Origin of the sequence: Pseudomonas jessenii (assembly GCF_002236115.1) — a bacterium.
In the GTDB taxonomy this organism is placed as follows: Bacteria; Pseudomonadota; Gammaproteobacteria; order Pseudomonadales; family Pseudomonadaceae; genus Aquipseudomonas; species Aquipseudomonas jessenii.
In genome coordinates, this window is sequence record NZ_NIWT01000006.1 from 574269 (window position 1) to 631298 (window position 57030).

Genomic DNA, 57030 nt, shown 5'->3' on the forward strand with positions numbered 1-57030 from the left:
TGACCACGCGCGAACCCGCATCGCCAAAGGCATTGCCCGCCAGCATGTCGCGCACGGCGTCTTCGGCTTCGGCCAGGGTCATGGCGACGATCACGCCTTTACCGGCGGCCAGGCCATCGGCCTTGATCACGATCGGAGCGCCTTTTTCACGCAGGTAAGCCAGGGCCGGCTCGATCTCGGTGAAGTTCTGGTAATCGGCGGTCGGGATCTTGTGGCGAGCCAGGAAGTCCTTGGTGAAGGCTTTCGAGCCTTCCAGCTGCGCAGCGCCAGCGGTCGGACCGAAGCAATCCAGGCCACGGCTGCGGAACAGATCCACAACACCGGCAACCAGCGGCACTTCAGGGCCAACGATGGTCAGGGAAACGTTTTTCTCGGCAAAGTCTGCCAGTTGCTCGAGTGCCAGTACGTCGATGGCGACGTTCTCGCACTTGGCTTCGATGGCGGTACCGGCGTTGCCCGGCGCCACGAACACCTTCTGCACGCGCGGATCCTGAGCCACTTTCCAGGCCAGGGCGTGTTCACGGCCACCGCTGCCAATGATCAAAACATTCATTTCAAAAACCTCGGATGACGCAAATCTGGGAACTGTAGGAGCGAGCTTGCTCGCGATGGTGGTTAACGATAACGCGGGGTGTCTGAAACACTGTGGCGTCTAGTCGTTCTTCGCGAGCAAGCTCGCTCCTACAGGGGAGTGCTGTGCTGTCAGTGACGGAAGTGGCGCATGCCGGTGAACACCATGGCGATGCCGGCTTCATCAGCTGCAGCAATCACTTCGTTGTCACGCATCGAGCCGCCTGGCTGGATCACTGCAGTGATACCGACCTTGGCCGCGTTGTCGATGCCGTCGCGGAACGGGAAGAATGCGTCGGATGCCATGACTGCACCTTGAACCTGCAAACCGGCATGTTCTGCCTTGATTGCAGCAATACGCGCGGAGTTCACGCGGCTCATCTGGCCGGCGCCGACACCGATGGTCTGGCGATTCTTGGCGTAGACGATAGCGTTGGACTTCACGTACTTGGCAACTTTCCAGGCGAAGATCAGGTCATGGATTTCCTGCTCGCTCGGTGCGCGCTTGGTCACCACTTTCAGGTCGTCGGCGCCAATCATGCCGATGTCGCGGCTCTGTACCAGCAGGCCACCGTTGACGCGCTTGTAGTCCCAGGCCGCCGCGCGGTCAGCGGACCACTCGCCGCAGGCCAGCAGGCGTACGTTTGCTTTGGCAGCGACGATGGCGCGGGCCTCTTCGCTGACCGACGGAGCGATGATCACTTCGACGAACTGACGTTCGACGATGGCCTTGGCAGTCTCGGCGTCCAGTTCGCGGTTGAAGGCGATGATGCCGCCGAAGGCGGATTCGGTGTCGGTGGCGTAGGCCAGGTCGTAGGCCTTGCGGATGCCGCCTTCGGCATCAGGGCTGACAGCCACGCCGCACGGGTTGGCGTGCTTGACGATCACGCAAGCCGGCTTGACGAAGCTCTTCACGCATTCCAGCGCGGCGTCGGTGTCGGCCACGTTGTTGTACGACAGTTCCTTGCCTTGCAGCTGGGTCGCGGTGGCGATGCCGACTTCGGCAGGCTTGGCTTCAACATAGAACGCCGCGCTCTGGTGCGGGTTCTCGCCGTAGCGCATTTCCTGGGCCTTGATGAACTGGCTGTTGAAGGTACGCGGGAACTCGCTGCGACCTTCGGTGCTCAGGGTGTCGGCAGACTGGTTCACGGTGCCCATGTAGTTGGCGATCATGCCGTCGTAGGCGGCGGTGTGCTCGAAGGCCTTGAGCATCAGGTCGAAACGCTGGGCGTAGGTCAGGCCACCGGCCTTGAGGTTTTCCAGGACGCTGGCGTAATCGCTGGCGTTGACCACGATGGCCACGTCCTTGTGGTTCTTGGCGGCGGAACGGACCATGGTCGGGCCGCCGATGTCGATGTTCTCGATGGCGGTCGGCAGGTCGCAGCCTGGCTTGTTGATGGTGGCTTCGAACGGGTACAGGTTGACCGCTACCAGGTCGATCGGCTTGATGCCGTGCTCGTTCATGATGGCGTCGTCGATACCGCGACGACCGAGGATCCCGCCGTGGATTTTCGGGTGCAGGGTCTTTACCCGGCCGTCCATCATTTCCGCGAAGCCTGTGTAATCCGCGACTTCCACTGCGGCAACGCCGTTGTCCTGCAGCAGCTTGAACGTCCCGCCGGTGGAGAGGATCTCGACGCCCAGGGCTTCAAGCTCCTTGGCGAATTCGAGGATCCCGGTCTTGTCGGAAACGCTGATCAAGGCGCGGCGGATCGGCAGGCGGGTAGTCTGGTCGGTCATCTCAATTTCCATCAAAAGCAAAGGAAGTCAGCAAAAAAGGCGACCGGTTTTACGCGGGCGCCTTTCTGGTTTGATTGAATGCTTACAACAAATCGTACTGCTTGAGTTTCTTGCGCAGCGTGCCCCGGTTAAGCCCGAGCATCTCGCTGGCCTTGGTCTGGTTGCCCTTGACGTAGTTCATCACGCACTCGAGCAGGGGAGCCTCGACTTCGGAGAGCACCAGGTTGTACACATCCGTGACGGCAGCGCCCTCAAGGTGGGCGAAATAATTGTGCAGCGCCTTCTCGACACTCCCGCGAAGGGTCTGACCTTCTTCGCTTGGCGTATTGAGGTGCTGTTTCAAATTCACGTTGTCGCTCACGGGTGTTGTTCCACTCACTAAAGTCTCGGTCATCATCGTCATGCGGCCACCCACTCTCCGTCCCCTGTCAGGCTCTTGTAACGCTCGGCGAAAAACGCCCGAACGTTGGCGCATTGTGCATCCGTACCATCCAAACGATTGAAGTGGGCGCGAAACTCCCTGGCGCCCGGCAGGGTTGCGAGATACCAGCCCACATGCTTTCGAGCAATGCGCACGCCCATGACATCACCATAGAAGGCGTGCAGGGCAGCCAGATGCTCTAGCAGAATGCGTTCCACCTCGATCAGTTCCAGCGCCGGGAGTTTCTCGCCGGTACGCAGGAAATGGTCGATCTCGCGAAAAATCCATGGCCGCCCCTGGGCAGCCCGGCCAATCAACAGGCCATCGGCACCGGTCGCGTCGAGCACGTACCGGGCTTTTTCCGGCGAATCGATATCGCCATTGGCGAAGACCGGAATCGACACCGCCTGCTTGATTGCGGCAATGGTGTCGTACTCGGCTTCACCGGTGTACAGGTCGGCACGGGTGCGGCCATGCACCGCCAGCGCCGTAATGCCTGCCTGTTCGGCGATCTTCGCCACCGTCAGGCCGTTCTTGTTGTCCCGGTCCCAACCGGTCCGGATCTTCAGGGTAACCGGCACATCGACCGCAGCCACGACGGCCTGCAGGATCTCGGTTACCAGGGGTTCATCCTTCAACAGTGCGGAACCGGCAGCCTTGTTGCAGACTTTTTTTGCCGGACAGCCCATGTTGATATCAATGATCTGCGCACCCATTTCAACGTTGGCACGGGCGGCGTCCGCCAGCATCTGCGCGTCCCCACCGGCGATCTGTACCGAGCGTGGCTCGGGATCACCTTCGTGGATCATGCGCATGCGCGACTTGCGGGTGTTCCACAAACTCATGTCGCTGGTGACCATTTCCGAGACGACCAGTCCCGCGCCCAAGCGCTTGCACAGCTGACGAAAGGGCTGGTCGGTGACACCCGCCATGGGGGCGAGAATCAAGCTGTTATGTAATGTGTATGGGCCGATGCGTACCGCCGACATAGGACTTCCCTGTTGTGGGGCCGGATCATGAGAGTTCGAAAAAGGGTTGGCATGATACCCGCTCTCGATGACTGGATAAAGGCTGAATTGAACAAATTCTGAACAGTTACTCTGTTATTACCCGTGGTTTGGTTCGCCTGGAACAGTCAGAAAGCCGGCGTTAATCCGGGAGTAATGAAGCGTTTCACTCCGGAGAGTGGAAGCTCAGACTGTAGTTCACGGCCTTGGCACCCGGGTCGAGAATGTCCAGGGCGATGTGGATCGGCGTTTGCGGAGGCATCTCCGCCATGCCTTCGAGATCGCCATTGAGGTACTCGCCAGGCTTGAAGCGACGACTGGCGATCAGATGGCCATTGAGGTCGGCGAAGCGCAGTTCCAGCAGCGGGAAGGGCTGGGAGAAGGGCGCGCGGTTATAGATGATCGCATCGACCACCAGGGCGCCATTGAACTCGGGGTGGCTGCGCACCACCAGGTTGCTGCTTTTGATTTTCGCGATGTCGACTTTGGAGGGCACGGTGCAGCCGATCTGCGGGCACAGTTGCTGGAACCACGGGCGATATTGATCCTGTCGCGCCAGTTCGTCGAAATGGTAGGCGATGTACTGGCCAGCGAGGGCGCCAGCGGCAATCAGCACCAGCAGCAACCACAACAGCCGTCGGCCCCAAGGTGAGCGGCGTTTTTGCCAGTCCAGTTGCAGCGGGTCGTCGGTCAGGTCTTGCAGTGCTTCGGCGCGCACGCCCGGTTCGCTGCGCTCGCGTCGCTTGCGCAGCGGTTCTATCGAGGGCAGGTTGTCGTCGATTTCGCTCTCGTCGGCGGCCGACAGGCGTTCGTGGTTCAGCGGCGCATCAAGAGGGTCGTGCAATCGCAAATGGGGTGGTTGCGATTCGTCGTCGAGATCAACCGGTTCCAGGGACAGCGAAGGTTCGGTGCGTGAGGTTTTGCTCGTTTCGACCGCCGGCTCTGGTGTTTCAAGGCTGTCGAGCGGTTCGTCGACTGGCGCACGATCGGCCGCCGACGCACTGAACAGGCTGTCGGACCACGGCTCCTCGTCGTCCTGCCCGGCGCTGTCGCGACGGGCGCTCAGCGAGTCGTCGCGATGGCGGCCGAGTTCGGTGGCCGGCTGGATTTCCCGCTGTTCGAGCCGGGCGAGTTCTTCGTCGAGGTCGAGACTGTCCAGGTCCAGTTCGGTCGCGCTCCATTGCTTTTGGCTGATGGCGCGCGGTGGCGATGGCTCAAGGGGCTCCTCAGGCTGCACAGGCGGGAGCGGCGTCGCGACCGGTGCCTCCTTGCCGGCCTGCTCAAGCAACTGCCTGGCGGCATTGAACACCTGCAGGCAGGAGCCGCAACGAACCACCCCGCGAGCCACGCTCAACTGGGCATGGCTGACGCGGAAGCTGGTTTGGCAATGCGGGCACTGGGTGACGAAGCTGTCGGTCATGCGGCGATCCGGATTATGCAGGCGATCATTCTAGCGCCGACGGCCAGTGATGCGCACCCAGCCATCGCGATTGGCGATCGGGTCCAGATCGAAGTCCCTGGCGTAGGCGGCAGCGACTTCGTCACCCTGTTCGGCGAGGATGCCCGACAGCGCCAGGCGCCCGCCCGACTTGACCAGGCCCGACAGCTGCGGCGCCAGGGAAACCAGCGGGCCGGCGAGAATGTTGGCCACCAGCACATCGGCCTGAACCTGCGGCAAATCTTCCGGCAGATACAGTGGGAACAGTTCATCAGCGATGTTATTGCGCCCGGCGTTGTCGCGGGACGCTTCCAGCGCCTGTACGTCGATGTCGGTACCCACGGCCTCCTTGGCGCCCAGCAGTAGGGCGGCAATCGCCAGAATCCCCGAGCCGCAGCCGAAGTCCAGCACGTTGCAGTCTTTCAGGTCCTGGCCGTCGAGCCATTCCAGGCACAGTGCGGTGGTCGGGTGGGTGCCGGTGCCGAACGCCAGGCCCGGGTCCAGCAGCAAATTCACTGCATCAGGCTCCGGCGCGGCGTGCCAGCTCGGCACGATCCACAGGCGTTGGCCGAAACGCATTGGCTGGAATCCGTCCATCCAGCTGCGTTCCCAGTCCTGGTCTTCGATCACTTCGCTGTGGTGCTCGGGCAACGGGCTGCCGGTCAGCAGCTCCAGATGGGCCAATACCGGGCCTGGCTCCGTGCCGCCTTCGAACAGGGCCAGCAGGTGCGTGTGGGACCACAGCGGCGTGGTGTTGAGTTCCGGCTCGAAGATCGGCTGATCTTCGGCGTCCATGAAGGTCACCGATACGGCGCCCACTTCAAGGAAAGCGTCTTCATAGGTTTCGGCTTGTTCTGGGCTGATGGCGAGACGGACTTGCAGCCAAGGCATGGCGGGCACCTTTGAAAAATATTGATTGCAGCCTAGCGGGCTGCGAGAAGCGCGCAAGTTTACGCGAGCGCGGAGGTTTTGTGGGAGTGGCTTGCCCTGTACATCGACACATACCCCTGTGGGAGCGAGCTTGCTCGCGATGGCGGTCTATCAGTCGACATCGATAGTGGATTTGCCGACGCTATCGCGAGCAAGCTCGCTCCCACAGGGGGGGGCAGTCGGATGAAATGTCCAGATACAACAAAGCCGCCCGAAGGCGGCTTTGTTGATCGGGTCGAAGCTTAGTGCTTCTCGCCAGCCAGCTTGTGCTCGAGGTAGTGAATGTTCACGCCCCCTTTGCAGAAGCCTTCATCGCGGGTCAGGTCGCGGTGCAGCGGGATGTTGGTCTTGATCCCGTCGACCACGATCTCGTCCAGCGCATTGCGCATGCGCGCCATGGCTTCGTCACGGGTTGCCCCGTAGGTGATCAGCTTGCCGATCAACGAATCGTAGTTCGGCGGAACCGCATAGCCACTGTACAGGTGCGAGTCGACGCGAACGCCGTTGCCGCCTGGAGCGTGGAAATGCTTGACCGTGCCCGGGCTTGGCATGAAGGTTTTCGGGTCTTCGGCGTTGATCCGGCATTCCAGCGCGTGACCGCGGATGACCACGTCATCCTGGGTGAACGACAGCTTGTTGCCGGCGGCGATGCTGAGCATCTCCTTGACGATGTCGATGCCGGTGACCATTTCCGAAACCGGGTGCTCTACCTGGACACGAGTGTTCATCTCGATGAAGTAGAAGCGGCCGTTTTCGTACAGGAACTCGAAAGTGCCTGCGCCACGGTAGCCGATATCGATGCAAGCCCTGACGCAGCGTGCGAGTACTTCCTCACGTGCGTTTTCGTCGATACCTGGTGCCGGCGCCTCTTCAAGAACCTTCTGGTGACGACGTTGCAGCGAGCAGTCGCGGTCGCCCAGATGGATAGCCTGGCCCTGGCCATCGGAAAGCACCTGAACTTCCACATGGCGTGGGTTGGTCAGGAACTTTTCCAGATAGACCATCGGGTTGCCGAACGCCGCGCCTGCTTCGGAGCGGGTCAGTTTCGCCGAGGCAATCAGGTCCTCTTCCTTGTGCACAACGCGCATGCCGCGACCACCACCGCCGCCAGCGGCCTTGATGATCACCGGGTAACCGACTTCGCGACCAATGCGCAGAGCGGTTTCTTCGTCTTCCGGCAGCGGGCCGTCAGAACCCGGAACAGTCGGTACGCCGGCAGCGATCATGGCGTGCTTGGCCGATACCTTGTCGCCCATCAGGCGAATGGTTTCGGCTTTCGGGCCAATGAACGCAAAGCCGGATTTCTCGACCTGCTCGGCGAAGTCGGCGTTTTCCGCAAGGAAACCGTAGCCCGGGTGAATGGCGGTGGCGCCAGTCACTTCGGCTGCGGCAATGATTGCCGGAATGTGCAGGTAGGAGTGGGCGGCCGATGCCGGACCGATGCAGACGGATTCGTCTGCCAGGCCCAGGTGCATCAGTTCCTTGTCAGCCTTGGAGTAAACGGCGACGGTCTTGATGCCCATCTCTTTGCAGGCGCGCAGGATCCGCAGGGCGATCTCACCGCGGTTGGCGATCAGAACTTTTTCCAACTTCGCAGTCATCAAAGGCTCTCCGCGGTTCAAACGATGGTGAACAGCGGTTGGTCGTACTCAACCGGCTGGCCGTCTTCGACGAGGATGGATTCGATCACACCGCTGGTTTCAGCTTCGATGTGGTTCATCATCTTCATGGCTTCAACGATGCACAGGGTGTCGCCTTTCTTCACGGTCTGGCCGACTTCCACGAAGGACGGCGAGGTTGGCGAAGACTTGCGATAGAACGTACCGACCATCGGCGAACGGGCAACGGTGCCGTTCAGTGCTGGCGCGGCGGCGGCGGCAGGTGCGGCAGCGGCAACCGGAGCGGCGGCAGCGACAGGCGCGGCAGCCGGAGCATGCATTGGAGCTGGCGCGTAGTACTGCTGAGCCGGGGTCTTGCTATGACGGCTGATGCGTACGGACTCTTCGCCTTCCTTGATCTCGAGCTCGTCGATGCCGGACTCTTCCAGCAATTCGATCAGTTTCTTAACTTTACGGATATCCATGAATCATCAACTCCCAAGGGTCGGTCAGGGGCGGTTAACTTGTTGTTCAAGCTGTTCCAGGGCGGCCTCCAGGGCCAGTCGATAACCGCTGGCGCCAAGGCCGCAGATCACTCCCACCGCTACGTCGGAGAAGTAAGAGTGATGGCGGAAAGGTTCGCGTTTGTGCACGTTAGACAAATGCACTTCGATGAATGGGATGCTCACCGCCAGCAGCGCGTCACGTAATGCGACACTTGTATGTGTAAAAGCTGCTGGGTTGATCAGAATGAAGTCCACGCCTTCACTGCGGGCAGCGTGGATGCGGTCGATCAATTCGTACTCGGCGTTGCTTTGCAGGTGCAGCAAATGGTGACCGGCTTCGCGGGCACGGCGTTCCAGGTCCTGGTTGATCTGCGCCAGCGTCGTGGCGCCGTAGGTGCCCGGTTCGCGAGTGCCGAGCAGGTTCAGGTTGGGTCCGTGCAGAACGAGTAACGTCGCCATCGGCGGTTCCTATGTTATCTGTGAGCAATTGTCAGAACCCGGCGACTATGCCGCAAAGCCTTTGTGACTGTCCAGTTCTCTGCAATAGCCAGCACGATGACCGATGTTTGCGCGAAATATATGACTGCTTGATTAAAATTGGTCATTCGCCCTGATTACACGTTCGGCGAAGTCCCTGGCGTTGATCTCGCCGATCACCCGCACATCGGCGCGTTCGACACCATCCTTGCCAAAAAACATCAGGGCCGGGGGGCCGAACAACTGGTAGCGATCGAGCAGGGCGCGTTGCTCGGCGTTGCTGGCGGTGATGTCGAAGCGGATCAGCCGGTAACCCTTGAGGCGTTCGATGACGACAGGGTCATCCAGTACCTCGCGTTCGATGACCTTGCAGCTGATGCACCAGTCGGCGTACCAGTCGAGCAGCAGCGGTGTACCGGACGACCGGGCCTCAGCGAGCACGCGGTCCAGATCGGCGGAAGTGCTGACGGTTTGCCAGGTGCTGGTGTTTTGCGCAGGTCCGTTGTTGTCAGCGATACGGGGCTGGCCGATCGGGTTGAACGGATCGGTCTGGCCGCTGAAGGCGCCATACCAGCAGGCCAGTGCGTAAAACAGCAGGAACATGCCGAACAATTGCCCCAGGCGTTTGCGTGGTGGTTTATAGACGAACTCCAGCGCACCCATGAACAGGCCGACACCGCCGGCCAGCAAACCGATCAGCAGCAAGGTGACCTGGCCCGGCAAGACGCGGCCGAGCAGGCCAACGGCCAACCCGAGCAACAACACGCCAATCGCGTTTTTCACGTAGATCAGCCACGGACCGCTCTTCGGCAGCCAGGCTGCGCCACCGGTGGCCACCAGCAACAGCGGCGCGCCCATGCCGAGGCCGAGCATGAACAGTTTCAAGCCGCCGCCCAGCGCATCGCCACTGGCGCTGATGTACAGCAGCGCCCCGGCCAATGGTGCCGAAACGCAGGGTGAAACCAGCAGGCTGGAGACCACGCCCAACACTGCGGCGCCCAACAGTGAGCCGCCTTTGGTGCGGCCGGCGATGCGGTCCAGGCGACTGCTGATGACATGCGGCAGCTTGAGTTCGAAGACGCCGAACATCGCCAAGGCAAACACGGCAAAAAACATCGCGAACGGCACCAGCACCCAGGCCGATTGCAGCCGCGCCTGTAGATTGAGCTGGGCGCCGAACAGGCCCATCAGGGCGCCGAGCAGGGCAAAACAAGCGGCCATCGGCAGCACATAGGCCAGTGAAAGATTGAAACCGCGCCAGCCACCGACCTGACCGCGCAGCACCACCCCGGAAAGGATCGGCAGCATGGGCAGCACGCACGGCGTGAACGTCAGGCCCAGGCCGGCGAGGAAAAACAACGCCAGTTCGCGCCAGCTCCATTGATAAGCCGTCGCCGGAGCGCCGCTGCCGTCGATGCTCAGGCGCTCGGTTTCCGGCGGATAGCACAGGCCTTTGTCGGCACATCCCTGATAGGTCACGACCAGGGTGAAGGCACGTTGGTCGGTGCGCGGCAACTCAACGTCGAGAATGCCGTGGTAGACCTCGACATCGCCGAAGTATTCATCGTGCTTTTTCTGGCCGTCGGGCAGTTTCGCCGCGCCGAGGAGGACATCGGCCGGGTCGGCGCGAAACTGAAAACGGTGGCGGTAGAGGTAGTAACCTTCGGTGGCGACGAAACGCAACTTGATCGATTGCGGTGTGCTGTCTACCAGGCTCAGCTGGAAAGCTTCGCGCACCGGCAGGAAGTCGGCGCTGTTGTTGATCGAGCCCAGGCTTGAGCTGGGCCGGTTCTCCAGCAAGCCAGTGGCGCTAGCCGGCAGGACGAACACTAAAAACAACAGGCAGAGCAAGCGGCGCATGACGATCTCGCGTATCGGAATTGGGGGGATGATAGCGGACGGCGGCGTGATATGCAGGAGGGGAGTCTGAGGTGTTTGTTCTGACGCCATCGCGAGCAAGCTCGCTCCCACAGGGGATTTGCGTCGTGCACAAATCAAATGTGGGAGCGAGCTTGCTCGCGATGGCGGTCTATCAGACGCGGAAGGCCTGAACGGCTGTATGCAATCGACCACCCAGCACCAGAAGATTTTCTCCCTGTTCACGCCCTTCACCAATGCGCAGCAAATTATCCCCGCCCAGCTGGTGAATCCGCTCACTGTGGTCACGGATTTCGCTGACAGCACCGCTTTGCTGGGCGGTGACATCGGCGATGCGTACCGCCGTGTCGGAAATGGTCTGGATCGCCCCGACGATTTTATCCAGCGCGCCATCAGCGGCCTGGGCCTGGCTGGCCGTGGCTTCGGCGTGTTCGACCTGGGCTCGCATGCCCTCCACCGATTGCCGCGCGGCGGTTTGCAGCCCTGCGATCAGCGTCTGGATTTCTGCGGTGGCCCCAGCGGTACGTTGCGCCAGTGAGCGCACCTCTTCGGCCACCACCGCAAAACCTCGGCCCATTTCCCCGGCCCGGGCCGCCTCGATGGCGGCGTTCAAGGCCAGCAGGTTGGTCTGGTCGGCAATCGAGCGGATCACCGTCAACACGCCGCCGATGGTGGCCGACTCTTCGGCCAGGTGTTCGATCATTTGCGCATTGCCTTGCACTTCATCCACCAGCGCATGCAGGCCGGTGAGGCTCAGGCCAATGACTTTCTGTCCATGCTCCACGGCCAGGCCGGCGTGGCGGCTGGCTTCGGCGGCCTGGCTGGCGTCGCCGGCGACTTGTTGAATGGTCGCTTCCAGTTCGCTGAGGGAGTCGCGGATCAGTGCCGTGTCGCCAGCCTGATGCTCGGCACCGTCATGCAGGTCGTTGCTCAGGTCGGCCAGGGTGCGGCTGCTGCCGGCCACTTGTTCGGCGTTGCGGCGAATGGTCCCCACCAGGTCCACCAGATAAGCGCGCAAGCGGTTGAGGGAGGCTTCAATGTCATGCAATTCGCGGTTGGTGTTGCCCAGTTGAATGTCGCGGCTGAAGTCGCCTTCGGCCCAAGTCGAGAGGGCCGGGGCGAGGTTGGTCAGGGTCCGTGCGAGTTTGCGTTGCAGGGTGTCGATCAGCAATGCGATCAACAGAATCAAGCCGATCATCACGCCTTGCATCAGCCGTACTTCACCCTGGATCTGCCCGTGCTGGGCGCGCACCACCGGCTCCATCCCGGCAATGGCCTGTTGCACGTCGGCGATTTTCAGGTGGGTCGCCGCGCTGAGGTCGGCGCGCTTGCGGATTTGATCGCGAGTGCGCGAGAGCTCGGCCGGATAGCGGATGAGCAGGCTGTTGAGCTCGCGCTTGAGGCCGACGCCGGCATCTTCGGCGACGGTTTTTTCCTTGTTCTCCAGGCCCATCATCGAGGCGAAATCATCAGTGTTCGACTCGCTGCTGGTGGTCACGCCCAGCAATGGCAGGGCGTCGAGTTTCTCTGCCTGGATACGGATGTTGGCCACTTCGCGTTCGACATCGGCGGCCAGTTCGCTGCGGCCGCTGCTGACCAGTTTGTCCCGGGTCAGGGACAATTTTCCCAAGTGTTGCGATGCGGTGAGCAGCGGCGTGAGGTAGGCCGCATTGCCACTGGCGTACTGGCTGAGTTGATCGAGACTGGCGCCCAGTTCCCGCTCGGCCTGCAGCAGCAAGGCCTGCGGATCGCCTGCCAGTTTGCCGGCGGCCAGCAGGTCGGTCTTGCTGAATTCTTCAAGGGTCGACAGGCTGGGGCGCAACGCCTCGGCCAAGGCCGGTGGCAATTCGCCGAGTTCTTTTTGCAGGCTGTCGATGCCTTGGGCGGCACTGCTCAGGCGCAGCGCATCGCCGCTGCCCAGGTAATCCTCAATGCTGCGGGCGACGTCATTCTGAAATTGCTGCGACAGGCCCAGGTAGCGCTCCATTAATAGATATGGACGCTCCAGGGCTTTCTGCGACCACCACAGCGTAGCGCCGAGGGCCACGCACACGGCCACCAGAAGGAGGGTATTGAGATTGGTTAGCAGCTTCAGGCGCATTACGGACTACCAACGGCAGAAATGGTAAGTGCCTGAAGTTATTGCGTTTCTGTTACAGGGTTATGACCGTATCGGTCGATTCCGATAAAAAAGTGGCACTTTGCTTTGATGTGCGTGCGCCCTGTACGCGATTGCGTCCGCCGTGTTTGGCGCGATACAGCGCTTCGTCCGCCTGGTTGGCCATCATCAGGCTGTCGGAGCTTTCGCAAAGCTCAACCACTCCGGCACTGAAGGTGCACCACAGATCCTCGGGTTGCGCGGGATAGTGAATCTCGGCAAAGCGCTGACGGATTTCATCGAGCACGTTGTAGGCCGCTTCGATATCGGTATCCGGCATGACGATGGCGAACTCTTCGCCACCGTAGCGGCCGATGAAATCGGTTTTGCGCAGGCGTTGCTTGAGAAACAGCGCCAGGCTCTTGATCACCCGGTCGCCCATGGGGTGGCCGTGGCTGTCATTGACCCGTTTGAAGTGGTCAATGTCGAGCATGGCAAAGCTCAGCGGCTTGCTTTCGCGGCGGGCGCGGAACGAACAGTCTTCGAGCAATTGCAGGATATGCGTGTGGTTGTACAACCCGGTGAGACTGTCGCGGACCATCCGTGCCTTGAGGTTGCGTGCCCGGGCCGCGCGGTTGCGTACGGTGGTGATCAGGTGCCGGGGCTTGATCGGTTTGGTCAGGAAGTCGTCGCCGCCCTCGCTCATGGCGTCGAGCTGCTTGTCCAGGTCGTCTTCGGCCGACAGGTAAATGATCGGCACGCTGACGTAACGGTCGTTATGGCGGATCACCTTGGCCAGTTCCGTACCGGTGCAGGCCGGCATGTACATGTCGAGGATGATCAGGTCCGGCTGGAAGTCCGCCAGTTCGGCCATGGCCTGGATCGGCTCGATGAGCGTGCGGGTGACGATCCCGGCGCTGTTGAGCAGACGCTCGGTGTGCAAGGCCTGGGCGCGGGAGTCGTCGATGATCAGCACTTTATAAGGCTCGTACTGGGCAACGCAGGTCAGGACTTCGATCTTCTCCAGCAGGCTCGACGCTTCGAGGGTGCCGGTAAGGAATTCCTGGCCGCCCGCACGCACGGCGGCCAGGCGGGTCGGGGTGTCGGTTTCGTGCAGGCTGAAGAACAGCAGCGGCAGCTGATGATCGAGGCCTTCCTGGGCTTCGGCGGCCAGTTTCAGGCCGACACCGGTGCCACTGAAGTCCACGTCCATGACAATCGCCGCCGGCATGCGCTCGACCATCGATGAGCGAAACGCGTCTACGCTGTCCAGGGACTGGGCGCTGAGGCCGAAGAATTCCAGTTGTTTGGCCAGGCGCTCGGCGCGGTCGTGATCCTGCAACATCACGTAGATGGGCTTGCGCAGCGGCGGCAGGAAGGTTTGATCGAGTTGGTCGCCATGGCGCAGGCCGGTGCGTGACAGGCGCTGCATCAAGCGGTTGAGATCGGTGATCAGGCCACTGCTCAGGCGTCCGCGATTGGCGTCGACCGCTTCCAGTGACTGACCGATGTGGCGTGCCAGTTGCGAGTGTTCCGGTTGTTCGAAACGCTCGGCGAAACGCAGCAGGCGCAGATTGGCCTCGCTCAGTTCCGAAAGGTCGGCGGTGGACCACTCACTGCGTTGCAGGCGCTGCCATATCTCAAGAATCTGACGAGCCTGATGAATTACCCGCTGGGCAAAGTGGTGCTTGAGGCGCTCGCGGCTGGGATCTTCTGGCTCGGTCATATCCTGACTACTAGTTAGGGTGCACACTGAGGTCGAGTGGTGGCTCTATGCTAGCACCACTTTTCCATTACATGAGTGCTGTACGTCAATAATCTGCAATGTGTCTTTATTCAGTTTGTGACTGGCCGGTCTTGTTCTAGCCTTTCAAGTCGCGGTTTTAAGGGGCGAAGTACCTGAATCAGGGCACTTGGCGGGGGGCGGGGTGGAAATGGGCGAGTGACGGAACGCCGGCCATTCATGATTTTTTTGCCAGTGCTGATCGGCCCGTTTTTTCGGGTATTAGAGGGTCGGGGATTCCCTTAGGGTGGCAATCCAAACCATTAGGGGGGATTTTGAGGGTCGCCGCGTCGTCGGGTGCGCAGACGTTCTTTTGATCCGCAAGCCCGGTAATTTTCCGCATCGGTGCGATGGCGGGTGCCGGGCCAAGGCACGTTGTTGTATGGTTGTGGTCGAACCGTTGAACTCAAGAGCTTGAAAGGATATCGCCATGCTGGACTGGAAGAACCGCACAGACAGTGCGCCTGAACGTGCCGCTGAACCGAAGTCGGAGACCCGCAGTTATCTGGGTGGTCTGTTGTTCAGCCGGGCGCTGGCCACTCTGCTGGGCATCTACCTGTTGGTGGCGAGTGTCCTGGGCTGGTACTGGAGCCAGGAGCCGGCGCTGTTCCCGGTCCAGCAAACCGCTCAACTGGCGGCCGAAAAAGAAGGCAAGCAGATGGTCGTCGGCTACACCACGGTGGAAACCCTCAAGACCGTTGCCGGCACCTTGCTGACCAAGCAGGGCGGCTATATTTCCAACGACCGATTCCCGCCAGGCCTGTGGATGGACAACATGCCGAGCTGGGAATATGGCGTGCTGGTGCAGGTCCGCGACCTGAGCAGGGCACTGCGTAAAGACTTCGCCCGTTCGCAATCGCAGTCCGCCGAAGACGCCGACCTGGCCAAGGCCGAGCCGCGCTTCAACTTCGACAACAAGAGCTGGGTGCTGCCATCCAGTGAGTCCGAGTACCTGGAGGGCATCAATTCCCTGAGCCGCTATCAGGCGCGACTGTCCGATCCTAACCAGAAGAGCGCGTTGTTCTATGCCCGCGCCGACAACCTGAACAACTGGCTGGGTGACGTCGGCACCCGTCTGGGTTCGCTGTCGCAACGACTGTCGGCCAGTGTGGGCCGGGTCAAGCTCAACACTGCGCTGAAGACCGAGGTGGTGACGCCGGGTGTGGCGCCGCAAGTCGATGAGGAAATCGTCGAAACCCCATGGCTGCAGATCGACAACGTGTTCTACGAAGCTCGCGGCCAGGCCTGGGCTCTCTCGCATTTGCTACGCGCCATTGAAGTCGACTTCGCCGATGTGCTGGCCAAGAAGAACGCCACGGTCAGCGTGCGCCAGATCATTCGTGAACTGGAAGCGTCGCAGGAGCCGGTGTGGAGCCCGATGATCCTGAACGGCAGTGGCTTCGGCGTACTGGCCAACCACTCGCTGGTCATGGCCAACTACATTTCCCGGGCCAACGCGGCGGTGATCGATTTGCGTCAACTGCTCAATCAGGGCTGAGTCATGGTCGATAATGCCAGGGAGGCCGCGCACCGTGCGGCTTCCGATGCCGAACAGATCGCCTGGGTTGACGAGCAGGACAACCTGCTCGGCGCCCTGGTTCGTTCCGATTTGCGCGAGCGCGGGCTGATCGGGCGCGGCACCTACATTATGTTGTTCAACTCCGCTGGCGAGCTGTGCGTGCATCGCCGCACCCTGAGCAAGGCAATCTATCCCGGTTTCTGGGACGTGGCGGCGGGGGGCATGGTGCTCGCCAGTGAAACTTATGCCGAGTCGGCGGCAAGGGAACTGGAGGAAGAACTGGGCGTGAGTGGCGTGGAACTGACCGCCCATGACCACTTTTACTTTGAGGACACCGGCAATCGCCTGTGGTGTTCGGCGTTCTCGGCGGTGTGGGACGGCCCGTTGATCCTGCAACCGGAAGAGGTGCTCGAAGCGCGCTTTATCCCTATCGATCAGGTCATGCTGGAAATCGAGCAAAAGCCTTATTGCCCGGACTCTCTGGCCGCGTTGAAGCGCTATTTGCGCTCACGCCGGATCGACGTCGCAAAACAGCTATAAATTGGCGCCGATTGGCTCTTAGCAATCGGCGTTTTTGCCGTTACACTGCGCGACCTTTTTAAACTGAACCGGTATTGCTTCCTGTAGGAGCGAGCCTGCTCGCGAAAAACGCAAGAACGACACGGGCTGTCTGACGTCCCGCGTCATCGTTGACGTCCATCGCGAGCGAGCTCGCTCCTACAGTGAAATGAATGTCGTACCGTTTCAGTAGCGCTGCCCCTGCCTGAGTGGGGCTTCGCGGTCGATAGCCTTCCCAAGTGCTGCGACCAGTCTTTGTCCTCCGAAGAGGATTGCCGGTGGCCAAAAAAGCCGCATCCTTCGCCGCCTTGGGCGGCCTGGTATTTTCCACCGACGCAGGTCGTCATTGCCCGGAATGCAGTAAACCGGTGGACGCCTGCATCTGCAGACAGACCGTTATCCCGGCCGGCGACGGCATCGCTCGCGTGCGTCGCGAAAGCAAGGGCCGTGGCGGCAAGACGGTGACCACCATCACCGGCGTGCCGTTGGCTGAAGACGCGCTCAAGGACCTGGCCACGACGTTGAAGAAACGCTGTGGTACCGGTGGGGCGCTGAAAGACGGTGTCATCGAAATCCAGGGCGATCATGTCGAGCTACTCTTGGCAGAACTGATCAAGCTCGGTTTCAAAGCGAAGAAGTCCGGCGGCTAGCAGCCTCTGTGAAAACCACCCTCGGCTTGATCCGGTCCTGATGACATTCAGGTCCGGCATCGTCTACATGGTTTTCACAGAGCCTGTTCATGACCGGTATCTAAACTCACTGCGGTCGGCGGGGTCTATTGCCTCGTTGACGAACCGTCATTTTCATTCTTTAGACTGCGCCGGCCTGAACCCAGGCGACGCACTATGACTTCTTTATAGGGGACTTCGATGTCCGTACGACGCACACGCAAAGACGATGGCAGCCAATGGACAGTTGCGGACAGCCGCAGTGTTTACGGGATTCGCCATTGGGGGGCCGGGTATTTCGCGATCAATGACGCCGGTCGCGTCGAAGTTCGTCCGAACGGTCCGAGCAGCTCGCCTATCGACCTGTACGAGCAAGTCGACCAGCTGCGCAAAAGCGGCCTGTCCTTGCCATTGCTGGTCCGTTTCCCGGACATCCTGCAAGACCGCGTGCGTCAGCTGACCGGCGCATTCGACGCCAACATCGAGCGTCTGGAATACCAGAGCAAGTACACCGCGCTGTACCCGATCAAGGTGAACCAGCAGGAAGCGGTGATCGAAAACATCATCGCCACCCAGAACGTTTCCATCGGCCTGGAGGCCGGCTCCAAGCCTGAACTGCTGGCAGTGCTGGCACTGGCGCCGAAGGGCGGCACCATCGTCTGCAACGGCTACAAGGACCGCGAGTTCATTCGCCTGGCGCTGATGGGCCAGAAGCTCGGCCACAACGTGTTCATCGTGATCGAGAAAGAATCCGAAGTCGGCCTGGTGATCGAAGAAGCGGCTTCGCTCAAGGTCAAGCCTCAGGTCGGCCTGCGCGTGCGCCTGTCGTCCCTGGCCTCAAGCAAGTGGGCGGACACCGGCGGTGAAAAATCCAAGTTCGGCCTGTCGGCGGCGCAACTGCTGTCGGTGGTCGAGCGTTTCCGCGCGGCGGGCCTGGACCAGGGCATTCGCCTGCTGCACTTCCACATGGGCTCGCAGATCGCCAACCTGGCGGACTACCAGCACGGTTTCAAGGAGGCGATCCGTTACTACGGCGAACTGCGCAACCTCGGCCTTCCGGTGGATCACATCGACGTCGGCGGTGGCCTGGGCGTGGACTACGACGGCACGCACTCGCGTAATGCCAGTTCGATCAACTACGACATGGACGACTACGCTGGTGTCGTGGTCGGGATGCTCAAGGAGTTCTGCGATGCGCAGAGCCTGCCGCACCCGAACATCTTCTCCGAAAGCGGCCGTTCCCTGACCGCGCACCACGCGATGCTGGTGATTCAGGTGACCGACGTCGAGAAACACAACGACGACGTGCCGCAGATCGAGAACAAGGAAGCGCTGCCGGAAACCGTGCAGTGGCTGGTGGACCTGCTGGGTCCGACCGACATCGAAATGGTCACCGAAACCTACTGGCGCGCCACGCACTACATGAGTGATGTTGCCTCCCAGTACGCCGATGGCAAGCTGACCCTGGCCGAGAAAGCCCTGGCCGAGCAGTGCTACTTCGCCGTGTGCCGTCGCCTGCACAACTCGTTGAAGGCACGCCAGCGTTCCCACCGTCAGGTGCTGGACGAACTCAACGACAAGCTGGCCGACAAGTACATCTGCAACTTCTCGGTGTTCCAGAGCCTGCCGGACACCTGGGCCATCGACCAGGTCCTGCCGATCATCCCGCTGCACCGTCTCGACGAAGAGCCGCTGCGTCGTGCGGTACTGCAAGACCTGACCTGTGACTCCGACGGCAAGATCAACCAGTACGTCGACGAGCAGAGCATCGAGACCAGCTTGCCGGTGCACGCGTTGAAAGAAGGTGAGGACTACTTGCTGGGTGTGTTCCTGGTCGGTGCCTACCAGGAAATTCTTGGCGACATGCACAACCTGTTCGGTGACACGGATTCGGTGAACATCTACCAGAACGCCGATGGCAGCGTGTACCACGCCGGTATCGAAACCCACGACACCATCGAAGACATGCTGCGTTACGTGCACTTGTCGCCGGAAGAACTGATGACCCACTACCGCGACAAGTGCGCCAGTGCCCGCATCAGCGCAACCGAGCGCACGCAGTTCCTCGATGCCTTGCGTCTGGGGCTGACCCGTTCGTCTTACCTGTCTTCCTGAGGTAAGCGTCACGCTCATCAGGTCGTCTGAAAATTTACCGTTCGCTGCGGAAATTTCAGATGACCTGGTGCGGCAATTCTTCTGTTCCAGGCGAAATTTCCAGCATCTTCGACGACCCAACGCATTTGGTCTTCTTTTCGCGTAGGTTATTTCCTAATTTGTATTTCGGCACTCTACTCGGCCATGTCTCTCAGCGAGAATCCCCGGCCGCCCCTCCTGTAGAGAAACGCCGATGTTCAATCCAGTCAGCGAACCGTCATTTCGTCTGGATGTAGCAGGTCTGCCCGATTCCTTAGAGGTCCTGGTCTTTACCGGCAGAGAAGCCATCAGCGAGCCGTTCGTGTTCGACCTGGAACTGCTGATCGAAGACCCGGTGCTTGACCTTGCCAGTTTGCTGTATCGCCCTGCCTCGTTGCATTTCGGACCAGCCGGAAGCTACGTGCATGGACAATTGCATGAGCTCGTCCAGCGTGACCACGCCAGCGGACCCCGACTCTGCCAGGTGCGTCTGGGGCCAAAACTGGCTTGCCTGGCCCAGCGCTTCAGCCAGCGAATCTTCAGTGCCCGTTCAGTGCCGCAAATCCTCGACCAGGTCCTCAAGGAGCACGGCATTACCGGCAAGGATCGACGTCTGGAGCTAAGTGGCCAATACCCGCCCCGGGATTTTTGCACACAATATCGAGAGTCAGACCTGCAATTTCTCCAGCGACTGTGCGCCCAGGAGGGGCTTCACTACCACTTCGAACACCGGGCCCGGGGGCACTGTGTGGTGTTTGGTGATGACCGCCAGCATTTTCCAAGCGGCGAACCTGTGGTATTGCGCAGCGAGGGCGATCTACCGGCGGTGCGGCAGTTCGAACGTCGGCGTAGCGGTGGGACAGCTGTGCAGTGCGCCGAATGCCGGACGGACCTGGCGACCTTGCGCAGCGGTCGACTGATGCCGCTGTCCGGTCATCCGGTTGCCGATTGCAATCGGCTCTGGCTGCTGACCTGCGTTGAGCATTGGGGCAGCCAGGATACGACGACGCCTTACCACAACCAGGCCCGTGCCCTGCACTGGCCGGCACCCATCAAACCGCCCTGTGCGACGATCGAACCAAGGATGCATGGCCCGCAACGGGCGTGGGTCGTCGAGGTCGATGAGCCAAGCCCTGACCCGCAAAGGCCGGTACCGGTGCAATTCGACTGGCTTTATCAGGGCGAAGGGGCGACACCCAGTCATTGCTGGCTGCCCCTGGCCAGGCAGTTGCAGGGTTCGACGTTCACGCCGATACGGGAAGGGACTGAGGTGGTCGTGGGTTTTGTCGAGGGCGATCCCGATCAACCGCAGATAACCGGGGTGCTGCATGCGCCGGCAACGGTCGAGGTGACGGACGCCGACACCCCCCAGCCCGGCTGCACCCATGATGAGGGCCTGGAGCAATGGTTGCGCTCGGGGGAGCCATTGCTGATGTTGTGCCTGCTACCCGGTGGCGGCAGCTTCAACCATTGCGCACAGGCTTTGTGCACCTGTCGTCTGGCGACGCAGCTTGGCCAGAGCTCTGGAGCATGATTGCCACACGTACGCCCGAGGCACCCCCGCAGTGGTTGTTGCTGGATGTGCCGGGCACGCCGCAGGCGGGTGTCACACTTCGGCAAATGTTTGCCCAGGCCCGATGGTTCGGGTTGTTCGAAGGCACAGAGTGGCATGCGCTACATGAACAGGGGCCGGTCCTGGTCGATCTGCGCACCTGCCCGGCACTGGCCGATTTATGCATCGTCGACGGAAAACGCTGGCCCGGATTGCTGGTGGTCAGCGAGGCGGGCGCTTCGTCGTTGCTGGCGCATTTGCGGCGCATGCTCACGGTCACGCTTGGCCTGCACCGGGCCCTTCTGAGTTACTACAACCCAACCACGGCGAGTTATTTTTTCGATGCCTGCGATGCGGTTGAACTGAGTCGCTGGCTAGGACCTATCCACCAGTTACGCTGGTTCGGCGGTAGTTGGGCCGACCGCGCGATGGGGTGTGAGGGCTGGCAGCGCTTGTCCAGCCCGGGGTTGTCGGTCAGCCCGTTGGCAGTCGAGGAAAGCCTCAGCGTTGGGCAGCAGGGAAAATTGCAAACCTGCCTGCTCGAGCAGCATGCCTGGCGCTGGAACCGATCCACCGGTGTCGATTTTCCCCGCCTGTGGGCTCATGTGCAGGAGGGGATCGCGCTGGGGTTCAGCGAGCGCCCGGTGCTCGATGGCTGGATATGGCTACGCCTGCAGTATCCCGACGCGGCGCCCGTGCAGCCGTTGCCGGGCGGAACTCAACAGGAACGCCTCGATCACCTGCGAAACCTGTGGCAGAACGATCCACCCTGGCCATGAGGTCGAAATTGATTGTCGGGGCCACGCCCGATCAGTGAATACCGCCGGCGAACCAGCCATCGTTACGGCGCAGGCGCCAGGCGATCATGCCGAGGGTCAGGCTGCGCAGCAGCATGAACAACAGAAAGGTTATCCACAGGCCATGGTTGCCCCCGCCTTGCAGTGCCCAGCCGAAAGGCAGCACCAGCGCCACGGTCAACAGCATGCCGTTGCGCATCTCCCGGGCGCGGGTGGCGCCGATGAACAGGCCGTCGAGCAGGTAACTCCAGACGGCAATCAGCGGCAGTACGGCGAGGTAGGGCAGGTAGATGAACGCGGTGTCGCGCACACTTTGAATGTCGGTCTGCATCTCGATGAACAGATGCCCGGCGAACAGAAACAGCGCGGCAAAGCCCAGGCTTGCGAGCAACGACCAGCCACCGGCCACTACCAATGAACGGCGCAGGGCATCGCGGTTACGGGCGCCAAGAGCATGTCCGCACAGGGCTTCGACAGCGTGGGCCAGGCCATCGAGGGCGTGGGCGGTCAGCAGCAGGCCATTGAGCAAAAGAGCGTTGGCCGCGACCGTGGCGTCGCCCAGCCGTGCGCCTTGCACCGTGATCAGGAAGAACACCGATTGCAGTGCCAGGCTGCGGATGAAGATATCGCGGTTGACCGCCAATAATGGCCGCCAACTCTGCCACAGCGCCAATGCCGCCCAGACGATATGCCCGGGGTAGGCGCGCAGGGCTTTGCGGGTCATCAGCAAGCCGATCAGTGCGCCGGTCCATTCGGCAATCACCGAGGCCCGGGCAGCACCGACCACACCCCATTCCAGGCCGAGGACGAACCACAGGTTCAGGGCAATGTTGACCAGGTTGGTACTCAGCAAAATCGCCAGGGGTGCCCGGGCATTCTGGGTGCCGAGGAACCAGCCGACCAGTGCATAACTGGCGAGCGCCGCCGGCAGGCCGAACAGGCGGGTATGGAAGAACTCGCGGGTCAGCTGATCGAGCTCAGCCGACGGTTGCATGAAATGCAACGCGACCCCGCTCAAAGGCACGCCCACCGCACCCAGGACCACGGCCAGGCCGATGGCGAGCAGCAGGCCCTGCAACAGAATCTGCCGCAAGGCGGCACCATCCCCACGCCCCGCTGCCTGGGCGGCGAACCCGGTGGAGCCCATACGCAGAAAGCCCATGGCCCAGGCAAGGAAGGTGTACAGACTGGCCCCAACCACGACGGCGCCGAGTTGATGGGCGTGGGGCAGGTGACCGATGACGGTGCTGTCGACCAATGCCACCAGCGGTACGGAAATGTTCGAGAGAATCATCGGCGCGGCGAGTGCCCAGACCCGGCGATGGGTAGGGCGGTCGCGCCAGTCGGCGGTCAGGTTGGACATGCAGGCTCCTTGGAGGAGCGGGCATTGTAGCGGTGAAAACGGATTAGCTAAGTGAGCTCAATTCATAAAACACCAGAGATCCAATGTGGGAGCGAGCTTGCTCGCGATAGCGCTCTTTCAGTTGAATCAATTTTTGATGTGCCGCCGCCATCGCGAGCAAGCTCACTTCCACAGGTGTTCGGTGGGGTCAATGGATGATCCAGCTGAGCAACCACAGCCCCAGCACCAACCAGATGAAACCCATGATGAACGACGCATTGAGAAAGGCGCGGATCGCTGACCACAGCAGGATCAGGCCGAGGATCAAGGTCACGATGCTGATGACCGAGGTATCCATGCCCAGCGCCTGGGACAGGCCTTCGATGAAATTGCTGCTGGCGTTGCTCAACAGATTGAACAGACCACTGAGGCCATCAACGATGAAGCGGATGATCGAGCCGAGTACCTGGCCGAGCCATTCGGAAAAACCTTCTACCTGCATGAAGTGAACGTCCTGTTTAAAGAGAATTGAGTCTTGGGCTGTCGATCAGGCTGCCGAGTTCCCACAAGCATAGAGGGTTGCACAGAGAACATGCATCTTCTGCCCTTGCCTTCACCTGTGATCCCCCCGAAGCTATACGTCTTCAGGAGAGCCCGATGAACCTTGTTGAACTGACCGAACGCCTGCACGCCATCCGTGACCGCAATGACTGGCGGCAATTTCACAGCCCGAAAAACCTGGCCATGGCCGCGAGTGTGGAAATGTCCGAACTGGTGGAAATTTTCCAGTGGCTGACCGAAGACCAGTCACGCCAGTTGCCGGCGGACAAACTCGCCCACGCCGGGCAGGAAGTCGGTGACATCGTGCTTTATCTATTGCTGCTGTGCGGCGAACTGGGCCTGGACATGGACGCCGTGGTGCGCAGCAAACTGGCGGACAGCGAACGGAGGTTCAGCTGATGAGCGACCGTCATTTCGATCAACTGGCGACCCGTTTCGCCGAAAAAATCTACGGCGGTGCCAAAGGCGCGATCCGTCTGGCGGTGTTGCAGGCCGATCTGGCCGAAATCTTGCCCGACCGGCCGCTGCGCGTGCTGGACATCGGCGCCGGGCTTGGCCACATGTCGTTGTGGCTGGCACAGCGCGGCCATCAGGTGACCCTCGCCGAGCCTGCCGAGCCGATGCTCGAAGGCGCCCGCCAGCGTTTTGCCGAAGCAGGGCAGAGCGCCACGTTCATTCAGGCACCCTGGCAGGAGCTGCTCGGGCAACTCACCGAACCCTACGACCTGGTGTTGTGCCACGCCGTGCTGGAATGGCTGGCCGAACCTCACGCCATCCTGCCGGTGCTGCATCAGCTGACCAAGGCTGACGGCTGGCTGTCCCTGGCGTTCTACAACCGTGACGCGCTGATATATCGCAACTTGCTCAAGGGGCATTTCCGCAAGATGCGCAAGAACGACATGGCCGGCGAAAAGCAGAGCCTGACCCCGCAACAGCCCCTTGATCCGCGTGAGCTGGCGGCGCAACTTGAAGGTCTGTGGCAGGTCGAAACCATGAGTGGCGTGCGGGTTTTCCACGATTACATGCCGGTGGAATTCCAGGCCCGCGCCGAGCTGGCGGACCTGCTGGAAATGGAACTGGCCCACCGTCGTCATCCGAGCTTTGCCGGGCTTGGACGTTACTTGCACTGGATCTGTCGGCCAGTCTGATCGGAGCACGCAATGAAAAGTCATTCAGGTGTACTGGTGTTCTGCCTGGGGCTGGCTGCCTGTCAGGGCAGCAACCCCTATGTCGCCACGTCCAACCCATTGCCACCGGCGCCGCCCCAGGCCGCCAACACCTTTGACCGCAGCGCTTACCCGGCAGCCCCCCGTGACTATGGGCACTACCGCAGTTGGGCCTGGCTCGACGGGCATCTGCCACCGGGCACCGCCTGGGCCGACTCGGCACAGATCGCCGAAGCGGTCAGCAATGCGCTGGATCAACGCGGCTTGCGCCCGTTGCACGACAATCGCCCGGCCGACCTGTTTGTCAGCGCCGACCTGCGCCTGGAAACCCGTTTGCGCCAGGTACAGGACGACTATTACGGCGGCGGTTATGGTGGCTACAACGGCTACGGCCCTGGGTATGGCGGGTACGCCACCGTACCTGTCGTTCGTACCTATCAGGAGCAAGTCGTGGTGGTTCAGGTGGATATGTTTGACGCCAGGAGCGGCCAGCCGGTGTGGAGCTCCAGCGCTGAAACCGGCAACCGGGGCAGCGAAAGCGAGCGGGCCGATGCCATACGGGAGGCTGTGAAAAAGGCAATGTCGGCGTATCCTCCTAGTTAGCTTCTTGTAGATAAGAAGCATTCCGCAGGATCATGCCTTCAACCGGAGACTCATCATGTTCCGCCGTTTTGTTTTACTGGCAGTGGCCGCGCTGCTCAGTGCCTGCGCCGCCAACCAGGTCAATCATGACTTCGACGCCAGCCGCGATTTTGGTGCCTATCGCAGCTGGACCTGGAAAGAACCCGCCCTGCAATACCGTCCCGACGATCCACGGATCAAGAGCGACCTGACCGAGCAGCGCATCCGTCAGGCGGTTGCCGATCAACTGGATCAGCGCGGTCTGCGCCCGGCCGCCGCAGGCGCCAAGGGCGATTTGAATGTGCAGACCTACCTGATTGTCGAAGAGCGGCAACAACAGGTGACCACCAATTACGGTGGCGGCTGGGGTAACCCGTGGTATGGCTACTACGGCGCCCCCATGTATAACGAAACCCGCAACGTCAGCTACAAAGTGGCGACCATCCAGATCGACCTGCTCGATGGCAAGGACGGCAAACTGGTGTGGCGTGGCAGTGACGAACAGATACTCAGCCGCACGCCGAACCCGACGGATCGTCGCGATGCCATCTGGGAAACGGTCACGCGGATATTGGCCAACTACCCGCCGCACGCATCCTAGAGTCAGCCAGTCTCTCAACCCCTGTGCCCTACAGGGGTTTTTATGCCTGGCACTGGCGAGCCTGGGGATCGACCTGAACAAAGTCGAGGTGGGTGCCAACCTCAGTTGTCACTCGGGACGCCCATCCCTGGTGATCTGATCCGGCAGCACAATCGGCAGTTCTATGCAGAAACGCGCACCCTCGGTGGAGTTCCTGACGCTCAGCTTGCCGCCCATGTTCTCGACAATGTCATAGCTCACCGAGAGCCCCAGACCGGTGCCGAAGCCCACCGGTTTGGTGGTGAAGAACGGCTCGAAAATCCGCTCCAGCAAACGCGGGTCGATACCGCCGCCGTTGTCCTCGACCCACAGGCGTACCGAGTGTGTATCCCGTTCGGTGTACAGCGAAATCCACGGCTTGAACCCGGGCAGGGTTTCGCGCTTGCCGAGCAGCGCGTCCCGGGCGTTGACCATCAGGTTGATCAGTACCTGTTCAAGCTGATCGACATAGCCGCGCACCTGCACTTCAAAACCGGTTTCGCTGATGCGCAGGTCGACGCCTTTGTCGCGCAGGTCCTCGGACAACAGTGACAGCGTGCCTTCGATGGCCTGGACCGGGTTGAACGGTTGCTGCTCGGTTTCCGAGCGGCGGCCGAACACCCGCATGTGGTCCACCACCCGCGCGGCACGCTGCACTTGCGTGTCGATGCGCGTGAGCTTGTCGATCAGGTAATCGACCTGTACGTCGCCGTTGTTCAGGCGCTTGAGTACGTTGACGATAGCCATGCGCATCACGTTCAGCGGCTGGTTGATCTCATGGGCCAGGCCGGTGGCCATTTCTCCGAGGGTGGCCATTTTCGCGCTTTGTGTGAGCTGCTGCTGCGCGCGCCGCACCTCGGTGTTGTCGCGCCCCACGGCCTGGACCTCGAGCAACCGGCCCTGTTCATCGAACACCCCACGATCGGACCAGACCCACCAGGCGTGTTCGCAGCCGGGCAGTTGCAGGTTGATCTCGGCGGTGCTGACCGGAAACTCGGGGCTCAGTCGGTTCAGCCGCTGGATGAATGCAGTGCGCTGTTCCCCGGACATCCAGTCGCCCAGATTCACCCCCGGCAATTGCTCGGGTGTCAACTCCAGACAGGTGGCCAGCGGGCGGTTGCCGAAGGTCAGGGTCAAGTCCGGCTGGTAGCGGCAGATCATCGCCGGCGAGTCTTCCACCAACATCCGGTAGCGTTCTTCACTCTGCCTGACCTGTTCGGTGGCCAGGGTCGCTTCGGTGATGTCCAGCCACAAGCCCACGGCTTCCACCGGCAGGCCGAGGTCGTTGCGCAACAACTTCGCTTCATCCAGCAGCCAGTGATAGTCGCCGTGACTGTCACGCAACCGATAGCGGGCACGCACCGAGCCTTCACGCAGCAACAGCCGCGTGCGCTCGAAATACTGCAGTCGGTCGTCGGGATGCACCCGCTCCCCCAGCGCCCCGGGTGCGCAGTCGGCGAGGGTCCAGCCGAGCAGTGGCAACAGGCTGTCGCTGAAAAACACCGGGTGCAACGTACCGTCGACATAGCGCTGTACGTAAATCACCGCCGGAGAGCTGGCGATCAGATTGTCCAGGCGTGCATGGGCGGCGATGGCGCTCTGCTCCTGGTTCTTGATGTCGCTGATGTCGAGCATGAACCCCACCAGACGACGGTTTTTTCCCGCGCCCAGAGCCTGGCCTTGCAGGCGATACCAGGCGGGTGCGGGCGCACCGTAGGGGCGATACAGGCGCACGCACAGCAGCAGGGGAGTGCCAGTCTCCTGCAAGTCTTGCAGGCAGATGCGCAGCTCTTCGCGGTCGGCGGGATACACCTGATCGAGCCAGTCCTGCATGGATAAACGCGACATTCCAAGGTTCAGGGTAGTGGCCAGCGAAGGTGCCAACTGAACCTCGTCGCTGTCGCTGAAAACTTCCCACCAGCCTGTTCCCAGCAAGGCTTGCAGCGATTCCAGGCGTTCCAGTTGCAGGTGATGACGGTGCTCGCGCAGGCGCCCGAGCAAGGGACTGGCGAGCGCGGCGGTGATTTGTAGCCAGTCGCGTTCCGTGACATCGGGGGCGCGTTTTTGCGCCGTGAAGAAACCGCACAGCAACCAGGCGACCACCCCTTGCGCATCATGATAGGGCACGACGAAGCCATCGGTATTGCCGAACGTACCTTGCAGGCGCGGGTGTTCGCGCGGGATCAGGTGCTGCGGAGCCGAGCCGCTCAAACTGTCCAGCCCCGTGCCCAGGCGTTGACCGTTTTGCCACAGTTGCGGTGCATCCGGGGCCGCGTAGTGCTGTTGAATCTGCCAACCATGTTCCTGCTCATCGAGCAAGGCGAGGGCAATGCAGGGGATCTGAAAACGCTGGGCCAGGCTTTGCAGTTGCTCGGTCAGCACCTCGGGCAGGCGCGTCAGGCTGCACAGGCGCAACTGTTCGGCGATTTGCTGCGCCAGCACCTGGCATTGTTCGCGGTTGCGCGATTGCAGGCGCTCAAGCAGCAGGTCGCCGATGTCCAGCATCTGCAACAACCAGGTATCGGCCAAGGGCTGCACCCAGCCGCGCAAATGCAGCGGGGGGCCGTTGAGGCTGTAGAAGTCCAGGTCCAGGGTTTGCCCCTGCCAGTCCGCCGGCGAGCCTTCGATGATGAGGCTGCTGTGGGGCAACAGGAAGTCGAACAGATGCGGTGCCTGCTCGCTGGGGGGGTGCTGGGCCAGCAAGTGCCGCAGCGGACCGCTCAGTTGAACGACACGCCCCTCGGCATTGAGCTGCATCTGCAATCCGAAACTGTGCACCCGCGGTGCCTCTTGCGGCTCCGGCGGGGGCGGCGGATGGCGATGGAGCAGGCGCCCGAAGAGTTTGTCCCCGGCACTCAAAATTGCAGGCTCGCACTGGTCGTGAGGGTCGCCGGCAGATTCGGATGAATGGCGGCGGTCAGCAATCCCAGGGCGAACTCATTCGCGGCGGCACTTTTTTGTTTGTGGGGGAGGCTGGCTTTCATGAGTGCGTCTACCTTGACCATCACTGAGTAATGTCAGCATAGAATCATTCCGCCAAAATGGAGGTTTGGGTTGTGTACATATCCATTGCTGCGGTAACGGCGGCTGGCGGTTTCGCCCTTACGGCGAGTCCCTTTTGGCAAACGCCCCAAAAGTAACCAAAAGGTCTCGCCCCTTACGTACGGCCCCTCGCTTAGGCTCGGGGTTCCTTCGCTGCGGTATTCATCCGGGGGCATTGCCCTCCGGTCGGCTTCGCTTCGACCTGCATGCAATGAGTTCGACTGCGTCGAACGGCGCTGCGCGCCTGTCCCCGGATGAACACCTCCACTCAGCCTTCCGAGGGGGCGGGTGGATCAAGATCAAAAGCTGCAGGCGAGCTAACGCTCGGCCTGATGAGTGGTGAGAAGCAGCGGGTGTACGCCGACTTATTGTGGGAGCGGGCTTGCTCGCGAAGGCGGCCTGACAGCCGAACTGAATTTGGCGGATGTACCTCGACCCTGTGGGAGCGGGCTTGCCCGCGAAGACGGCCTGCCAGCCGATCTATTTCTTTCAGATGTACCCAGCCCAACTGTAGAAGCCTGCTCGCGATGACGTCCTTTCAGCCAACACATTCCTGTGTAGTTTTCCTCAAGTTCCGAGGAAACCTCCGACATGTTTTTCAGGTTGTCCGTCGGAAGCGCGATCTCTAGCCTTTGTCGGTCGCTGCAAAATCAGTGATCGGGTTTGGTCGCCCGGGTTTAGAATGGCGCACAGTGCCGCGTGAGCGGCATTTTTGTGCTTGCTTAATGGCGAGCTGTGCGTGGGAGGGCTTAGGCCCTGCCGGGTTTCCATTCCCTGGTCGACCAACCTGCGTACGGTTCGCCACCCTTCTGCTTGGTCGCAGTGATGGCGAACTCCAAATCCAAGAATGGAGCTTCACCATGTTCAAACCCACCCCAAATCCCCCCGAATCCGACGACGTTTCTCCCTACCAATCCCCTCACTCAAATAAATTCCACGAAGCCGCCGACCGCGCCCTCGATCACTACCTCAATCCGCCCAAGCCACCTGCCGTTCACAAACCCAGCACCATGTTCGTCATCGCCCCGGACATCGATACCGAGACCCTGCTGGCCCACGCCTGTGAGTCGCTGGCGTCGGCGAGTGTGATGGCGAGTGATTTCGCAGGTTTTCTGGAGGGCTCGCAGCGCAACACCCTGCTGGGGATTGCGCAGGTGATCATGCTGGGTGAGCTGGCGGTGAACCGGGCGTTGGATAATCTCGATCCACAAAACTAACCACGGAGCTTTTGTGGCGAGGGAGCCAGCACCCTCGCCACGTCGAGGTATCAGCTTTATCAGGCAACCGGCCGCCAATGCCCGACCATATGCTCCAGCTCCCCGACACCCACCAACTGAAAATCCCCGCTCGGCCCTGGCCCACTGGCCATTAACGTCACCTCACTGGGCAACCGTACCGGTTTCTTGAACTGCACCGCGATCTCGACATTCGCTACAGGCAGATGCCCGGCCAGCGCAGCCAACGTGCGTGCCTTGTTCCACAGGCCATGGGCGATGGCGGTCGGGAAGCCGAAGAGTCGGGCGCTGGCCGCGCTCAGGTGGATCGGGTTGTAGTCGCCGGACACCTTGGCGTATTGCCGGCCGATGTCCGAAGGCGCTTTCCAGTGCTCGACTTCGCTCAGGGCCAGGCTAGATACCAGGCTCTCTTCGAGCGGTTCACCCTCGAGTTTGACGCCGCGACAGAGCATCCGGCTTTCTGCTTCCCACAACGGCCCCAACTGATCGTCGAGGGTGGTCAGCAGATCGAACGTCGCGCCTTTGGCGTGGGGTTGCAGGTTCTGCACATGCACGCTGACGCGCACCCGATTCACTCCACCCATGGGACGCAGTACACGAACGCGATTGCTCAGGTGAATCAGGCCCAGTAGCGGGAACGGGAAGTCCCTGGTCGTGAGCAGTTGCATCTGCAAGGCAAACCCGAGGATGTGCGGGTAGGTCGGTGGCAGCAGGCCGTTGTCGGCGAAACCACAGACCTTGCGATAAGCCGCCAGGCGCTTGGGATCGACTTCGACCCAGCAACGCAAACCCGAATCGGGTAGGGTGGTGCCCGTGATTTTTCGCCGTGTCGCCGCTCGTGCGTACAATCCCGGCAGGCCGGGTTCGCGGTTGAGTGTGTGCCAGTCGGTGATCATCCTTAAGCCCCCAGAACGCTTTGCCCGCATACGCGCAACGCTTGCCCGGTGAACGCGCCGGTGCCCGGTTGCGCGAGCCAGGCCACGGCCTCGGCGACGTCCTGCGGCAGGCCGCCCTGGCCAAGCGAACTCATGCGGCGTCCGGCTTCGCGCAGGCCGAAGGGAATGTGCGCGGTCATCTGCGTTTCGATGAAGCCCGGTGCCACGGCGTTGATGCTGATGCTGCGCTCGTGGAGTAGCGGCGCCCAGGCTTGCGCCAATCCGATCAACCCGGCCTTGCTCGCCGCGTAATTGGTTTGCCCGCGATTGCCGGCGATGCCGCTGATGGACGCCAGCAGGATCACCCGGCCGTTGTCGTGCAGGGCGCCGCTGTCGAGCAGGGCTTTGGTCAGCACTTGCGGCGCATTGAGGTTGACCGCCAGCACCGCGTCCCAGTATTCCGGGGTCATGTTGGCCAGGGTTTTATCCCGGGTGATGCCGGCGTTGTGCACCACGATGTCGAGCCCGTCGGGCAGTTGTTCAATCAACTGCGCGGCGGCGTCTTCGGCGCAGATGTCGAGGGTGATGGTGCGCCCGCCGAGGCGCGAGGCGAGGGCTTCGAGATCGGTTTTGGCCGGCGGCACGTCGAGCAGGATGACGTCGGCACCATCGCGGGCCAGGGTTTCTGCAATGGCGGCACCGATACCGCGCGCCGCACCGGTGACCAGTGCCTTGCGCCCGGCGAGCGGGCGTGTCCAGTCGGTGACGGGCGTCAAACACGGATCCAAGCGAATGACCTGCCCGGACACGAAGGCGCTTTTCGGTGAGAGGAAAAACCGCAGTGGGCCTTCCAGTTGCCCCTCGGCACCTTCACCGACGTAGATCAATTGCAGGGTGCCACCGCTGCGTAATTCCTTGGCCAGTGAACGGCTGAAACCTTCCAGGGCACGCTGGGCACTGGCGGCGAACGGGTCGCGCAAGGTTTGCGGATCGCGCCCGAGAATCACCAGGTGCGCACAGTGGTCGAGGTTTTTCATCAGCGGCTGGAAAAACTCGCGAAGTTGCTTGAGCTGATCGGTGTGCAGCAGGTCACTGGCGTCGAACACCACGGCCTTGAGTTTCGGTCCATGGCCGGGAATCCAGGCCGTGGCCATCGAAGGCTCGGCGCCGTAGCTGTAGATTGCGTCGGTCAGACGGTTGGCGAAAGCGCTGACGTGTTCGGCCAACGGCCCGCCTCCAATCAGCAGGGCGCCTTCTACAGGTCGCAACCGGCCCGCTTGCCAGCGCTCCAGTCTGGTCGGTGTCGGCAACCCCAGGGCGCCGACCAGGCGATGGCCGATGGACGAATTGGCGAAGTCGATATAGCGGTCAGACATGGAACACGCTCCGAAAGCTGGGGATCAAAGTGTGGACCATGAATGGCGATCAGTCGTTCGATCCACGAGATAAGGCCTACGCTTGGTTACAGTGTAGGAGCGAGCCTGCTCGCGATGGCGATAAGTCAGTCGACATCAATGTAGCTGACAGGCCGCCATCGCGAGCAGGCTCGCTCCCACAGGGGTTAGTGTTTACATCAGGTCTTTTGTCAGGAGCTCTTCATGACCCAACTGCACCGCGTCGCGATCATCGGCGGTAACCGGATTCCCTTCGCCCGCTCCAACGGCCCCTATGCCACGGCCAGTAACCAGGTGATGCTCACCGCCGCCCTCGAAGGCCTGATCGAACGTTACAACCTGCACGGCCAGCGCATTGGTGAAGTGGTCGCTGGGGCGGTGCTCAAGTTGTCACGAGACATGAACCTCACGCGCGAGTGCGTACTGGGTTCGCGACTGTCGCCCGCCACTGTGGCCTATGACATCCAGCAGGCGTGCGGCACCGGGCTGGAAGCGGCACTGCTGGTGGCGAACAAGATTGCCCTGGGCCAGATCGACTGCGGCATCGCCGGTGGCGTGGACACCACCTCGGATGCGCCGATCAGTGTCAGCGAAGGCCTGCGCAAAATCCTCCTGCAAGCCAACCGCGCGAAAACCACCGGCGACAAACTGAAAACCTTCCTGCAATTGCGTCCCAAACACCTGATCCCCGAATTCCCGCGCAACGGCGAGCCGCGTACCGGGTTGTCCATGGGCCAGCATTGCGAGCTGATGGCCCAGACCTGGAACATCCCTCGCCAGGCACAGGATCAATTGGCGCTTGAGAGCCATCAGAAACTGGCGGCGTCCTACGCCGAGGGCTGGCACAACGACCTGATGACACCGTTCCTGGGCCTGACCCGCGACAACAACCTGCGCCCGGACTCCACGCTGGAAAAGCTCGCCGCGCTCAAGCCGGCCTATGAGAAAAGCGCCAAGGGCACCCTGACCGCCGGCAACTCCACGCCACTGACCGATGGCGCGTCACTGGTGCTGCTGGGCAGCGAGGAATGGGCCAAGGCACGCGGGTTACCGATTCTGGCCTACTGGCGTGACGGTGAGGCGGCGGCGGTGGATTTCGTCAACGGTGCCGAAGGGTTGTTGATGGCGCCGGTCTACGCCGTACCGCGCTTGCTCGCGCGCAATGGCCTGACCTTGCAGGACTTCGACTACTACGAAATCCACGAAGCCTTCGCCGCGCAAGTGCTGTGCACCTTGAAGGCCTGGGAAGATCCGGAGTACTGCAAAACCCGTCTCGGGCTCGATACGGCGCTGGGCTCGATCGACCGCAGCAAGCTCAACGTCAAGGGCAGCTCACTGGCGGCGGGGCATCCGTTTGCCGCCACGGGCGGGCGCATCGTCGCCAACCTGGCGAAGTTGCTGGATGCGGCGGGCAAGGGGCGGGGGCTGATTTCGATTTGCGCGGCGGGCGGGCAGGGCGTGACCGCCATTATCGAACGTTGAACAGTCGTAACTGTAGGAGCGAGCTTGCTCGCGAAGAGGTCATCAGCTTCAACATCCATGTTGACTGATCTACCGCCATCGCGAGCAAGCTCGCTCCCACAGGTTTTGTGCCTGGCTCAGATTATGTGAGCGACACTGAAACCTTGTGGGAGCGAGCTTGCTCGCGATGGGGCCATCAGCTTCAACATCAATGTTGACTGCCATACCGCTTTCGCGAGCAAGCCCGCTTCCACAGGTTTTGTGCCTGGCTCAGATTATGTGAGCGACACTGAAACCTTGTGGGAGCGAGCTTGCTCGCGATGGGGCCATCAGCTTCAACATCAATGTTGACTGCCATACCGCTTTCGCGAGCAAGCCCGCTTCCACAGGTTTTGTGCCTGGCTCAGATTATGTGAGCGACACTGAAACCTTGTGGGAGCGAGCTTGCTCGCGATGGGGCCATCAGCTTCAACATCAATGTTGACTGCCATACCGCTTTCGCGAGCAAGCTCGCTCCCGCAGGGTAATGGGGTGTGCCGGTTGATCAAGTACGGAACCTGCGCACCAACCCGTCCAGTTCATTGGACAACCCGGCCAGGCTCTGGGAGTCCAGGCGGGCCGAGTTGGCCAGTTCCGCCACCAACTGCGCATCGCCATGGATCTGGCTGATGTGCCGGTTGATGTCTTCAGCCACCTGATGCTGTTGTTCCGCCGCCGTGGCGATCTGGGTGTTCATGTCGCGGATCACGTCCACCGATTCGCGGATCTGCCCGAAGCTGTTGCGGGCCTCGCCGATGCGCGTCACCGATTGCTGGGACACTTCCAGGCTGGCGTGCATCTGTTGGGTCACCTGGCTGGTGCGTTTGGCCAGGTTGCCCAGCAGCCCGTCGATTTCCGCCGTGGAGTCGGCCGTGCGCTTGGCCAGGGCCCGCACTTCGTCAGCCACCACGGCAAAGCCGCGTCCCTGTTCACCGGCCCGGGCCGCTTCGATCGCGGCGTTCAGCGCCAGCAGGTTGGTCTGTTCAGCGATCGAGCGGATGGTCCCCAGGATCGACTGGATGTCGTTGCTGTCGCGTTCGAGCTGTTGCATCGACTGGGCCGACTGTTCGATTTCCTGGCTCAGGCGATCCACGCTGTTCACCGCCGCATCGATCTGCTGCTGACCTTCGCGCGCCTGGCGCTGGCCACTGTCGGCAGACTCCGCCGCCTGGCTGCAAGAGCGCGCGACTTCGTTGGCGGTGGCGACCATTTCGTGGAACGCCGTAGAGACCATGTCCACCGCTTCACGCTGGCGTCCGGCGGCTTCGGCCATGTCGCTGGAGACCTGAGTCGAACTCTTGGACGTGGCGAGGATTTTGCCCGCCGCGCCGCCGATGTTCTGGATCAGGTTGCGAATCGCCGTCAGGAACTGGTTGAACCAGTTGGCCAGTTGCGCGGTTTCATCGTTGCCGCGGATTTGCAGGTTCTGGGTCAGGTCGCCTTCACCCTGGGCGATGCCTTCCAGGCCGCTGGCCACGCTGCGGATCGGGCGCACGATGAGGCTGGCAAAACTGGCGCCGACGATGGCGAAAATGACGGCCAGGACGGCGGCGATGATGGCGATCAACCAGGTCAACTGGGTCGCGGAGCTCATCACGTCGTCCTGTTTGATCAGGCCGATGAAGGTCCAGCCCAGTTGCTCGGACGGCCAGACGTTGGCCATGTAGTGCTCGCCGTTCAGCTCCACTTCCACCAGGCCCTTGCCGGCCTTGGCCAATTGTGCGTAGCCGTCGCCAAGGGTGCTCAGCGGTTTGAAGTTGTGTTCCGGTTGTTTCGGGTCCACCAGGACCATGCCGGTGTTTTCCAGCAGCATCAGGTAGCCGGTTTCACCGAGCTTGATCTGTTTGACGATTTCGGTGAGCTGCTTGAGCGTCACGTCGATGCTGACTACGCCGCCGTTGGTGCCCAGCTTGTTGTCGATGGTGCGCACGGTGCTGACATAGGTCGCGTCATCCTGGGCCCAGTAGTAGGCCTCGGTGCGAAACGGCTTGCCCGGTTTGGCCTGGGCGGCCTTGTACCAGGGGCGCTGGCGCGGGTCGTAGTTATTCAGCTTAGGATCATCCGGCCACGACACATAGCCGCCCGCCGCCGTGCCGAGGATGGCATAGGCGTAGGCAGGGTGGCTGTTGCCCAGATCCTGGAGCAGGGCGAAGACTTTTTTGTCAGCCTCCCCCTGAGGGACGCTTTCGGCGTTGGCGGCCATGTAGGTCTTGAGGCTGTCGTCGGAGTTTCGGATCAGCGGCTGCTTGGCCAGGTAATCGACGTTCTGGCTGATGCCGTCAAAGAACAATTGCATGGCGTTGCTGACCTGACGAATCTCGCGGGCACTGCCGTCGACGAATTCGTCCCTGGCATCACTGCGCAGGTTCAGCACAACGAGGGTGGCGACCAGCACCACGGGCAGGCAGGCGATGATTGCAAACGCCCAGGTCAACTTCTGTTTGATGTTCATCCGCGCTCCAGATTTTCTTGTAGGCCCACGCAGTGCAGATGACTCGCGGTTTATTGGCAGCCGTAAACGTTCTTGGTCAACCCGGGTCCTTGAGTGCGGCATCGCTATTATTGGGGGAGCGATTGTCGGACAAATCACTTTGTCACTTAGGACTTCGGCTGTTATCGGAGGAAATTGAGGTCTGTTGGGAAAAATCCTACGGAAGGTATGAACTGTGGTGTCAGCTTCTGTCGCAATTGCCCTCAATGCCCCTGCACAACAAGTGAGGCAGGCTCGGCTATGATCTGGAACGACCATGGCGGTCGTCGGTTTTACCTGATGAGAACGGTACATTGTGTGCATCTGCAATGTTCATAAGTCGGCAACCCCTCCCCCCCGTGAGTGGATTGCCGTATAACGAATGACTTTCGCGTGTTTGGTAATAAAGGACCCACAATAAAAGCTGATGAAGACTCCAAAACGCATTGAACCCCTGATCGAGGACGGTCTGGTCGACGAGGTGCTGCGCCCACTCATGAGTGGTAAAGAAGCAGCTGTTTATGTGGTGCGCTGCGGCAACGAGTTGCGTTGCGCGAAGGTTTACAAGGAGGCGAATAAACGCAGTTTCCGTCAGGCGGCCGAGTACCAGGAAGGCCGCAAGGTGCGCAACAGCCGTCAGGCCCGTGCGATGGCCAAGGGCTCCAAGTTTGGCCGCAAGGAAACCGAGGACGCCTGGCAGAACGCTGAAGTGGCGGCGCTGTTCCGTCTGGCCAGTGCCGGAGTGCGGGTGCCAAAGCCGTTCGACTTCCTCGAAGGCGTGCTGCTCATGGAGCTGGTGGCCGACGAATACGGCGATGCCGCGCCGCGCCTGAACGATGTGGTGCTGGAACCGGACCAGGCGCGCGAGTATCACGCGTTCCTGATTTCGCAGATCGTGCTGATGTTGTGTACCGGTCTGGTGCACGGCGACCTGTCGGAGTTCAACGTGCTGCTGACGCCGACCGGCCCGGTGATTATCGACCTGCCGCAAGCGGTGGATGCGGCTGGCAACAACCACGCGTTCAGCATGCTGGAGCGGGACGTGGGCAACATGGCGTCCTATTTCGGGCGGTTTGCGCCGGAGTTGAAGAAGACCAAATACGCCAAGGAAATGTGGGCCTTGTACGAGGCTGGCACCTTGCACCCGGCCAGTGTCCTGACCGGCGAGTTCGCCGACACGGAAGAGCTGGCCGACGTGGGCGGAATCATGCGCGAGATCGAGGCCGCGCGCCTGGATGAGGAGCGCAGGCAAGCCGTACGCGCGGCGGACGATGCGCCGCCGGGCAAGACCGAAGAACCGCCTCCACCGTGGATGCAGTGATCGGTTAAAGAAAAACCCGGCTTCGGCCGGGTTTTTTGTGCGCCACCCAAATCCCCTGTAGGAGCGAGCCTGCTCGCGATGACGTCGGCACATCCAACATTGATGTGTCAGATACACCGCTATCGCGAGCAAGCTCGCTCCCACAGGTTTTTGCGGTGACCTGCAATCACGATGGGGCCGGGGTGACACAACAACCCGACTCCAGACTCTTGAGAATCGGGCAATCCGGCCGATGATCGCCCTGACAGTGCTCAACCAGGTCCTGCAAGGTGTCGCGCAACTGGCCGAGCTCACGGATCTTCTGGTTCAACTCATCGATGTGCTGGCGGGCCAACGCTTTCACATCGGCGCTGGCGCGTTGGCGGTCTTGCCAGAGGGTCAGCAACTTGCCGACTTCTTCCAGGGAAAACCCCAGGTCCCGCGAGCGTTTGATGAACGCCAGCGTGTGCAGGTCGTCTTCGCCGTATACCCGGTAGCCGCTGTCGGTGCGATGGGCTGCCTTGAGCAGGCCGATGGATTCGTAATAACGGATCATCTTTGCGCTCAGGCCGCTGTGGCGGGCCGCTTGGCCGATGTTCATCGGTTGTCCTCCAGGTCCTTGGGTTTCCAGGTTTTCAACAGTAGCGCATTGCTCACCACGCTGACGCTCGACAACGCCATGGCCGCACCGGCCAACACCGGGTTGAGCACGCCAAACACGGCCAGCGGAATGCCGATCAGGTTATAGACGAAGGCCCAGAACAGGTTCTGCCGAATCTTGGCGTAGGTCTTGCGGCTGATCTCCAATGCGGCCGGCACCAGTCGTGGATCGCCGCGCATCAGGGTGATGCCGGCCGCGTGCATGGCGACGTCGGTGCCGCCACCCATGGCGATGCCGATGTCGGCGGCGGCCAGTGCCGGGGCGTCGTTGATGCCGTCACCGACCATCGCCACCACCCCGGTCTGTTTCAGTGCGGCGACCGTGGCGGCTTTGTCCGCCGGCAGCACTTCGGCATGCACATCGTGGATGCCCAGGGCCTGGGCCACCACGTTGGCGCTGCCACGATTGTCGCCGGTCAGCAGATGGCTGCTGATGTTTCGTGCGCTCAGTTGTTGCACCGCTTGCAGCGCGCCGGGCTTGAGGGTGTCACCAAAGGCGAACAGGCCCAGCACGTGGGGTTCGGGGGATTGTTCGATCAGCCAGGACAAGGTCCGGCCTTCTTTTTCCCACGCGATCGCCGAGTCGGCCAACGGCCCGGCACTCAAGCCGCTGTCTTCCAGCAGGCGACGATTGCCCAGCGCCAGGCGACGCCCTTCGAGGTTGCCGGCGATGCCGCGACCAGTCAGGGACTGGCTGTCGCTGACATCGGCCACCTTCAGTCCACGCTCGGCGCAGGCATCCAGAACAGCCTTGGCCAACGGATGCTCACTGCCGCGTTGCAGGGCGCCGGCCAATTGCAGCAGGCTCGCCTCATTACCGTCGATGGCACTCAGATGAGCAATGCGCGGGGCACCGGAGGTCAGGGTGCCGGTCTTGTCGAACACCACCGCGCTGACTTCATGGGCTCGCTCCAGTGCTTCGGCGTCCTTGATCAGAATTCCGTAGCGCGCCGCCACGCCGGTGCCGGCCATGATCGCCGTCGGTGTGGCCAGGCCCAAGGCGCATGGGCAGGCGATTACCAGCACTGCCACTGCGTTGATCAGTGCGGTTTCCATCGGCGCGCCATACAGCCACCAGCCGATCAGGGTGGCCAGGGCAATCAGCAGTACGGTGGGCACGAACACCTGGCTGACTTTATCCACCAGTTTCTGGATCGGCGCTTTTGCGGCCTGGGCGTCTTCCACCAGGCGGATGATCCGCGCCAGCACTGTTTCCGCACCGAGGGCCTGGGTACGCACCAGCAACCGGCCTTCACCGTTGATCGCGCCGCCGGTGACCTTGTCGCCGGGCTGCTTGGGCACCGGCAGGCTCTCGCCGCTGATCAGGGCTTCGTCGGCGTGGCTCTGGCCTTCAATCACTTCGCCATCCACCGGGAAGCGTTCGCCGGGTTTGACCATCACCAGGTCATTGAGGCGCAGGGCGCTGATGGCGACGTCTTGCTCGTGACCATCGGTCACCCGAATCGCCCGTTCCGGACGCAAGGCTTCGAGGGCTCGAATGGCGCTGGCAGTCTGGCGCTTGGCGCGGCTTTCCAGGTACTTGCCCAGCAGCACCAGGGCGATCACCACCGCCGAGGCTTCGAAATACAGATGTGGCATGCGCCCGGCGGCGGTGGCCCATTCGTACAGGCTCAAGCCATACCCGGCGCTGGTGCCCAAGGCGACCAGCAAATCCATGTTGCCGGCCCCCGCGCGCACGGCTTTCCAGGCGGCGACGTAAAACCGTGCGCCGAAGATGAATTGCACCGGCGTGGCCAAGGCGAATTGCGCCCAGGCCGGGAGCATCCAGTGCATGCCGAATGGCTGTAGCAGCATCGGCAATACCAGCGGCAAGGCGAGGGCAATGGCGATGATCAAGGCCAGGCGTTCGCGGTGCAGGCGCTGTTGCTGATTGTCGGTTGGCGGGTGTTCGGCTTCCCAGACGCTGGCGCTGTAGCCTGCCTTTGTCACAGCGGCGATCAAGGTCTGCGGATCGATCTGGCCAAGCAGTTCAAGGTGGGCGCGTTCGTTGGCCAGGTTGACGCTGACGCTTTTCACTCCGGCCACCTTGCCCAGCGCACGCTCGACGCGACCGATGCAGGATGCGCAGGTCATGCCGTCGATGCTCAATTCCAGGCTCTGTTGCGGCACGCTGTAGCCGGCCTTGGCCACGGCATCTATCAAGGCCGGCAAGCTGTCGCCGGGTGCCTGGACCCGCGCCTGCTCAGTGGCGAGGTTGACGCTGACGGCACTGGCGCCAATGACTTTGCTCAAGGCGCGCTCGACCCGCCCGGCGCAACTGGCGCAGGTCATGCCGGCAATCGGCAGGTCGAACGTGGTGGATTCGGACATCGGTCGCACTCCCTGTAGTAGATGACCACAGGATCAACCTTGCCATGCTGGCAAGGTCAAGCGCCAATCTTAAACGTGCCGCTGATCCCCTGTGGGAGCGAGCTTGCTCGCGATGGCGGAGTACCGGTCAACAGAATTGTTGAATGTAACGGCCTAATCGCGAGCAAGCTCGCTCCCACAGGGGGTATAGATGTCAGTAGCCGAGACCGGCGCGCTTGAGGTACATCCCTTCCTGCGTCATCGCGATCCGGTACTTGAGCACATCGCCGGCCTTGAGCTGGATATCCTGCGAACCCGGCGCGAGCATGCCCGGATTGCAACCCGGCATCTGGCCCGGCAGCAGTTTCAGGCGTAGCGAGACGATGCCCGGCGGCAGGTTGAACGAGGTGCTCTGTTCCTGAAACAGCCGCGCTGCCAGTTGATCCTGGATGTACACGCCGATTTCGCAACTGGTCGCGACTTCCAGGCGCTCGCGGGAAATGATCAGCACGCCATAATCCTGACTGGCAGCATTGGCCGAAGGCACGGCGGCGAAAAGGCTGAGAAAGCCAAACAGGCTGAAAACTGACCAGCGCATGGCTGAATCTCCTGAGTTTGAGTCATTGATGGACGCAGCTTGGCCGAGCGTCGCGCCGATTGCCAGCCCGGCAGATCACTTCAGAACTTGACCTTGCCATGGTGGCAAGCTCGAAACTGGGTTCAACCCTCGGAAAAAGGAGTCATCCCATGCAAGTGTTCAACGTCGAAGGCATGTCTTGTGGTCACTGTGTCAAAGCCATCACCCAGGCGCTCCAGGCCAAAGATCCGGCAGCCAGTGTGCGGGTCGATCTGGCTGCCAGGGAGGTCGGTGTCGAAAGCGCGCTGACCGCCGAGCAGGTGATCGAGGCGATCAGCGAAGAGGGTTACGGCGTCAAACTGGCCTGAATTTGATAGTTAGCGAGCTACCGGAATGTTCAAGGCGTCCGTGCGCGGCTAGACTGTCGGGCTGCCGACTTCTGCCCCACTGGATGCCTGATGAACTTCCGTACCATTCTGATTCTCGGCGCCTTGAGCGCTTTCGGTCCGCTGGCGATCGATTTCTACCTGCCGGCCTTCCCGGCCATGGCCCTGGCTTTCGGCACGGACGAAAATCACGTCCAGATGACGTTGGCGGCCTACTTCCTCGGCTTGTCCATCGGTCAGTTGGCCTATGGTCCAGTGGCGGATCGTTTCGGGCGACGCATTCCGTTGCTCATCGGTGTCGGTTTGTTCACCGCTGCTTCCGTGGCGTGCGCCTATGCGCCGAACCTGGAATGGCTGATCGGCGCGCGTTTCATCCAGGCGTTGGGCGGTTGCGCGGGGATGGTGATTTCCCGGGCGGTGGTCAGCGACAAGTGTGATGCGGTGGGGTCGGCGAAAGTCTTTTCGCAGCTGATGCTGGTGATGGGACTTGCTCCCATCCTTGCGCCATTGCTGGGTGGGTTGTTGGTCAACACGACAGGCTGGCAGTCGATCTTCCTGGCACTGACCGGTTTCAGTGCGCTGGCGGGGCTGGCGGTTGCGACGGGATTGCCGGAAAGCTTGCCGGCTCACATACTGCGTCAACCGCTGTCCGGTGCGCTGCGTCAGTACGGTCGGTTGCTGGCCGATCCTATATTTCTTGGCCATGCCTTGACCGGGGGCATCGCCATCGCCGGGATGTTTGCCTACATCGCCGGTTCGCCCTTCATCTTCATCAAGCTCTACGGCGTTGCGGCCGAGCATTTCGGCTGGCTGTTCGGCATCAATGCGGCGGGCTTCATTCTGGTGGCGCAGGTCAACGCGCGGTTACTGGCCAAACGTGGCCCGATATTTTTGCTGGCGCGCGCGGTGTGGGTTTATCTGGCGGCCGGTTTGACCCTGCTCGCTGTCAGCTCTCTGCACACGGCACAATTGTGGCCGCTGCTGATTCCATTGTTCATCTGTATCGCCAGCCTCGGTTGCATCAGCCCCAACGCGGCGGCTTGTGCGATGAGCGGGCAGGGCGCACGGGCCGGCAGCGCGTCGGCGCTGCTCGGTTGCCTGCAATTCAGCGTGGCTGCCGGCGCCTCTGCGCTGGTGGGCGTGTTGCACGACGGCAGCGCCGTGCCGATGGCCATGGTCATCAGCCTGTGTGGAATTCTGGTGGTGAGCGCGGCGGTGCTCACCCGGCGTTTGCAAAATGCCCGGGCGCTGGCGCAAGCCCGGGTTTGAGGCCGGAGTCAGCCGGCTGCGCGCTGCGTGAGGAGGACGGGAATCGGGTGAGGGGCCTGGATGCGGGCTTCAAGGGTACGCGTGAAAGCGCGAGCTTCTGCTTCGCTGCGGAACGTCACAGCATGTTGGTCAAGACGGACTTGCCACTGGGATTTTGCCAGTTCTTTTATCAGGATCTTCACAGCTGATCACCTCTCGTAAAAGACGTTACGCAAAAGAATGCCTCGCAGGAGATTCGATTGTAGTCCCGTACACGGTCACCATTGTGACAAGGATCAACTGTCTGACTGACGGTTTGTAACTAAAAAAAACACGGCTTTTCGAGGGCGCCCACAGAGGTTGTCCGCGACCGGAGCGTCCCGGTCGCAGACGGAAAACAGCAGAAAGCGATGAAATCAGTGGCGGTTTTTTCAGCGCTTCAGAACCCTTCCAATACAATCTTGCCCTTGGCTTTGCCGCTTTCCAGTAGGGCATGGGCACGGCGCAGATTGGCCGCGTTGATCGTGCCGAAGTGTTCGCCCATCGTGGTTTTCAGTGTCCCGGCATCGATCAGCCAGGCGACGCGATTGAGCAGGTTGTGCTGTTCGATCATGTCCGCGGTTTCAAACAGTGAACGGGTGTACATGAACTCCCAGTGCAGTGACAGGCTCTTGCGCTTGAGCTTGGTCACGTCCAGCGACTTGGGGTCATCGATCAGCGCCAGTTTGCCTTGGGGCGCCAATGCCTCCACCAATTGGTCCAGATGCTGGTCGGTCTGGGTCAGGCTGGCGACGTGGGTAACCTGATCCACTCCGGCACGCTTGAGTGCTTCGCTCAGTGGCTGGCCATGGTCGATCACCAGGTCAGCGCCCAGCTCCTTCACCCAGCTTTGGGTCTGCGCACGCGAAGCGGTGCCGATGACTTTCAGGGCCGTCAGTTGATGAGCGAGCTGCGTAAGAATCGAGCCCACGCCACCTGCCGCGCCGACGATCAACAGGCTCTGGCCTTCATCGGTTTTGCCTTCGCGCACTTGCAGGCGCTCGAACAACAGTTCCCAGGCCGTGATCGCGGTAAGCGGCAGGGCAGCGGCTTCGGCGAATCCGAGGGTCTTGGGCATGTGGCCGACGATGCGTTCGTCCACCACATGCAACTCGCTGTTGCCGCCCGCCCGCGCGATGGAGCCGGCGTAAAACACCTGGTCGCCGACCGAGAACAGCGTCACCTCACTGCCCACGGCCTTGACCACACCGGCCACGTCCCAACCCAGCACTTTGGCCGCGCCGCCTTCGGGCTGGACGTTCTGGCGCACCTTGGTGTCCACCGGGTTGACCGAGATGGCTTTGACTTCCACGAGCAAGTCGCGGGGGCCGGCAACCGGCTCTGGCAGCTCTATGTCTTGCAGAGCCTTGTTGTCGCTGATCGGCAACGAGGCGTAGTAGGCAATGGCTTTCATGGGCGGCTCCTGAACACTAATAAAGAAGGGATTCGATGGGGCAGATGATTGGCTATTTCTCCTGAAGATAAAACCGGCTAAAAGAGCAGTCTCTTTCAATTTTTTTTTGATAATCGGTGTTCTTGATGCTGCGTTTCGATGACTTGCAGTTGTTTGTCCGGGCGGCGGACCTGGGCAGCCTGTCCGCCGCCGCGCGGGGCATGGACATGTCGGCGGCGGTGGCCAGTGCGGCGCTCAAGCGCATCGAACAGCAACTCGGCGCCCGTTTACTGGCCCGTTCTACCCGCAGCCTGCGCCTGACCGCCGAAGGCGAGGGCTTTCTTGAATACGCCCGCGCGGCCCTGAGCAATCTCGACGAGGGCCGGCGATTGCTGGCCAGTGGTCAGGACCAGGTCAGCGGGGTGCTGCAACTGTCGGCGCCATCGGACTTTGGCCGCAACCTGCTGCTGCCCTGGCTCGACGAGTTTCAACGCGAGCATCCGAAACTCACCGTGCGCCTGCTGCTGGGGGACCGCATCGCCGACCTGTTTCGCCAACCGGTAGACATTGCCCTGCGCTACGGTGAACCGGAGGACTCCAGCCTGGTGGCGCTGCCCATCGCCCCGCAGAACCGACGGGTTTTGTGCGCCGCTCCCGGCTATCTGGCCCGGCATGGCGAGCCGCGGCAGCTGGAGCAACTGGCACAGCACAATTGCCTGTTGTACATGCTCGGTAGCCGGGTCCACGATCACTGGAGTTTTCACGACGGCAAACGCGAAGTCAGCCTGACCGTCAGCGGCGATCGTTTCAGCGACGATGCCGATGTCGTGCGCCTATGGGCGGTGGCAGGTGCCGGGATCGCTTACAAATCCTGGCTCGATGTGGCCGCCGATGTAGTGGCCGGCCGCTTGAAGGTGCTGATGCCGGAGCTGCTCTGTGAGCGCGCACCGTTGAATCTGTTGTGCGCCCATCGCGCACAATTGAGTAAGCCGGTGAACCTGTTGCGTGAAATGCTTGCCAGACGATGCGCCCTTTTGAGCAGTCAATTTCCAGGCTTTTCGGGAATCGATCATTAGTCGCACGAAAAAAGAGAAATTTCCCTCAGGAACGATCACCACCTACGCCGGGTGGAGGAAAGGATCCGCCGACCAACCCGCATATACTAGCGCCCTCATCATGTAAGTAGCGTCGATCCCCAATGGTGGGTCCACGTTCGAGTCGGCCCGGCTGCACGGTCATCCTTCTGACCTTCGCAGCATCGGCCGGGCAGCGCAAATGGTTGAGCAAGGCGTTGCCGGGCTTATGGCAGTTTCCACGGATTGGCCGACGACACATTACTGGTCAAGATTTCTCTGGGCAGTAGACGAAACGATTCAACAGGGAGTGAATACATGGAACATGCACCTTGCATCAGCCAGATCGCCACGTTGCTGGCTGACCCAAAGCGCAGCGCAATGATGTGGGCCTTGATGGATGGTTCGGCGCGAGCAACCGAAGAGTTGGCATTGCTGGCCGGCCTGTCATCGTCGTCGGCCAGTGCACACTTGGGCCGTTTGTCCGCCGGAGGTCTGCTGAAGGTTGAAAACCGCGGCCGCAAACGCTTCTTCCGCCTGGCCGCTCCCGAGGTCGGAGCGGCAATCGAAGCACTGGCCAGCGCGACCTTCGCCAGCGCACCCCAGGATATTCCGGCCGTATTCAAGCGCAATGCACCTCTGGTCAAACCCCGGGTGGTGCGGTCGCCATTGTTGAGTGCCCGACTGTGCGACGATCATTTGGGGGGCACCCTGTCCGCCGATCTGTATCAGCGGCTGCTGGAGGCAGGCTGGATCGAACACTTTGATCAGCGGGTCACGGTCACGCTCAAGGGCGCGACAGAGTTGGCGGCACGGGGAGTGTTCATCCAGGCGCTGGCCCATCACAACGGCAGGGTTGCCTGCGCCTGCCCCGACTGGAGCGAAAGGCGCCCGCACATGGGCGGCTCGCTGGGCGCGGCATTGTTGCAGCTGTTCATGCAGTCGGGGTGGTTGAGCCTGCCCAACGATTCCCGAACCTTGCAGGTGACGGCCTCCGGGCAACGGGAAATTCATCGCTTTGCCAGTGAGTCCGAACTGGAAATGGCGTTGTAGGAGCCGGCATGCCGGCGATGGCGGCCTCTCATCCAGCATCAATACTGGAGGTGATGGCCTTATCGCTGGCAAGCCAGCTCCTGCAAGGTTTGCGTTTGCCTTTAGGGTTTTACCAACCGCGCATCGAGACTGTTCTGCGCCAGGCGCTTGGCCTGATCCTGGGTCATGCCCAGATGGGTGTGCAACGCATGGAAGTTCTCGGTGACATAACCGCCGAAATACGCCGGGTCATCGGAGTTCACGGTCACTTTCACGCCGCGTTCCAGCATGTCGAGAATGTTGTGCTGCGACATGTGATCGAACACGCAAAGCTTGGTGTTCGACAACGGGCACACGGTCAGCGGGATCTGCTCGTCGATGATTCGCTGCATCAGGCGCTCGTCTTCGATGGCGCGCACGCCATGGTCGATGCGCTGGATTTTCAGCAGGTCGATGGCTTCCCAGATGTACTCGGGCGGGCCTTCTTCGCCGGCGTGGGCGACGGTCAGGAAGCCTTCGTGGCGGGCACGGTCGAACACGCGCTGGAACTTGCTTGGCGGGTGGCCCATTTCGGAGCTGTCCAGGCCCACGGCGACGAACGCATCGCGGAACGGCAGCGCCTGGTCGAGGGTTTTCTGTGCTTCGTCTTCGCTCAGATGGCGCAGGAAGCTCAGGATCAAACCACTGGTGATGCCCAGTTGCTGTTCACCATCCTTGAGCGCGGCGGCGATGCCGTTGAGCACCACTTCGAACGGGATGCCACGGTCGGTGTGGGTCTGCGGGTCGAAGAACGGTTCGGTGTGAATCACGTTCTGCTCTTTGCAGCGCAGCAGGTACGCCCAGGTCAGGTCATAGAAGTCCTGGGACGTGCGCAGCACATCGGCACCCCGGTAATACAGATCGAGGAACTCCTGCAGGTTGTTGAAGGCATACGCCTTGCGCAAGGTTTCGACGTCGCTCCATGGCAAGGCAATCTTGTTGCGCTCGGCCAGGGCGAACAACAGCTCCGGCTCCAGCGAGCCTTCCAGGTGCAGGTGCAATTCTGCCTTGGGCAGGGCGTTCAGCCAGTCGTACATAATTCTTTTCTCATCAGGTGCAATGGTCGCCATTCTACAGAGGGTTGCCGCAACAATTGGTAAAACCTGACCAGGCGGTTGATCACACCGCTTCCGGTTCCCGTCGATAAGCGTAGGTATCGGCGAAGCGCGAGAGCAGGAACTCGGCGCAGGTGGTGGCCGGGTATTTCGCCGGGTGCAATGTGTCCTGACATCCGGGCAGGCATTCGATGCGGGTATCCGGGTGCGGCTCGGCGAAGAACGGCATCGAATAACGATCCACGCCCAGGGGGCTGATCACCCGGTGCGGCGTCGACAGGTAACGGTCGTTGCTCCAGCGCGCCATCATGTCGCCGAGGTTGACCACGAACGTACCTTCGATCGGCGGCGCGTCGATCCATTCGCCTTTGACGTTGCGTACTTGCAAGCCACCGGCGGCGTCCTGATAGAGCAGGGTGATGCAGCCGTAGTCGGTGTGCGCGCCGGCACCTTGTTGCTCTTCGGAACTGGCGGTGTGGCGCGGCGGGTAATGGATCATCCGCAGCACGCTGACCGGCTCATTGAAGCGCGCGTCGAAGAAATCACGCTCAATCCCCAGCGCGATGGTCATTGCCCGCAACAGCGTTTGCGCGAGGTCTTGCATGTCGACGTAGTGCTGCTCCATCAGCGCTTCCCAGCCGGGTATGGACGGATGGCGATTGGGGCCGCGCAGGGGCTTTTCCGCCAGTACGTCAGGGTGCTCGGCCGGTAGGTGCAGGCCCATGTCGAAGGTTTCTTTGAGGTCGCTGGGTTTGCTCGGGTCCAATTGCTCGGTGGCAATGGCGCCGTAACCGCGATGGTGACGGGTCTGGGTGATGTCGATCTTGAGCTTTTCGGCGGTAGGTTGGCCGAAGAAGCGTTTGGTGCTGTCGAGTAGTTCGTCGATCCGCTCAGTGCTGATCGGATGGCCCTTGATGTAGAAGAAACCCCACTCGCGGCAGGCGAGGTCGATTTGTTCGGCCACCGCTGGCCAGGCGGATGGATCGTCGCTGTAGAGCGGGGTGATGTCGATGATGGGGAGGCTGTTCATGGATTGTCCTGAAAAAACGCAGACTGGAAAACACTGAAGAACCCTGTGGGAGCGAGCTTGCTCGCGATGAGGCCAGCACAACAAACATCTTTGCTGACTGAAAGTCCGCCATCGCGAGCAAGCTCGCTCCCACAGGGACGGTGTTTCAGCATTGGAGAATTACTTCGGAATCTCGGCCTTCATGCCTTCCACGTAGTAATTCATCGACGCCAGTTCCGCCGTGGTCGCACTCTCGCCCGCCGGGATTTTCTCGACCCCGGCCTGATCCTTGATCGGCCCGGTGAACAGTTGCAGCGCACCGCTCTTGATGTCGGCGATGAGCTGCTCGGCTTCGCTCTTCACCGTCGCCGGTACCAGGTCACTGATCGGCAGCTCAACGGTGCCCTCCTTCAAACCGCCCCAGTAGTCCCGGGATTTCCAGTCATGGTCGAGCACGCTTTGGGTTGCTTGAACGTAGTGCGGCCCCCAGTCATTGACGATGGAGGTCAGCACCGCTTTCGGCCCGAAGTGTGCCATGTCCGAAGCGTAGCCCACGGCATACACGCCGCGACGTTCGGCGGCCTGGATCGGCGCGGGACTGTCGGTGTGCTGGAACACCACGTCCACGCCCTGATCGATCAACGCGTTGGCGGCGTCCGCTTCCTTGCCCGGATCGAACCATGAGTTGACCCACACCACCTTGATCTCGGTGCCGGGATTGTATTTGTTCAGGGCCAACTGGATGGCGTTGATGTCGCGGATCACTTCCGGGATCGGGAAGGAGGCGACGTAGCCGACCTTCTTGGTCTTGGTCATCTTCGCTGCGAGGAAGCCGCCGACGTAGCGGCCCTCGTAAGTGCGCGCCAGGTAAGTGCCCAGATTCTTGTCCTGCTTGTAGCCGGTGGCGTGTTCGAAGGTCACCTTGGGAAACTGTTTGGCAACTTTCACCGTCGGGTTCATGTAGCCGAAGGAGGTGGTGAAGATCAGGTCGTAGTTGTCCTTGGCCATGTTGCGGATCACCCGCTCGGCGTCGGCGCCTTCGGCGACGTTTTCCACGTAGTTGGTGGTGATCTGCGAGCCGAATTTTTCCGCGAGTTCCTTGCGCCCCTGTTCATGCTGATACGTCCAGCCGTGGTCACCGATCGGACCGATATAGACGAAGCCGACTTTCAGCGGATCGGCAGCTACGGCGGTCAGGCTGGCGCTCAAACCGATGGCCGCCGCAACGGCGCAAAGCAGCTTCTTCAACGGGCGTTTGTGCATGAATTGAAACTCCATTTTGTTGTGAGGTTGGCTGGGCTCTCGGGCTTGCACAGGGCAATGCAAGTTGCTGACCAACAAGACAACAAAATTGGAATCCACGGTGATGCCATCGCGAGCGGGCTCGCGACAGGTCCTTCAAGTCCGATAACAGTGCGTGTCCTTGCACAGCTGCCACCCACTGGTGCGCCAATCCACAAAACCAATGTGGGAGCGGGCTTGCTCGCGAAGGCGGTGTGTCAGTCACATAAATATCGACTGATACAACGCCTTCGCGAGCAAGCCCGCTCCCACATTTTTTACTCGGTGTTCGTCAGACTCCTGCAATCAACTGCCGTGCCGCCTGGCTGTGATCAGCAATCAACCCCTTCAGATCCAGCCCCTCGACCTGCCCGTCGATCACCCGCCACTTGCCGCCGACCATCACTCGATCCGCGCGATCAGCACCACACAGCAGCAACGCCGACACCGGATCATGACTGCCGGAGAAACGCAGTTCATCGAGCTTGAACATCGCCAGGTCAGCCTGTTTGCCCACCGCCAACTCGCCAATATCGGTACGACCCAGCAGGCTCGCCGAACCCTTGGTCGCCCAGCCCAACACGCGCTCCGGGGTGATCTTCTCGGCGCCATAACGCAGGCGCTGGATGTACAACGCCTGACGCGCTTCGAGCATCATGTTCGAGGCATCGTTGGATGCCGAACCGTCCACGCCCAAACCAAGCAAGGCACCAGCATCGGTCAACTCGATGCTCGGACAGATGCCCGAGGCCAGGCGCATGTTCGAACTCGGGCAATGGCAAATACCGGTGCCGGCGGCGCCGAGGCGGGCGATTTCATCCGGGTTGAAATGGATGCCATGGGCCAGCCAGGTGCGCGGGCCGAGCCAGCCAACACTGTCCAGATAGTCCACGGTGCGCAGGCCGAAGCGTTGCAGGCAGAAATCTTCTTCATCGAGGGTTTCTGCCAGGTGGGTGTGCAGGCGCACGTCGAGTTTGTTCGCCAGTTCGGCGCTGGCCGACATGATTTGCGGGGTCACCGAGAACGGCGAGCACGGTGCCAGGGCGATCTGGATTTGCGCGCCGTCACCGCGTTCATGGTACTCGGCGATCAACCGCTGACTGTCGGCGAGGATCACTTCGCCTTCCTGCACGGTCTGTTGCGGCGGCAGGCCACCGTCCTTTTCACCGAGGCTCATGGATCCGCGCGTGAGCATGGCGCGCATGCCCAGTTCACGAACGCTCTCGACTTGCACGTCGATCGCGTTTTCCAGGCCTTCCGGGAACAGGTAGTGGTGGTCGGCGGCGGTGGTGCAACCGGACAGCAGCAATTCAGCCAGCGCGACCTTGGTGGCGAGAGCGAGTTTTTCCGGGGTCAGTCGTGCCCAGACCGGGTACAGGGTTTTCAGCCACGGGAACAGCGGCTGATTGACCACCGGCGCCCAGGCGCGGGTCAGGGTTTGATAGAAGTGGTGATGAGTGTTGATCAGGCCCGGCAGGATCACATGTTCGCGGGCATCGAACACTTCATTGCACGGTGCGGACGGTTGTTGACCGGCGCCGAGTACTTCGACGATCAAACCGTCTTGCAGCACCAGGCCGCCACGGGCATCGAGACCATTGGACGTGAATATGGCGAGGGGATTTTTTAACCAGGTACGGGTCGCAGGCATGTTGGCCGGCTCCTCTGAAAGTTGGGTTCAGGGTTGCCAGCTCAGTGTTGCCCTGTCTGCTGATCCAGGTTCGCCGGGGAGGCGAGGTGCGAAGTGTCGATCAAAACGGTCCGGCGGGCAAGCCCAACCCGACAGGCAGATGCAACCCGGCGGTATTACCAGGGAATGGTTTCGCCCCGGTAATTGATGAAGTGATGCCCACCCTTGCCGACATACGCATTCACCTGATCGACCAGGCCACGGGTGCTGGTTTCCACGTCGATGTCCGCGCCTTCACCACCCATGTCGGTTTTCACCCAGCCCGGGTGCAGCGACAGCACGGTGAGCCTGGTTTCGCCCAACTGAGTGACGAAGCTGTTGGTCATGGAGTTCAACGCCGCCTTGCTGGCCTTGTACAGTGCCAGTTCCGGCGCATCGGGCATGGTCACGCTGCCCAGCACCGAACTCATGAACGCCAGCACGCCGGTGTCCGGTCGCAGTTGCTCGACAAAACTCTGGGCCAGGTTGATCGGCGCCACGGCGTTGGTGAAAAACAGCTGACCGACTTCGGCCATTGTCGCGCCACCGTTCGGCGTCTGGACATCCGGCCCCTTGACCCCGGCATTGACGAACAACAGGTCAAACACGTCGCCCTTGAGTTGTTGGCTCAGGGCGGACACCGCTTGCTGATCGTCCATGTCGAGCTTTTCGATCCGCACCTTGCCCAAGGCCTGCAAGGCTTCGGCTTTTTGCGGATCGCGCACGGTGGCGGTGACTTGCCAGCCATCGGCCAACAGGGTTTTCACCAGCCCGAGGCCAAGCCCCCGGGAGGCGCCGATGATGAGCGCGGTTTTTGCCTTGGACATGAGTGGCTTCCTTGAAAATTCAGAGTCGTGGATTCAATGGACACTGTTGCCCGAGCCGTTGTTGCAACTCTTCGCGCAGTGCGCCGAGTTCGGCCATGCGGGCTTCGATCAGTTTGAGTTTGTCTTGCAGCAGTTGCGTGACGGCGCTGTCCGGATCGGGCGATTGCCAGATTGTAGCGACGCTGTTGCCGATCTCGCCGAGGGTAAAGCCCAGCCGTTGCGCGGTCTTGATGTACTGCACCAGTTGCACCATGTCTGGCGGATAGTCGCGATACCCGTTGGCGCTGCGTTGCGCCGCAATCAATCCGCGCTGCTCGTAAAAGCGCAGCGTGTCGCGGCTGACGGCGCTGGCCTGGGCTAATTCACCGATGCGCATCATGACGTCTCGAGGGGGCTTGACCCTGGAGCATACTCCAGGCTTTAGCCTTATTGCTCCCTGAATTGATGGAGCAATGTCGATGTGGACTACAACGCAATATCGCCGGTTGGTGCAAGGCAGTGCCTGGTATGACCTGATCGTGACGGTCGCGTTTGTCACGCCGTGGAGTTTTGCGGCGTTGCATGGGATTTTGACGTGGGTGAGTCAGGCGTTGAGTTTGCCCGGTGAGCTGCCACCGTTCGAGCCGGTGCACATGTTGATGGCGAATTTGTTGGGCTCGATTGTGTGCGTATGGGCGGTGTTGCGGATTCGTGATCCGCAGCAGGTTTATGGGCGGTATGACGCCGTGGGCAGATTCCTGTTCTCGGCCTGGCAGGCTTATGCCCTGATCCATGGCGCGAGTTCGCTGCTGGTGGTTTTTCTGGTGTTTGAATTGGCGTGGGGCGTGGCTCAGGTGTTGCCTGTTCGGCAGCCATCGCGAGCAAGCTCGCTCCCACAGGGTCTGCGCCAGACACATTAATTACGCAAGATGCGGTTATGTGGGAGCGAGCTTGCTCGCGATGAGGCCAGACCAGACAACCACTAATGCCCGGCCTGCCAAGGCTGTCCCAGCGACACCGGCGCATACAACCGTGTGCGCACCGCATCCCGGGACAGCAGCACCAGCACCCCAATGGTCGCGACATACGGCAACATCGCCAGCAGACTCGACGGAATCGCCAGCCCCAGTCCCTGCGCCACCAGGTGCAGGATGCTGGCGAGCCCGAACAGGTACGCGCCGAGCAGCAGGCGCCACACCCGCCAACTGGCGAACACCACCAGCGCCAGGGCAATCCAGCCGCGCCCGGCGCTCATGTTCTCCGCCCACATCGGCGTGTAAGCCAGGGACAGGTAAGCCCCGGCCAATCCGGCCATCGCACCGCCGAACAACACCGCCAAGGTCCGCACGGCCAACACCGGCAAGCCCATGGCGCTGGCCGCATCCGGGTTTTCCCCGACCGCCTGAATGATCAGCCCGACGCGGCTTTTCAGAATCACCCAGGCCACTAATGCAAACAGCGCGAACGACAGATACACCAGCAGATCCTGGGCAAACAGCATCCGTCCGATCAGTGGGATTTCACTCAGATAGGGAATCGCCACCGGCTCGAATCCCGCCAGCGGCTTGCCGACCCACGCCGCACCGACGAAGGTCGACAGGCCCACGCCGAAAATCGTCAGGGCAAGACCTGTGGCCACCTGATTGGCGTTGAACACCAGTGCCACCAGGGCAAACAGCGACGACAACAGCATCCCGGCGAGCATTGCCAGCAACACGCCGAGCCACAGGTGACCGGTATTGAACGCGACGATGAAACCGATCACCGCACCAAACAGCATCATGCCTTCCTGGCCCAGGTTGAGGACGCCGCTTTTCTCGCAGATCAGTTCCCCCAGCGCCACCAGCAACAACGGCGTACCGCAGCGGACCATGGCGTAGAAAATATTGCTCAGCAGATCGATATCCATCACATCGCTCCTGTTTGTACGACGGTGGATTGCGCGCGGCGGGCCCAGTGCAGGTTCAAACGCGGTCGGTAGAGAATCAGCACATCACTGGCCAGCAGGAAAAACAGCATCATGCCCTGGAACAATTGGGTGATCGCTTGCGGCAGGTTCAGGCTCATTTGTGCGCTTTCGCCACCGATGTACAGCAGCGCCATCAACAGGCTGGAAAACAGGATGCCGACAGGGTTCAGACGACCGAGAAATGCCACGGTGATCGCCGCATAGCCGTAGCCCGGTGAGACCTGCGGCACCAGCTGGCCGATGGGACCGGTGACTTCGCACACACCGGCAAGCCCCGCCAGGCCACCGCTGATCAACAGCGCGAGCCAGATCAGGCGCTTCTCGCGAAAGCCGACGAAGCCGGCGGCACGCTTGTCCAGCCCGAGCACTTTGATCTGGAAACCGACAAAGCTTTTCTGCAACAGCACCCACACCGCCACCAACGCGAGCAGGGCGAAGTAAACCCCGGCGTGGACCCGGCCATCGTCCATCAGCAGCGGCAGGCGGCTGGCGTCACCGAACATCGCTGACTCGGGGAAGTTGAACCCGGCGGGATCTTTCAAAGGGCCGTGAACGCAGAACAGCAGCAGATTCAGTGCAATGTAGTTGAGCATGATGCTGGTCAGGATCTCATTGGCGTTGAAGCGCGTGCGCAGCCACGCCGTCAACCCGGCCCACGCAGCGCCCGCCAGGGTGCCGGTAAGCAGGATCAACACCAGCGCCCAACGGCTTTGCATATCGATGATGTTCACCGCCAGCGCACTGCCGGCCAGCGCACCGAGCAGCAGTTGACCTTCGGCACCGATGTTCCAGATGCGCGCCTGATAGGCGACGGCCAGGCCCAATGCGCAGAGCAGAATCGGCAGGGCTTTGACCAGCAATTCGGAGACGCCGTACAGGTCGCTGACCGGTGCGATCAGCAAGGTGTGCAAGGTCAGCAACGGGTCATGCCCGAGCGCGATAAACAACAACGATCCACAGCCCAGGGTCAGTGCAGCCGCCAGCAACGGCGAGCACCACAGCATCAGGCGCGATTGCTGGCCGCGAGGTTCAAGAGAAAGCAGCATGTGACACTCCGTTAACGCGTGGCGGATGCGAGTGATTGGGGGGCGCCGAACTGGCCGGCCATCCAGCCGCCGACATCGCTCAGGCGGGTGTCGACGGTAACGTGGAGCGCCGACAGCCGACCGCCGCACAAGGCGCCGAGCCGGTCGCTGATCTGGAACAGCTCGTCCAGGTCTTCGGAGATCACCAGGATCGCCGCGCCGGCATCGCGCAAGGCAATCAAGGCGCGGTGAATGGTGGCGGCGGCACCGACGTCCACGCCCCAGGTCGGGTGTGCGGCGACCAGCAGTCTGGGTTGCTGAAGGATTTCCCGACCGAGGATGAATTTCTGCAAGTTGCCGCCGGACAGGCTGCGGGCCGGCGCCTGGCTATCGGGTGTCTTGACCCCGAAACGGCGGATGATTTCCTCGGCCAGTGCTTCGACTTTGCCGCGCTGGATCAGGCCGTTACTCACCAAGCCGTGCTGGAAAGCAGTCAGCAGCGCGTTGTCCGCCAGGCTCAGTTCCGGCACCGCACCATGACCCAGGCGTTCGGCGGGGACGAACGCCAAGCCGAGTTGGCGGCGAGCATCGGGACGCAAATGGGCGACTGGTTCCTTGCCAAAACGGATCGTCGCGCTGGCGTTGCGGGGCAGCAGTGCTTCGCCGCTGAGCAAGGCCAGTAACTCATCCTGGCCATTGCCGGCGACACCGGCGATGCCGACAATTTCACCGCGGCGCACTTCAAGGTCGATGTTGGCAAGCGAGCAGCCGAATGGGTCCGGGTTGTGCCAGGACAATCCACGGACATCAAGGCACGCATCACCTCCGGTAACCTTCGGATAGTCAGCGATCAACTCCGCCGCTTCACCGACCATCAAGCGCGCCAGTTGCTGGTCCGAACACTCGGCCGGCACGCAATGCCCGGCCACCCGACCGCCTCGTAAAACCGTTGCGCTGTGGCACAACGCACGCACTTCCCCGAGCTTGTGGCTGATGAACAAAATGCTGCAGCCTTCGGCGGCGAGTCGGCGCAGGGTAACGAACAAGTCATCGGCCTCTTGCGGCGTCAGCACCGAAGTCGGTTCATCGAGAATCAACAGGCGGATGTCCTGCATCAGGCAGCGAATGATTTCCACCCGCTGCCGTTCACCGATCGACAGGCTGTGGACAAGTCGCTCCGGTTCCAGCGTCATGCCGTAGCGCCGGGACACTTCGCGAATCTTCGGCTCAAGCTGTTTGGGTGTGCCTGCCGCCGAGCCCATGGCCAGGGCGATGTTCTGTGCCACGCTCAGGGTTTCGAACAGCGAAAAATGCTGGAATACCATGCCGATTCCCAAACCCCGGGCCTGGGCCGGATTGCGCAGGCTCACCCGCTGACCTTGCCAGATCACCTCGCCGGAATCGGCGTGGGTAACGCCGTAGATGATCTTCATCAGCGTGCTTTTGCCCGCACCGTTTTCGCCGAGCAGGGCATGGATCTCGCCAGGGGCAATGGTCAGGTCGATGGCATCGTTGGCCAGGCAGCCGGGGTAGCGTTTTGTGATTCTGCGCAGTTGCAGGCGCGGAACTGGGTCAGGGATTGGAGCGTGATTGGGCATGACAGGCTCAGTGCTGTTGGACTTGTGCCTGTGGATAAAGCAATTTTCTGGCCACTAGGTCAG

Annotated in this window: 50 protein-coding genes and 1 pseudogene (1 of these 51 cut by a window edge); 18 read left to right on the plus strand and 33 right to left on the minus strand. The window is 61.4% G+C overall.

Features of this window, described 5'->3' with window-relative positions; genetic code table 11:
* From purD to gcbA, 12 genes are all read right to left on the minus strand, one after another.
* Positions 1–553, minus strand: partial view of a phosphoribosylamine--glycine ligase gene (purD, locus tag PSJE_RS22655; protein WP_090452915.1) — the 5' portion only. Its footprint begins 743 nt before the window's first position; only the first 553 of its 1296 coding nucleotides appear in the window; it begins with the start codon at positions 551–553; its stop codon lies off the left edge, out of view.
* Between the two features lie 149 nt (positions 554–702).
* Entirely contained in the window at positions 703–2310 is a 1608-nt protein-coding gene (gene purH / locus PSJE_RS22660) for a bifunctional phosphoribosylaminoimidazolecarboxamide formyltransferase/IMP cyclohydrolase (RefSeq protein WP_057712164.1), read from the minus strand.
* Positions 2311–2392: 82 nt separating this feature from the next.
* Positions 2393–2713, minus strand: coding sequence for a DNA-binding transcriptional regulator Fis (gene fis / locus PSJE_RS22665; RefSeq protein ID WP_015093301.1), 321 nt, complete (start codon positions 2711–2713; stop codon positions 2393–2395).
* Positions 2710–3720, minus strand: a complete 1011-nt coding sequence (gene dusB / locus PSJE_RS22670; protein ID WP_057712163.1) for a tRNA dihydrouridine synthase DusB — start codon at positions 3718–3720, stop codon at positions 2710–2712. Before dusB ends, fis begins: the two co-directional genes overlap by 4 nt.
* A gap of 184 nt (positions 3721–3904) precedes the next feature.
* The gene (locus tag PSJE_RS22675) at positions 3905–5158 is read right to left on the minus strand and encodes a DUF3426 domain-containing protein (protein ID WP_090452917.1); all 1254 of its coding nucleotides are present in this window, start codon (positions 5156–5158) and stop codon (positions 3905–3907) included.
* Between the two features lie 30 nt (positions 5159–5188).
* Positions 5189–6067 (minus strand): 50S ribosomal protein L11 methyltransferase, encoded by an 879-nt coding sequence (gene prmA / locus PSJE_RS22680; RefSeq protein WP_090452919.1) that lies wholly within the window; start codon positions 6065–6067, stop codon positions 5189–5191.
* 281 nt (positions 6068–6348) lie between these two features.
* Complete coding sequence (accC, locus tag PSJE_RS22685; RefSeq protein ID WP_057712161.1) at positions 6349–7707, minus strand: acetyl-CoA carboxylase biotin carboxylase subunit; 1359 nt, start codon at positions 7705–7707, stop codon at positions 6349–6351.
* 17 nt (positions 7708–7724) lie between these two features.
* The gene (gene accB, locus PSJE_RS22690) at positions 7725–8189 is read right to left on the minus strand and encodes an acetyl-CoA carboxylase biotin carboxyl carrier protein (RefSeq protein ID WP_008053948.1); all 465 of its coding nucleotides are present in this window, start codon (positions 8187–8189) and stop codon (positions 7725–7727) included.
* A gap of 24 nt (positions 8190–8213) precedes the next feature.
* Complete coding sequence (gene aroQ / locus PSJE_RS22695) at positions 8214–8669, minus strand: type II 3-dehydroquinate dehydratase (protein ID WP_007971361.1); 456 nt, start codon at positions 8667–8669, stop codon at positions 8214–8216.
* Between the two features lie 132 nt (positions 8670–8801).
* The gene (locus PSJE_RS22700; RefSeq protein WP_090452921.1) at positions 8802–10547 is read right to left on the minus strand and encodes a protein-disulfide reductase DsbD; all 1746 of its coding nucleotides are present in this window, start codon (positions 10545–10547) and stop codon (positions 8802–8804) included.
* Between the two features lie 172 nt (positions 10548–10719).
* Positions 10720–12666, minus strand: a complete 1947-nt coding sequence (locus PSJE_RS22710) for a methyl-accepting chemotaxis protein (protein WP_090452923.1) — start codon at positions 12664–12666, stop codon at positions 10720–10722.
* Positions 12667–12718: 52 nt separating this feature from the next.
* Complete coding sequence (gcbA, locus tag PSJE_RS22715) at positions 12719–14389, minus strand: diguanylate cyclase GcbA (protein ID WP_057712158.1); 1671 nt, start codon at positions 14387–14389, stop codon at positions 12719–12721.
* 487 nt (positions 14390–14876) lie between these two features.
* Here gcbA and PSJE_RS22720 point away from each other — a divergent pair, with 487 nt between their 5' ends.
* From PSJE_RS22720 to PSJE_RS22745, 6 genes are all read left to right on the plus strand, one after another.
* Complete coding sequence (locus tag PSJE_RS22720) at positions 14877–15944, plus strand: DUF2333 family protein (protein ID WP_090452925.1); 1068 nt, start codon at positions 14877–14879, stop codon at positions 15942–15944.
* Between the two features lie 3 nt (positions 15945–15947).
* A complete protein-coding gene (locus PSJE_RS22725) occupies positions 15948–16505 on the plus strand; it encodes an NUDIX hydrolase (protein ID WP_057712156.1) in 558 nt (185 codons plus the stop codon).
* A gap of 296 nt (positions 16506–16801) precedes the next feature.
* A complete protein-coding gene (locus PSJE_RS22730; RefSeq protein WP_057712155.1) occupies positions 16802–17173 on the plus strand; it encodes a translation initiation factor Sui1 in 372 nt (123 codons plus the stop codon).
* 219 nt (positions 17174–17392) lie between these two features.
* Positions 17393–19306, plus strand: coding sequence for an arginine decarboxylase (gene speA, locus PSJE_RS22735; RefSeq protein WP_057712154.1), 1914 nt, complete (start codon positions 17393–17395; stop codon positions 19304–19306).
* 232 nt (positions 19307–19538) lie between these two features.
* Positions 19539–20858 (plus strand): type VI secretion system Vgr family protein, encoded by a 1320-nt coding sequence (locus tag PSJE_RS22740; protein WP_090452927.1) that lies wholly within the window; start codon positions 19539–19541, stop codon positions 20856–20858.
* A complete protein-coding gene (locus PSJE_RS22745) occupies positions 20855–21655 on the plus strand; it encodes a DUF4123 domain-containing protein (RefSeq protein WP_057712152.1) in 801 nt (266 codons plus the stop codon). Before PSJE_RS22740 ends, PSJE_RS22745 begins: the two co-directional genes overlap by 4 nt.
* Positions 21656–21686: 31 nt before the next feature.
* On the opposite strand, the gene PSJE_RS22750 is transcribed toward PSJE_RS22745, so the two are convergent.
* Positions 21687–23036, minus strand: coding sequence for an MATE family efflux transporter (locus tag PSJE_RS22750; protein WP_090452929.1), 1350 nt, complete (start codon positions 23034–23036; stop codon positions 21687–21689).
* Positions 23037–23223: 187 nt separating this feature from the next.
* The gene (locus tag PSJE_RS22755; protein WP_057712150.1) at positions 23224–23517 is read right to left on the minus strand and encodes a hypothetical protein; all 294 of its coding nucleotides are present in this window, start codon (positions 23515–23517) and stop codon (positions 23224–23226) included.
* 155 nt (positions 23518–23672) lie between these two features.
* Between PSJE_RS22755 and PSJE_RS22760 the strand changes: the two genes are divergently transcribed.
* The 4 genes from PSJE_RS22760 to PSJE_RS22775 are packed head-to-tail and all read left to right on the plus strand — an operon-like array spanning position 23673 to position 25964.
* Positions 23673–23975 carry a MazG-like family protein gene (locus PSJE_RS22760; protein ID WP_090452931.1) on the plus strand — a complete coding sequence of 101 codons (303 nt, stop codon included), beginning with the start codon at positions 23673–23675 and terminating at the stop codon, positions 23973–23975.
* The gene (locus PSJE_RS22765; RefSeq protein ID WP_008053922.1) at positions 23975–24724 is read left to right on the plus strand and encodes a methyltransferase domain-containing protein; all 750 of its coding nucleotides are present in this window, start codon (positions 23975–23977) and stop codon (positions 24722–24724) included. Before PSJE_RS22760 ends, PSJE_RS22765 begins: the two co-directional genes overlap by 1 nt.
* Before the next feature lie 12 nt (positions 24725–24736).
* Positions 24737–25345, plus strand: a complete 609-nt coding sequence (locus tag PSJE_RS22770; RefSeq protein ID WP_090452933.1) for a DUF4136 domain-containing protein — start codon at positions 24737–24739, stop codon at positions 25343–25345.
* A 55-nt stretch (positions 25346–25400) separates the two neighbouring features.
* Positions 25401–25964, plus strand: coding sequence for a DUF4136 domain-containing protein (locus tag PSJE_RS22775; RefSeq protein WP_090452935.1), 564 nt, complete (start codon positions 25401–25403; stop codon positions 25962–25964).
* A gap of 108 nt (positions 25965–26072) precedes the next feature.
* Here PSJE_RS22775 and PSJE_RS22780 read toward each other — a convergent pair whose 3' ends face one another.
* Positions 26073–28841 carry an ATP-binding protein gene (locus tag PSJE_RS22780; protein WP_090452937.1) on the minus strand — a complete coding sequence of 923 codons (2769 nt, stop codon included), beginning with the start codon at positions 28839–28841 and terminating at the stop codon, positions 26073–26075.
* Positions 28838–28966 carry a hypothetical protein gene (locus PSJE_RS31955; RefSeq protein ID WP_256355997.1) on the minus strand — a complete coding sequence of 43 codons (129 nt, stop codon included), beginning with the start codon at positions 28964–28966 and terminating at the stop codon, positions 28838–28840. The genes PSJE_RS22780 and PSJE_RS31955 overlap by 4 nt, the downstream gene beginning before the upstream one ends.
* A gap of 918 nt (positions 28967–29884) precedes the next feature.
* Here PSJE_RS31955 and PSJE_RS22785 point away from each other — a divergent pair.
* A complete protein-coding gene (locus PSJE_RS22785; protein WP_090452940.1) occupies positions 29885–30241 on the plus strand; it encodes a DUF6124 family protein in 357 nt (118 codons plus the stop codon).
* Positions 30242–30300: 59 nt separating this feature from the next.
* Here PSJE_RS22785 and PSJE_RS22790 read toward each other — a convergent pair whose 3' ends face one another.
* A complete protein-coding gene (locus PSJE_RS22790) occupies positions 30301–31155 on the minus strand; it encodes a MaoC family dehydratase (protein WP_090452942.1) in 855 nt (284 codons plus the stop codon).
* A 2-nt stretch (positions 31156–31157) separates the two neighbouring features.
* Positions 31158–32510, minus strand: coding sequence for a 3-oxoacyl-ACP reductase (locus PSJE_RS22795; protein WP_090452944.1), 1353 nt, complete (start codon positions 32508–32510; stop codon positions 31158–31160).
* A gap of 222 nt (positions 32511–32732) precedes the next feature.
* Here PSJE_RS22795 and PSJE_RS22800 point away from each other — a divergent pair, with 222 nt between their 5' ends.
* A complete protein-coding gene (locus PSJE_RS22800; protein ID WP_090452946.1) occupies positions 32733–34010 on the plus strand; it encodes an acetyl-CoA C-acetyltransferase in 1278 nt (425 codons plus the stop codon).
* Between the two features lie 523 nt (positions 34011–34533).
* On the opposite strand, the gene PSJE_RS32285 is transcribed toward PSJE_RS22800, so the two are convergent.
* Together PSJE_RS32285 and PSJE_RS32290 are read right to left on the minus strand one after the other, a co-directional pair.
* Positions 34534–35301 carry a methyl-accepting chemotaxis protein gene (locus tag PSJE_RS32285; protein ID WP_371319548.1) on the minus strand — a complete coding sequence of 256 codons (768 nt, stop codon included), beginning with the start codon at positions 35299–35301 and terminating at the stop codon, positions 34534–34536.
* A 90-nt stretch (positions 35302–35391) separates the two neighbouring features.
* Positions 35392–36822: pseudogene (locus PSJE_RS32290) on the minus strand (cache domain-containing protein); the annotation flags it as partial.
* Positions 36823–36925: 103 nt separating this feature from the next.
* Here PSJE_RS32290 and PSJE_RS22815 point away from each other — a divergent pair.
* Complete coding sequence (locus tag PSJE_RS22815; RefSeq protein ID WP_090452950.1) at positions 36926–37819, plus strand: PA4780 family RIO1-like protein kinase; 894 nt, start codon at positions 36926–36928, stop codon at positions 37817–37819.
* 166 nt (positions 37820–37985) lie between these two features.
* Here PSJE_RS22815 and cueR read toward each other — a convergent pair whose 3' ends face one another.
* The 3 genes from cueR to PSJE_RS22830 all read right to left on the minus strand — a co-directional run bounded on the left by cueR (position 37986) and on the right by PSJE_RS22830 (position 41366).
* Positions 37986–38399, minus strand: coding sequence for a Cu(I)-responsive transcriptional regulator (cueR, locus tag PSJE_RS22820; RefSeq protein WP_057712138.1), 414 nt, complete (start codon positions 38397–38399; stop codon positions 37986–37988).
* Positions 38396–40789 carry a heavy metal translocating P-type ATPase gene (locus tag PSJE_RS22825; RefSeq protein WP_090452951.1) on the minus strand — a complete coding sequence of 798 codons (2394 nt, stop codon included), beginning with the start codon at positions 40787–40789 and terminating at the stop codon, positions 38396–38398. The genes cueR and PSJE_RS22825 overlap by 4 nt, the downstream gene beginning before the upstream one ends.
* A gap of 193 nt (positions 40790–40982) precedes the next feature.
* On the minus strand, positions 40983–41366 hold the full coding sequence (locus PSJE_RS22830; RefSeq protein ID WP_057712136.1) for a hypothetical protein: 384 nt from the start codon (positions 41364–41366) through the stop codon (positions 40983–40985).
* A 149-nt stretch (positions 41367–41515) separates the two neighbouring features.
* Here PSJE_RS22830 and PSJE_RS22835 point away from each other — a divergent pair, with 149 nt between their 5' ends.
* On the plus strand, positions 41516–41713 hold the full coding sequence (locus tag PSJE_RS22835) for a heavy-metal-associated domain-containing protein (protein WP_057712135.1): 198 nt from the start codon (positions 41516–41518) through the stop codon (positions 41711–41713).
* Positions 41714–41803: 90 nt separating this feature from the next.
* Positions 41804–43000, plus strand: coding sequence for a multidrug effflux MFS transporter (locus tag PSJE_RS22840; RefSeq protein WP_090452953.1), 1197 nt, complete (start codon positions 41804–41806; stop codon positions 42998–43000).
* A gap of 418 nt (positions 43001–43418) precedes the next feature.
* Here PSJE_RS22840 and PSJE_RS22845 read toward each other — a convergent pair whose 3' ends face one another.
* The gene (locus tag PSJE_RS22845; RefSeq protein WP_057712133.1) at positions 43419–44432 is read right to left on the minus strand and encodes a zinc-binding alcohol dehydrogenase family protein; all 1014 of its coding nucleotides are present in this window, start codon (positions 44430–44432) and stop codon (positions 43419–43421) included.
* A 125-nt stretch (positions 44433–44557) separates the two neighbouring features.
* Here PSJE_RS22845 and PSJE_RS22850 point away from each other — a divergent pair, with 125 nt between their 5' ends.
* On the plus strand, positions 44558–45487 hold the full coding sequence (locus PSJE_RS22850; RefSeq protein ID WP_090457734.1) for a LysR family transcriptional regulator: 930 nt from the start codon (positions 44558–44560) through the stop codon (positions 45485–45487).
* Positions 45488–45802: 315 nt separating this feature from the next.
* The gene (locus tag PSJE_RS22855) at positions 45803–46537 is read left to right on the plus strand and encodes a helix-turn-helix domain-containing protein (protein WP_090452955.1); all 735 of its coding nucleotides are present in this window, start codon (positions 45803–45805) and stop codon (positions 46535–46537) included.
* A gap of 101 nt (positions 46538–46638) precedes the next feature.
* Here the strand turns inward: PSJE_RS22855 and PSJE_RS22860 are convergent, their stop codons facing one another.
* The 6 genes from PSJE_RS22860 to PSJE_RS22885 form a co-directional block, all read right to left on the minus strand.
* Positions 46639–47592, minus strand: coding sequence for an adenosine deaminase (locus PSJE_RS22860; protein ID WP_090452957.1), 954 nt, complete (start codon positions 47590–47592; stop codon positions 46639–46641).
* An 82-nt stretch (positions 47593–47674) separates the two neighbouring features.
* Positions 47675–48640, minus strand: a complete 966-nt coding sequence (locus PSJE_RS22865; RefSeq protein ID WP_090452958.1) for an isopenicillin N synthase family dioxygenase — start codon at positions 48638–48640, stop codon at positions 47675–47677.
* A gap of 159 nt (positions 48641–48799) precedes the next feature.
* Positions 48800–49882 (minus strand): BMP family ABC transporter substrate-binding protein, encoded by a 1083-nt coding sequence (locus PSJE_RS22870; protein ID WP_090452959.1) that lies wholly within the window; start codon positions 49880–49882, stop codon positions 48800–48802.
* Positions 49883–50192: 310 nt separating this feature from the next.
* Positions 50193–51551, minus strand: a complete 1359-nt coding sequence (locus PSJE_RS22875) for an 8-oxoguanine deaminase (RefSeq protein ID WP_090452960.1) — start codon at positions 51549–51551, stop codon at positions 50193–50195.
* Positions 51552–51706: 155 nt separating this feature from the next.
* Positions 51707–52396 (minus strand): SDR family oxidoreductase, encoded by a 690-nt coding sequence (locus PSJE_RS22880; RefSeq protein ID WP_090452961.1) that lies wholly within the window; start codon positions 52394–52396, stop codon positions 51707–51709.
* Between the two features lie 19 nt (positions 52397–52415).
* The gene (locus tag PSJE_RS22885) at positions 52416–52772 is read right to left on the minus strand and encodes a MerR family transcriptional regulator (RefSeq protein WP_046043778.1); all 357 of its coding nucleotides are present in this window, start codon (positions 52770–52772) and stop codon (positions 52416–52418) included.
* 82 nt (positions 52773–52854) lie between these two features.
* Here PSJE_RS22885 and PSJE_RS22890 point away from each other — a divergent pair, with 82 nt between their 5' ends.
* The gene (locus PSJE_RS22890; protein ID WP_090452962.1) at positions 52855–53295 is read left to right on the plus strand and encodes a hypothetical protein; all 441 of its coding nucleotides are present in this window, start codon (positions 52855–52857) and stop codon (positions 53293–53295) included.
* 62 nt (positions 53296–53357) lie between these two features.
* Here the strand turns inward: PSJE_RS22890 and PSJE_RS22895 are convergent, their stop codons facing one another.
* Genes PSJE_RS22895 through PSJE_RS22905 form a run of 3 tightly spaced genes read right to left on the minus strand, consistent with a single transcriptional unit; the run spans position 53358 to position 56967 of the window.
* Complete coding sequence (locus PSJE_RS22895; protein WP_057712126.1) at positions 53358–54284, minus strand: ABC transporter permease; 927 nt, start codon at positions 54282–54284, stop codon at positions 53358–53360.
* The gene (locus PSJE_RS22900; protein WP_090452963.1) at positions 54284–55390 is read right to left on the minus strand and encodes an ABC transporter permease; all 1107 of its coding nucleotides are present in this window, start codon (positions 55388–55390) and stop codon (positions 54284–54286) included. Before PSJE_RS22900 ends, PSJE_RS22895 begins: the two co-directional genes overlap by 1 nt.
* An 11-nt stretch (positions 55391–55401) precedes the next feature.
* Positions 55402–56967, minus strand: coding sequence for an ABC transporter ATP-binding protein (locus tag PSJE_RS22905; protein WP_090452964.1), 1566 nt, complete (start codon positions 56965–56967; stop codon positions 55402–55404).
* Positions 56968–57030: the final 63 nt, after the last annotated feature.

Bases quoted from the DNA above. Each gene is read 5' to 3' on its own strand.
- PSJE_RS22740 (WP_090452927.1), top strand. From the start codon at position 19,539: ATGTTCAATCCAGTCAGCGAACCGTCATTTCGTCTGGATGTAGCAGGT.
- PSJE_RS22770 (WP_090452933.1), top strand. From the start codon at position 24,737: ATGAAAAGTCATTCAGGTGTACTGGTGTTCTGCCTGGGGCTGGCTGCC.
- PSJE_RS22845 (WP_057712133.1), bottom strand. From the start codon at position 44,432: ATGAAAGCCATTGCCTACTACGCCTCGTTGCCGATCAGCGACAACAAG.
- PSJE_RS32285 (WP_371319548.1), bottom strand. From the start codon at position 35,301: ATGGCCGAAGCCGCCGGACGCCAGCGTGAAGCGGTGGACATGGTCTCT.
- PSJE_RS22895 (WP_057712126.1), bottom strand. From the start codon at position 54,284: ATGGATATCGATCTGCTGAGCAATATTTTCTACGCCATGGTCCGCTGC.
- PSJE_RS22840 (WP_090452953.1), top strand. From the start codon at position 41,804: ATGAACTTCCGTACCATTCTGATTCTCGGCGCCTTGAGCGCTTTCGGT.
- PSJE_RS22850 (WP_090457734.1), top strand. From the start codon at position 44,558: ATGCTGCGTTTCGATGACTTGCAGTTGTTTGTCCGGGCGGCGGACCTG.
- PSJE_RS22875 (WP_090452960.1), bottom strand. From the start codon at position 51,551: ATGCCTGCGACCCGTACCTGGTTAAAAAATCCCCTCGCCATATTCACG.
- PSJE_RS22745 (WP_057712152.1), top strand. From the start codon at position 20,855: ATGATTGCCACACGTACGCCCGAGGCACCCCCGCAGTGGTTGTTGCTG.
- PSJE_RS22825 (WP_090452951.1), bottom strand. From the start codon at position 40,789: ATGTCCGAATCCACCACGTTCGACCTGCCGATTGCCGGCATGACCTGC.
- PSJE_RS22765 (WP_008053922.1), top strand. From the start codon at position 23,975: ATGAGCGACCGTCATTTCGATCAACTGGCGACCCGTTTCGCCGAAAAA.
- PSJE_RS22880 (WP_090452961.1), bottom strand. From the start codon at position 52,396: ATGTCCAAGGCAAAAACCGCGCTCATCATCGGCGCCTCCCGGGGGCTT.
- PSJE_RS22865 (WP_090452958.1), bottom strand. From the start codon at position 48,640: ATGAACAGCCTCCCCATCATCGACATCACCCCGCTCTACAGCGACGAT.
- prmA (WP_090452919.1), bottom strand. From the start codon at position 6,067: ATGCCTTGGCTGCAAGTCCGTCTCGCCATCAGCCCAGAACAAGCCGAA.
- PSJE_RS22815 (WP_090452950.1), top strand. From the start codon at position 36,926: ATGAAGACTCCAAAACGCATTGAACCCCTGATCGAGGACGGTCTGGTC.
- PSJE_RS22760 (WP_090452931.1), top strand. From the start codon at position 23,673: ATGAACCTTGTTGAACTGACCGAACGCCTGCACGCCATCCGTGACCGC.
- PSJE_RS22900 (WP_090452963.1), bottom strand. From the start codon at position 55,390: ATGCTGCTTTCTCTTGAACCTCGCGGCCAGCAATCGCGCCTGATGCTG.
- PSJE_RS22725 (WP_057712156.1), top strand. From the start codon at position 15,948: ATGGTCGATAATGCCAGGGAGGCCGCGCACCGTGCGGCTTCCGATGCC.
- gcbA (WP_057712158.1), bottom strand. From the start codon at position 14,389: ATGACCGAGCCAGAAGATCCCAGCCGCGAGCGCCTCAAGCACCACTTT.
- purH (WP_057712164.1), bottom strand. From the start codon at position 2,310: ATGACCGACCAGACTACCCGCCTGCCGATCCGCCGCGCCTTGATCAGC.
- accB (WP_008053948.1), bottom strand. From the start codon at position 8,189: ATGGATATCCGTAAAGTTAAGAAACTGATCGAATTGCTGGAAGAGTCC.
- PSJE_RS22775 (WP_090452935.1), top strand. From the start codon at position 25,401: ATGTTCCGCCGTTTTGTTTTACTGGCAGTGGCCGCGCTGCTCAGTGCC.
- PSJE_RS22830 (WP_057712136.1), bottom strand. From the start codon at position 41,366: ATGCGCTGGTCAGTTTTCAGCCTGTTTGGCTTTCTCAGCCTTTTCGCC.
- PSJE_RS31955 (WP_256355997.1), bottom strand. From the start codon at position 28,966: ATGAAAGCCAGCCTCCCCCACAAACAAAAAAGTGCCGCCGCGAATGAG.
- PSJE_RS22785 (WP_090452940.1), top strand. From the start codon at position 29,885: ATGTTCAAACCCACCCCAAATCCCCCCGAATCCGACGACGTTTCTCCC.
- PSJE_RS22755 (WP_057712150.1), bottom strand. From the start codon at position 23,517: ATGCAGGTAGAAGGTTTTTCCGAATGGCTCGGCCAGGTACTCGGCTCG.
- PSJE_RS22800 (WP_090452946.1), top strand. From the start codon at position 32,733: ATGACCCAACTGCACCGCGTCGCGATCATCGGCGGTAACCGGATTCCC.
- PSJE_RS22795 (WP_090452944.1), bottom strand. From the start codon at position 32,510: ATGTCTGACCGCTATATCGACTTCGCCAATTCGTCCATCGGCCATCGC.
- PSJE_RS22720 (WP_090452925.1), top strand. From the start codon at position 14,877: ATGCTGGACTGGAAGAACCGCACAGACAGTGCGCCTGAACGTGCCGCT.
- PSJE_RS22750 (WP_090452929.1), bottom strand. From the start codon at position 23,036: ATGTCCAACCTGACCGCCGACTGGCGCGACCGCCCTACCCATCGCCGG.
- PSJE_RS22835 (WP_057712135.1), top strand. From the start codon at position 41,516: ATGCAAGTGTTCAACGTCGAAGGCATGTCTTGTGGTCACTGTGTCAAA.
- PSJE_RS22905 (WP_090452964.1), bottom strand. From the start codon at position 56,967: ATGCCCAATCACGCTCCAATCCCTGACCCAGTTCCGCGCCTGCAACTG.
- speA (WP_057712154.1), top strand. From the start codon at position 17,393: ATGTCCGTACGACGCACACGCAAAGACGATGGCAGCCAATGGACAGTT.
- PSJE_RS22790 (WP_090452942.1), bottom strand. From the start codon at position 31,155: ATGATCACCGACTGGCACACACTCAACCGCGAACCCGGCCTGCCGGGA.
- aroQ (WP_007971361.1), bottom strand. From the start codon at position 8,669: ATGGCGACGTTACTCGTTCTGCACGGACCCAACCTGAACCTGCTCGGC.
- cueR (WP_057712138.1), bottom strand. From the start codon at position 38,399: ATGAACATCGGCCAAGCGGCCCGCCACAGCGGCCTGAGCGCAAAGATG.
- PSJE_RS22885 (WP_046043778.1), bottom strand. From the start codon at position 52,772: ATGCGCATCGGTGAATTAGCCCAGGCCAGCGCCGTCAGCCGCGACACG.
- PSJE_RS22675 (WP_090452917.1), bottom strand. From the start codon at position 5,158: ATGACCGACAGCTTCGTCACCCAGTGCCCGCATTGCCAAACCAGCTTC.
- dusB (WP_057712163.1), bottom strand. From the start codon at position 3,720: ATGTCGGCGGTACGCATCGGCCCATACACATTACATAACAGCTTGATT.
- fis (WP_015093301.1), bottom strand. From the start codon at position 2,713: ATGACGATGATGACCGAGACTTTAGTGAGTGGAACAACACCCGTGAGC.
- accC (WP_057712161.1), bottom strand. From the start codon at position 7,707: ATGACTGCGAAGTTGGAAAAAGTTCTGATCGCCAACCGCGGTGAGATC.
- PSJE_RS22855 (WP_090452955.1), top strand. From the start codon at position 45,803: ATGGAACATGCACCTTGCATCAGCCAGATCGCCACGTTGCTGGCTGAC.
- PSJE_RS22860 (WP_090452957.1), bottom strand. From the start codon at position 47,592: ATGTACGACTGGCTGAACGCCCTGCCCAAGGCAGAATTGCACCTGCAC.
- PSJE_RS22710 (WP_090452923.1), bottom strand. From the start codon at position 12,666: ATGCGCCTGAAGCTGCTAACCAATCTCAATACCCTCCTTCTGGTGGCC.
- PSJE_RS22870 (WP_090452959.1), bottom strand. From the start codon at position 49,882: ATGCACAAACGCCCGTTGAAGAAGCTGCTTTGCGCCGTTGCGGCGGCC.
- PSJE_RS22700 (WP_090452921.1), bottom strand. From the start codon at position 10,547: ATGCGCCGCTTGCTCTGCCTGTTGTTTTTAGTGTTCGTCCTGCCGGCT.
- PSJE_RS22890 (WP_090452962.1), top strand. From the start codon at position 52,855: ATGTGGACTACAACGCAATATCGCCGGTTGGTGCAAGGCAGTGCCTGG.